Origin of the sequence: Micromonospora sp. DT43, from assembly GCF_049841645.1 — a bacterium.
Lineage (GTDB): Bacteria > Actinomycetota > Actinomycetes > Mycobacteriales > Micromonosporaceae > Micromonospora.
In genome coordinates this window covers 336,414-394,084 of sequence record NZ_JBNCKR010000002.1, presented here as the reverse complement: position 1 = coordinate 394,084, position 57,671 = coordinate 336,414, and the positions used below count along the sequence as shown (strand labels likewise).

At 71.9% G+C, this 57,671-nt stretch carries 46 protein-coding genes and 1 pseudogene (2 of these 47 cut by a window edge); 20 read left to right on the top strand and 27 right to left on the bottom strand.

The genetic code is table 11. From position 1 onward, the window contains the following. Both ACLQ26_RS05895 and ACLQ26_RS05890 read left to right on the top strand, forming a co-directional pair. Positions 1 to 1,679, top strand: the 3' portion of a protein-coding gene (locus ACLQ26_RS05895) for a hypothetical protein (RefSeq protein WP_425743444.1). 223 nt of this gene lie to the left of the window's left edge; the window shows 1,679 of its 1,902 coding nt (coding positions 224-1,902); its start codon lies beyond the left edge, outside the window; it ends in the stop codon at positions 1,677 to 1,679. Between the two features lie 261 nt (positions 1,680 to 1,940). After that, positions 1,941 to 3,686, top strand: a complete 1,746-nt coding sequence (locus ACLQ26_RS05890) for a CDP-glycerol glycerophosphotransferase family protein (protein ID WP_425743443.1) — start codon at positions 1,941 to 1,943, stop codon at positions 3,684 to 3,686. 53 nt (positions 3,687 to 3,739) lie between these two features. Here ACLQ26_RS05890 and ACLQ26_RS05885 read toward each other — a convergent pair whose 3' ends face one another. Further along, complete coding sequence (locus tag ACLQ26_RS05885; RefSeq protein ID WP_425743442.1) at positions 3,740 to 4,282, bottom strand: acyltransferase; 543 nt, start codon at positions 4,280 to 4,282, stop codon at positions 3,740 to 3,742. A gap of 162 nt (positions 4,283 to 4,444) precedes the next feature. Next, positions 4,445 to 4,783 (bottom strand): DUF952 domain-containing protein, encoded by a 339-nt coding sequence (locus ACLQ26_RS05880; RefSeq protein WP_425743441.1) that lies wholly within the window; start codon positions 4,781 to 4,783, stop codon positions 4,445 to 4,447. 102 nt (positions 4,784 to 4,885) lie between these two features. Between ACLQ26_RS05880 and ACLQ26_RS05875 the strand changes: the two genes are divergently transcribed. The 3 genes from ACLQ26_RS05875 (at position 4,886) to ACLQ26_RS05865 (ending at position 7,402) form a co-directional block, all read left to right on the top strand. Next, the gene (locus tag ACLQ26_RS05875; protein ID WP_393296803.1) at positions 4,886 to 5,197 is read left to right on the top strand and encodes a hypothetical protein; all 312 of its coding nucleotides are present in this window, start codon (positions 4,886 to 4,888) and stop codon (positions 5,195 to 5,197) included. Between the two features lie 81 nt (positions 5,198 to 5,278). Further along, entirely contained in the window at positions 5,279 to 5,935 is a 657-nt protein-coding gene (locus tag ACLQ26_RS05870; protein WP_425743440.1) for a response regulator transcription factor, read from the top strand. A 9-nt stretch (positions 5,936 to 5,944) separates the two neighbouring features. Continuing rightward, positions 5,945 to 7,402 carry an ATP-binding protein gene (locus ACLQ26_RS05865; protein WP_425743439.1) on the top strand — a complete coding sequence of 486 codons (1,458 nt, stop codon included), beginning with the start codon at positions 5,945 to 5,947 and terminating at the stop codon, positions 7,400 to 7,402. Between the two features lie 36 nt (positions 7,403 to 7,438). Here ACLQ26_RS05865 and ACLQ26_RS05860 read toward each other — a convergent pair whose 3' ends face one another. From ACLQ26_RS05860 to ACLQ26_RS05845, 4 genes are all read right to left on the bottom strand, one after another. Continuing rightward, on the bottom strand, positions 7,439 to 8,401 hold the full coding sequence (locus ACLQ26_RS05860; RefSeq protein ID WP_425743438.1) for a TAXI family TRAP transporter solute-binding subunit: 963 nt from the start codon (positions 8,399 to 8,401) through the stop codon (positions 7,439 to 7,441). Between the two features lie 61 nt (positions 8,402 to 8,462). Continuing rightward, the gene (locus ACLQ26_RS05855; RefSeq protein WP_425743437.1) at positions 8,463 to 9,155 is read right to left on the bottom strand and encodes a hypothetical protein; all 693 of its coding nucleotides are present in this window, start codon (positions 9,153 to 9,155) and stop codon (positions 8,463 to 8,465) included. Between the two features lie 106 nt (positions 9,156 to 9,261). Continuing rightward, complete coding sequence (gene yaaA, locus ACLQ26_RS05850) at positions 9,262 to 10,059, bottom strand: peroxide stress protein YaaA (RefSeq protein ID WP_425743436.1); 798 nt, start codon at positions 10,057 to 10,059, stop codon at positions 9,262 to 9,264. A 54-nt stretch (positions 10,060 to 10,113) separates the two neighbouring features. After that, positions 10,114 to 11,808: an ArnT family glycosyltransferase gene (locus tag ACLQ26_RS05845; RefSeq protein ID WP_425743435.1), complete on the bottom strand. Its 1,695-nt coding sequence runs from the start codon at positions 11,806 to 11,808 to the stop codon at positions 10,114 to 10,116. A 193-nt stretch (positions 11,809 to 12,001) separates the two neighbouring features. Between ACLQ26_RS05845 and ACLQ26_RS05840 the strand changes: the two genes are divergently transcribed. The 3 genes from ACLQ26_RS05840 to ACLQ26_RS05830 are packed head-to-tail and all read left to right on the top strand — an operon-like array spanning position 12,002 to position 13,885. Beyond that, positions 12,002 to 13,042 carry an App1 family protein gene (locus ACLQ26_RS05840; protein WP_039907792.1) on the top strand — a complete coding sequence of 347 codons (1,041 nt, stop codon included), beginning with the start codon at positions 12,002 to 12,004 and terminating at the stop codon, positions 13,040 to 13,042. Between the two features lie 7 nt (positions 13,043 to 13,049). Further along, positions 13,050 to 13,352, top strand: coding sequence for a DUF6346 domain-containing protein (locus ACLQ26_RS05835; RefSeq protein ID WP_425743781.1), 303 nt, complete (start codon positions 13,050 to 13,052; stop codon positions 13,350 to 13,352). Continuing rightward, positions 13,334 to 13,885: a hypothetical protein gene (locus ACLQ26_RS05830; RefSeq protein WP_425743434.1), complete on the top strand. Its 552-nt coding sequence runs from the start codon at positions 13,334 to 13,336 to the stop codon at positions 13,883 to 13,885. The genes ACLQ26_RS05835 and ACLQ26_RS05830 overlap by 19 nt, the downstream gene beginning before the upstream one ends. 213 nt (positions 13,886 to 14,098) lie before the next feature. On the opposite strand, the gene ACLQ26_RS05825 is transcribed toward ACLQ26_RS05830, so the two are convergent. From ACLQ26_RS05825 to ACLQ26_RS05810, 4 genes are all read right to left on the bottom strand, one after another. Next, a complete protein-coding gene (locus ACLQ26_RS05825; protein WP_425743433.1) occupies positions 14,099 to 14,680 on the bottom strand; it encodes a dihydrofolate reductase family protein in 582 nt (193 codons plus the stop codon). Positions 14,681 to 14,745: 65 nt separating this feature from the next. After that, on the bottom strand, positions 14,746 to 15,585 hold the full coding sequence (locus ACLQ26_RS05820) for a helix-turn-helix domain-containing protein (RefSeq protein ID WP_425743432.1): 840 nt from the start codon (positions 15,583 to 15,585) through the stop codon (positions 14,746 to 14,748). 77 nt (positions 15,586 to 15,662) lie between these two features. Continuing rightward, on the bottom strand, positions 15,663 to 17,765 hold the full coding sequence (gene glgB / locus ACLQ26_RS05815; protein WP_425743431.1) for a 1,4-alpha-glucan branching protein GlgB: 2,103 nt from the start codon (positions 17,763 to 17,765) through the stop codon (positions 15,663 to 15,665). Next, on the bottom strand, positions 17,753 to 20,059 hold the full coding sequence (locus ACLQ26_RS05810; RefSeq protein WP_425743430.1) for a maltotransferase domain-containing protein: 2,307 nt from the start codon (positions 20,057 to 20,059) through the stop codon (positions 17,753 to 17,755). Before ACLQ26_RS05810 ends, glgB begins: the two co-directional genes overlap by 13 nt. A gap of 421 nt (positions 20,060 to 20,480) precedes the next feature. Here ACLQ26_RS05810 and ACLQ26_RS05805 point away from each other — a divergent pair, with 421 nt between their 5' ends. Beyond that, positions 20,481 to 20,729, top strand: coding sequence for a hypothetical protein (locus tag ACLQ26_RS05805; protein ID WP_425743429.1), 249 nt, complete (start codon positions 20,481 to 20,483; stop codon positions 20,727 to 20,729). A 50-nt stretch (positions 20,730 to 20,779) separates the two neighbouring features. Here the strand turns inward: ACLQ26_RS05805 and ACLQ26_RS05800 are convergent, their stop codons facing one another. After that, complete coding sequence (locus ACLQ26_RS05800; protein ID WP_425743428.1) at positions 20,780 to 21,337, bottom strand: TetR/AcrR family transcriptional regulator; 558 nt, start codon at positions 21,335 to 21,337, stop codon at positions 20,780 to 20,782. Positions 21,338 to 21,438: 101 nt separating this feature from the next. Between ACLQ26_RS05800 and ACLQ26_RS05795 the strand changes: the two genes are divergently transcribed. Together ACLQ26_RS05795 and ACLQ26_RS05790 are read left to right on the top strand one after the other, a co-directional pair. Continuing rightward, the gene (locus ACLQ26_RS05795; RefSeq protein ID WP_425743427.1) at positions 21,439 to 21,855 is read left to right on the top strand and encodes a nuclear transport factor 2 family protein; all 417 of its coding nucleotides are present in this window, start codon (positions 21,439 to 21,441) and stop codon (positions 21,853 to 21,855) included. Continuing rightward, on the top strand, positions 21,852 to 22,685 hold the full coding sequence (locus ACLQ26_RS05790) for an ergot alkaloid biosynthesis protein (protein ID WP_425743426.1): 834 nt from the start codon (positions 21,852 to 21,854) through the stop codon (positions 22,683 to 22,685). Before ACLQ26_RS05795 ends, ACLQ26_RS05790 begins: the two co-directional genes overlap by 4 nt. A 42-nt stretch (positions 22,686 to 22,727) precedes the next feature. Here the strand turns inward: ACLQ26_RS05790 and ACLQ26_RS05785 are convergent, their stop codons facing one another. The 3 genes from ACLQ26_RS05785 to glgA all read right to left on the bottom strand — a co-directional run bounded on the left by ACLQ26_RS05785 (position 22,728) and on the right by glgA (position 25,890). After that, complete coding sequence (locus ACLQ26_RS05785; RefSeq protein ID WP_425743425.1) at positions 22,728 to 23,978, bottom strand: DUF222 domain-containing protein; 1,251 nt, start codon at positions 23,976 to 23,978, stop codon at positions 22,728 to 22,730. A 227-nt stretch (positions 23,979 to 24,205) separates the two neighbouring features. Continuing rightward, entirely contained in the window at positions 24,206 to 24,670 is a 465-nt protein-coding gene (locus ACLQ26_RS05780) for a hypothetical protein (protein ID WP_425743424.1), read from the bottom strand. Positions 24,671 to 24,684: 14 nt separating this feature from the next. After that, positions 24,685 to 25,890, bottom strand: coding sequence for a glycogen synthase (gene glgA / locus ACLQ26_RS05775; RefSeq protein WP_425743423.1), 1,206 nt, complete (start codon positions 25,888 to 25,890; stop codon positions 24,685 to 24,687). Positions 25,891 to 25,962: 72 nt separating this feature from the next. On the opposite strand from glgA, the gene glgC reads away from it, so the two are divergent. Further along, positions 25,963 to 27,195, top strand: a complete 1,233-nt coding sequence (gene glgC, locus ACLQ26_RS05770) for a glucose-1-phosphate adenylyltransferase (protein ID WP_363690138.1) — start codon at positions 25,963 to 25,965, stop codon at positions 27,193 to 27,195. Positions 27,196 to 27,224: 29 nt separating this feature from the next. After that, positions 27,225 to 28,868, top strand: coding sequence for a phosphoglucomutase (alpha-D-glucose-1,6-bisphosphate-dependent) (pgm, locus tag ACLQ26_RS05765; RefSeq protein ID WP_425743422.1), 1,644 nt, complete (start codon positions 27,225 to 27,227; stop codon positions 28,866 to 28,868). 127 nt (positions 28,869 to 28,995) lie between these two features. On the opposite strand, the gene ACLQ26_RS05760 is transcribed toward pgm, so the two are convergent. The 3 genes from ACLQ26_RS05760 to wecB all read right to left on the bottom strand — a co-directional run bounded on the left by ACLQ26_RS05760 (position 28,996) and on the right by wecB (position 34,329). Beyond that, positions 28,996 to 29,907: an NAD(+)/NADH kinase gene (locus ACLQ26_RS05760; RefSeq protein WP_425743421.1), complete on the bottom strand. Its 912-nt coding sequence runs from the start codon at positions 29,905 to 29,907 to the stop codon at positions 28,996 to 28,998. Positions 29,908 to 30,011: 104 nt separating this feature from the next. Next, positions 30,012 to 33,113 (bottom strand): M14 family zinc carboxypeptidase, encoded by a 3,102-nt coding sequence (locus ACLQ26_RS05755; protein ID WP_425743420.1) that lies wholly within the window; start codon positions 33,111 to 33,113, stop codon positions 30,012 to 30,014. Between the two features lie 133 nt (positions 33,114 to 33,246). Then, positions 33,247 to 34,329, bottom strand: a complete 1,083-nt coding sequence (gene wecB / locus ACLQ26_RS05750) for a non-hydrolyzing UDP-N-acetylglucosamine 2-epimerase (RefSeq protein WP_425743419.1) — start codon at positions 34,327 to 34,329, stop codon at positions 33,247 to 33,249. Between the two features lie 124 nt (positions 34,330 to 34,453). Between wecB and ACLQ26_RS05745 the strand changes: the two genes are divergently transcribed. Next, entirely contained in the window at positions 34,454 to 36,625 is a 2,172-nt protein-coding gene (locus ACLQ26_RS05745) for a Gfo/Idh/MocA family oxidoreductase (protein WP_425743418.1), read from the top strand. A gap of 30 nt (positions 36,626 to 36,655) precedes the next feature. On the opposite strand, the gene ACLQ26_RS05740 is transcribed toward ACLQ26_RS05745, so the two are convergent. Then, on the bottom strand, positions 36,656 to 37,840 hold the full coding sequence (locus ACLQ26_RS05740; RefSeq protein ID WP_425743417.1) for a glycosyltransferase family 4 protein: 1,185 nt from the start codon (positions 37,838 to 37,840) through the stop codon (positions 36,656 to 36,658). Further along, positions 37,837 to 39,834 (bottom strand): heparinase II/III domain-containing protein, encoded by a 1,998-nt coding sequence (locus tag ACLQ26_RS05735; RefSeq protein WP_425743416.1) that lies wholly within the window; start codon positions 39,832 to 39,834, stop codon positions 37,837 to 37,839. The genes ACLQ26_RS05740 and ACLQ26_RS05735 overlap by 4 nt, the downstream gene beginning before the upstream one ends. A gap of 447 nt (positions 39,835 to 40,281) precedes the next feature. On the opposite strand from ACLQ26_RS05735, the gene ACLQ26_RS05730 reads away from it, so the two are divergent. Next, a complete protein-coding gene (locus tag ACLQ26_RS05730; protein WP_425743415.1) occupies positions 40,282 to 41,454 on the top strand; it encodes an O-antigen ligase family protein in 1,173 nt (390 codons plus the stop codon). A 328-nt stretch (positions 41,455 to 41,782) separates the two neighbouring features. Continuing rightward, a complete protein-coding gene (locus ACLQ26_RS05725; protein ID WP_425743414.1) occupies positions 41,783 to 43,102 on the top strand; it encodes a hypothetical protein in 1,320 nt (439 codons plus the stop codon). On the opposite strand, the gene ACLQ26_RS05720 is transcribed toward ACLQ26_RS05725, so the two are convergent. The 6 genes from ACLQ26_RS05720 to ACLQ26_RS05695 form a co-directional block, all read right to left on the bottom strand. Continuing rightward, the gene (locus ACLQ26_RS05720; RefSeq protein WP_425743413.1) at positions 43,051 to 44,247 is read right to left on the bottom strand and encodes a glycosyltransferase family protein; all 1,197 of its coding nucleotides are present in this window, start codon (positions 44,245 to 44,247) and stop codon (positions 43,051 to 43,053) included. The two genes, ACLQ26_RS05725 and ACLQ26_RS05720, sit on opposite strands and share 52 nt — an antisense overlap. Beyond that, entirely contained in the window at positions 44,244 to 45,626 is a 1,383-nt protein-coding gene (locus ACLQ26_RS05715; protein WP_425743412.1) for a glycosyltransferase, read from the bottom strand. Before ACLQ26_RS05715 ends, ACLQ26_RS05720 begins: the two co-directional genes overlap by 4 nt. Further along, positions 45,623 to 46,960, bottom strand: a complete 1,338-nt coding sequence (locus tag ACLQ26_RS05710) for a lipopolysaccharide biosynthesis protein (protein WP_425743411.1) — start codon at positions 46,958 to 46,960, stop codon at positions 45,623 to 45,625. The genes ACLQ26_RS05715 and ACLQ26_RS05710 overlap by 4 nt, the downstream gene beginning before the upstream one ends. Positions 46,961 to 47,165: 205 nt before the next feature. Further along, positions 47,166 to 49,040, bottom strand: coding sequence for a polysaccharide biosynthesis protein (locus tag ACLQ26_RS05705; RefSeq protein WP_425743410.1), 1,875 nt, complete (start codon positions 49,038 to 49,040; stop codon positions 47,166 to 47,168). Between the two features lie 229 nt (positions 49,041 to 49,269). Beyond that, the gene (locus ACLQ26_RS05700; protein WP_425743780.1) at positions 49,270 to 50,466 is read right to left on the bottom strand and encodes a DegT/DnrJ/EryC1/StrS family aminotransferase; all 1,197 of its coding nucleotides are present in this window, start codon (positions 50,464 to 50,466) and stop codon (positions 49,270 to 49,272) included. A 158-nt stretch (positions 50,467 to 50,624) separates the two neighbouring features. Beyond that, the gene (locus ACLQ26_RS05695; protein ID WP_425743409.1) at positions 50,625 to 51,665 is read right to left on the bottom strand and encodes a hypothetical protein; all 1,041 of its coding nucleotides are present in this window, start codon (positions 51,663 to 51,665) and stop codon (positions 50,625 to 50,627) included. A 145-nt stretch (positions 51,666 to 51,810) separates the two neighbouring features. Here ACLQ26_RS05695 and ACLQ26_RS05690 point away from each other — a divergent pair, with 145 nt between their 5' ends. Both ACLQ26_RS05690 and ACLQ26_RS05685 read left to right on the top strand, forming a co-directional pair. Continuing rightward, entirely contained in the window at positions 51,811 to 52,407 is a 597-nt protein-coding gene (locus ACLQ26_RS05690; RefSeq protein ID WP_363687645.1) for an acyltransferase, read from the top strand. Then, positions 52,407 to 53,105: an acyltransferase gene (locus ACLQ26_RS05685; protein WP_425743408.1), complete on the top strand. Its 699-nt coding sequence runs from the start codon at positions 52,407 to 52,409 to the stop codon at positions 53,103 to 53,105. The genes ACLQ26_RS05690 and ACLQ26_RS05685 overlap by 1 nt, the downstream gene beginning before the upstream one ends. 20 nt (positions 53,106 to 53,125) lie before the next feature. Here ACLQ26_RS05685 and ACLQ26_RS05680 read toward each other — a convergent pair. Beyond that, a pseudogene (locus tag ACLQ26_RS05680) lies at positions 53,126 to 53,668 on the bottom strand (glycosyltransferase); the annotation flags it as partial. An 854-nt stretch (positions 53,669 to 54,522) separates the two neighbouring features. Here ACLQ26_RS05680 and ACLQ26_RS05675 point away from each other — a divergent pair. Beyond that, complete coding sequence (locus ACLQ26_RS05675) at positions 54,523 to 55,626, top strand: glycosyltransferase family 4 protein (RefSeq protein ID WP_425743407.1); 1,104 nt, start codon at positions 54,523 to 54,525, stop codon at positions 55,624 to 55,626. Then, positions 55,623 to 56,903 carry a glycosyltransferase gene (locus ACLQ26_RS05670; protein WP_425743406.1) on the top strand — a complete coding sequence of 427 codons (1,281 nt, stop codon included), beginning with the start codon at positions 55,623 to 55,625 and terminating at the stop codon, positions 56,901 to 56,903. The genes ACLQ26_RS05675 and ACLQ26_RS05670 overlap by 4 nt, the downstream gene beginning before the upstream one ends. Before the next feature lie 85 nt (positions 56,904 to 56,988). Here the strand turns inward: ACLQ26_RS05670 and ACLQ26_RS05665 are convergent, their stop codons facing one another. Further along, positions 56,989 to 57,671: the 3' portion of a glycosyltransferase family 4 protein gene (locus ACLQ26_RS05665; protein WP_425743405.1), read on the bottom strand. The gene runs 553 nt beyond the window's last position; the window shows 683 of its 1,236 coding nt (coding positions 554-1,236); its start codon lies off the right edge, out of view; its stop codon occupies positions 56,989 to 56,991.

The window sequence follows — 57,671 nt, the reverse complement described above, 5'->3', positions numbered from 1 at the left end:
TGGGCGCACTGTGGGTGACCGGCCGGGGCTGGCGGGACTTCGACGGACGGCTCCTGGGTACCCGCCCGAACGACCAGGGATTCAACGAGTGGATGCTGGCCTACGCCGCCCACGCGGTCAGTCACCTGGAGAACCCGTTCTTCACGACGCTGCAGAACGCGCCCGACGGCGTCAATCTGATGACCAACGTCGGGATGCAACTTCCGGGGCTGCTGCTCGCGCCTGTCACTCTGCTCTTCGGCGCCTCCTTCTCCTATCTGCTCTTCATTACGCTCAACCTGGCCGGCACCGGTTACGCCTGGTACTACGTGCTCTCCCGGCATGTCGTGAGCTCCCGGGCCGCCGCCGCCGTCGGAGGTGTGTTCTGCGCCTTCGCGCCGGCCCTGATCTCTCACAGCAATGGACATCCGCACATCACCGCGCAATGGCTGGTGCCGTTCATCGGGTGGCGGGTGCTCGTGCTCGCCCGACACGGTCGCGTACTACGGGACGGTCTGCTTGTCGGTGCGCTTGTCGCAGCCCAGTTCTTCATCAGCCTGGAGATCCTCTTCCTCCTCGCCCTCTGCTGCCTGATGGTCGTCCTCGCGCACCTCGCCGTCGAGCCACGGGTGGCGCTGCGCCGCGCCGGCCGACTGGCCGGCGGCTTGGCGATAGCCGGAGCCGTCGTCGCGGCCGTGGCCGCCTACCCGCTCTGGATGCAGTTCGCCGGGCCGCAGCACCGGGTGGGCCATCCTGGCGAGCCGGACGTCTACGCGCTGAAGCTCGGCTCCTACGTCCGCTACGCGACGGAGTCGATCGCTGGCAGCGCGACCAGCGCCAGCGGCTGGGTAGCCAACACCACCGAGCAGGCCAGTTTCTACGGCTGGTCGTTGGTGGTGGTCGCGCTCGCCGCGGCCTGGTGGCTGCGCCGGGAGGTCACCGTCCGAGTGCTCGCCCTGGTCGCCGTGCTCTGCGCGCTGCTCTCTGTGGGCACCACCTGGACCTGGGGAAGAGAACGGACCGCCATTCCGGCACCGTTCGCGCTGGTGGAGCATCTGCCGGTCTTCGACTCGGTGGTGGTGGCGCGATTCGCGCTCATCACCACCAGCGCGATCGGCGTGCTGCTCGCTCTCGCGGGGGACCGAATCGTCGCACGACACAAGGCCGGGACGCCGACGGACAGGTTGCTCGTCCCGCTCGCCGGTGTGGCGACGCTGGCTGCGCTATTGCCGATTCTGCCGACCCCGCTGGCGGTTCAGGACCGTTCTCCGGTGCCGCATTTCGTCACCGGAGGCGCGTGGAAGGATCATGTCGCTTCCGGCCGTACCCTGGTGCCGGTTCCGGTGGACAACATGACCTCGCTCTACTGGAGCTCGGCGGCGCTGACGGGGTTCGCGGTCCCGCAGGGATACTTCCTCGCCCCGGTCTCGAAGACGGACGGGACCGGACGGTGGGGGGTCGAGCCGCAGCCGACCGCGAAGCTGCTCACCGAGGTGGCGGCCGGTCGGCGCGATGGTGCGGTCACACCGGCAGAGATCGCTCAGGCCCGCGCCGACGCCCGGTACTGGCGCGCGGACGCGGTGGCGCTGCCGGGACGCCGTCGGCAAGCTGAGCTCAAGGCGGTGCTTGACGCGATGTACGGCCCAGCTCAGCGGGTGGACGATGTCTGGTTGTGGGACGTACGTCCGTTCAGCCGCTGAGCTGCGCCGCAGGGCAGCGGGTCGCCAGCTGTACGTCGCCGACCCGTTGTGCAGGAACGAGGAGTGGTGGCGAGGCCCCGGCCGTTACCCGGCCGGGGTTCGCTGCGTTGCGCCACCTGACGCGCGCACCGCTGTGAGTCGCCTCTCCCGCCCGTTCACCAACGAGACACCCCGGCGATACTTGTGTTACTTGCCCCGTTAAAGGTCGCGGCGGCCGGTATCGAACGCGCCAACATCGGCGAGCAGACAGGGAGTGTGTCGTTGTTCAGCAGAATACGGAGCCAACAGGGTGTCGCCGTCGTCGGCGCGACCCTGCTGGGCTACGGAATCATGGTTCTGGCCGGCGTCCTGGGCTGGGTGATTCCGTTCGCTGTCGCCGCGTTGGTCGCGACAGCGGGTGAGTTCGCCCTCGCCCACCGGTTCGCCGCCACAGCCGTTCTGCTGGAGAAGGCCGGTGTCGAGCCGGTCTGGCGGTGGCTCGTCCGCGACCTCTCGGTGACCCTGCTGATCGTCAGCACCGTCCGCCCCGGGGTGGCCGCCACGATCGGGATCATGCTGCTGCCGGCCGCGCTCTGGGCCGTGGCCGTTGGCACCACCGCGTTGAACCGGGTCGTCGAGGGCCGGGCCGCGACGCCGGCGTTCACCCGCAACATCGATGTCGGCGCGGTACGCGGGGTGCCGACCCTGCCGGCCTGGGCCGAGCGCGTCGTGGGCCTGCGGATGCCGGTGCTCAACTTCCTGCTGCCGCCGGCGGCCGTGGCGGCCGCGCTTGTCGACGGGGTCACGCCCGTGCTGGTGACCGGTCTGGTCACCCTCGCCATCGGGCTCGTCGCCGCGGCGGTGCTGACGTCCACCCTGCTGCGTGGGCGCGGCCGTACCCCGGGGGTGCTGCCCGCCGTGCACGACTGGCTGGCCCGGGAGCGTCCGGAGGTGGCGCTCTACTTCGCCGGCCCCGGCAAGGACGTCTACCAGGCCAACATGTGGCTCGCCCCGGTGGAGGCGGTGGGCCGCCGCGCGGTCGTGTTGCTGCGCGCCGAGGACGCGTTCGAGGCGCTTGCCGACACCCGGCTGCCGGTGATCTGCGTGCCCGCCGGGGTCGACTTCATGAACCTCGATTTCAGCCCCGTCCGAGTGGCGCTCTACGCGGCGAACGTGGGCGCCAACATCCACATGATCCGTGAACCCGGGGTCCGGCACGTCTTCGTCGGGCACGGCGACAGCGACAAGCAGGCAAGCGTCAACCCCTACAGCAAGGTGTACGACGAGGTGTGGGTGGCCGGTCGCGCCGGACGGGAGCGGTACGCGCAGGCCGGGGTGGGCGTGCTCGACCAGGACATCGTCGAGGTGGGCCGGCCGCAGTTGTCCGGGGTGCCGACCTTCGGCTCCGCCGCGACAGACCGCCGGTTCACCGTGCTGTACGCCCCCACCTGGGAGGGGTGGCTGGACGACGACCCGCACCACACGTCGCTGGTGGCGATGGGGGAGCGGATCGTGTCGGGAGTCCTCGCCGCGAACGTGCGCCTGATCTACAAGCCGCACCCGCTGACCGGCACCCGCTGGGACAAGGCCCGGGCGGCCAACGACCGGATCATCAACCTGATCCGGGCCGCCGGCGGCGAGGTGGACGTGGACTCGCTGGAGGGCGACGCCCACCTGGTCGTCACCGGCCGGGTGCCGGCCCTGTTCGACTGCTTCACCGTCACCGACCTGCTGATCAGCGACGTGTCAAGTGTGGTCTCCGACTTCGTGCAGAGCCAACGGCCGTACGTGGTGGCCAACCCGGCGGGCCTGCCGGAGGACGACTTCCGTAGCGCGTACCCCACGTCCCGGGCGGCGTACCTGCTCTCCGCCGACTGCGGTGAGTTGGGGAAGATCCTTGACCTCGCCCAGGCTGGCGACGACCCGATGACCGCAGCTCGGCGTGAACTGAAGGAGTACCTGCTCGGCCCGGACGAGCCGAACCCGATGGATCGTTTCCGCGCGGAGATCGAGCGTCTCTGCGCCTGAGCTGCGCCCGGTTGCCGGTGAGCGGCGCTCCGCTCACCGGCAACCGGTAACGGTCAGTCCCGACGCGGCGGGTTCGCCACGTCCCGGGAGACGACCTCGCCCTTCTCGTCGACCCAGCCCTTCGGTCGGGCCGGGTTACCGGCCACCAGCTGGTACGGCGCCACGTCTCGGGTGACGACCGAGCCAGCGGCGATCATGGCGTACTCGCCGACCTCGATGCCGCAGACCAGTGTCGCGTTCGCGCCGATGGAGGCGCCCCGCCGGACCAGGGTCGGCGTGATCGTCCAGTCCGGATTCTGCGCCCGCGGCCGGAAGTCGTTTGTGAAGACCGCACACGGGCCGACGAAGACCTCGTCCTCAAGCGTCACACCCTGGTAGACGGAGACGTTGTTCTGGATCTTCACGCGGTCGCCGACAGTCACGGTGGCGTCGACATACACGTTGCGGCCGATCACGCAGCCCTCGCCCACCTGGGCCGACGATCGGATGTGGGCCAGGTGCCAGACCTTTGTGCCGTCGCCGACCTGGGCGCCGTCCTCGACGTCGGCGGTGGGGTGGACGAAGACCGAGGGGGTCGGTGAGGTGCTGTCAGTCATCCTTCAACTCGCATGGGTCGCAGGGCGCGCCGGGCGCCGTCGGTGACCCGCGCCGCCTCGGGCCGGAGACCGGGCACCGGGCGCGCGGATCGGGGCTGCCACGCTGCCCCGGGCACGAAGAGTGTCGTCGGGGCGCGGGACTCGGCAGAGCATATCGACCGCTCAGCGGAGCAGCGCCGCCACCGCCTCGGCGGCCGGGGTGTCCACCGGCAACGCCTGCGCCGCCGCCACCGCCGCAACCGGCAGCGGCCCGTACAGGTGGGGGAAGAGGTGCCCGCCGCGGGACGGCTCCCAGCGCAGCGCGTCGCCCAGTCGCTCCTCCTCGACGCTGAGCAGGGTGAGGCCGGTGACGCCGGTGAAGTGCCGCCGGGCGGTCTCCACCACCTGGTCGCCGGCGGAGAGGTGGATGAAACCGTCCTGCCGGTCCACCGCCGAGCCGGTGAAGGTGCCGGCGGCCCGGGCGTCGTCCCACTCGGTCGTCGGCAGCAGCTTGTAGATCATCTCCGCAGCCTACGTCGGCCCGGTGGGCGTTTCGGCCGTACCGCCGCCGACCTCGGTCGCGGCCCGGCATGCTCAGGTGGAGCGGCCGTGGAGGGATGGACGATGGCGAGCTACGACGACGACTGGACCGACACCCAGCGCGGGTTGTACGACGAGTGCTACCGGGCCGGCGGCGAGTGGGCCGAGGACCCGGACACCCCGTCCGACGACGTACAGCATGTGATCAACCTGGCCGAGGCGGACGACGACGCCTTCGACGACGCCGAGATCGACTATCCGCCCCTGGTCGACGCCGTCACCCAGGCCAGCGGCGTCAACGTCACGAGCGTGCCGGCCCGCCACGACGACCCGGGCTTCCGGGGCTTCGCCGACGGCGTCCGCGACGCGGTAGCCGACGACGTCTTCGGTCTGTAGCCGACCCGACCGGAGGCGGCCTCCCGCTCGCGGCGCCCTTCTGCCACCATTCGCAGGACGGCTGCGACGGATGGGGGCACGGTGCGGATCCTGCTGGTGGAGGACGACCGCCGGGTTGCCGCCGCGCTCTCCTCCGCCCTGACCCGCCGCGGCTACGAGGTCGAGCACGCGGCCACCGTCGCGGCAGCCCTCTCGGCTGCCCCCTGCGACCTGGTGCTGCTCGATCTGACCCTGCCCGACGGGGACGGCACCGACGTGTGCCGGGAGCTGCGCCGACGCAGCAGCCAGCTCGGCATCATCGCGGTGACCGCGCGAGGTGAGGAACGCGACCGGGTGCTCGGGCTGCGCCTCGGCGCGGACGACTACGTGGTCAAACCGTTCTCGATGGTCGAGCTGCAGGCCCGGATCGAGGCGGTGCTGCGCCGCGCCGCGAACGCCGCGCCCGAGCGGCACCTGATCGAGGCGGGCGCGGTACGCATCGACGTTGCCGCCCGCACGGTGACGGTGGCGGGGCGCGAGGTCACGCTCACCCGCAAGGAGTTCGACGTGCTGCTGTCGCTGGCCCGCCAGCCGGGGGTGGCGGTTCCCCGCGACCGCATCCTGCTCGACGCCTGGGGCACCACCTGGGCCGATCGGCACACAGTCGAGGTGCACGTCGGGTCGTTGCGCGGCAAGCTGGGCGACGCGCGTCTGGTGGAGACCGTCCGCGGGGTCGGCTACCGGTTGCGCGATGCGTGAGGGGCTGCCGTGCGCCGTCGACTGGTGATCAGTTACCTGCTGCTGATGGTGCTCGTCCTCATCGCGTTGGAGAGCCCGCTCGCCGTCACCCTGGCCAGCCGGGAGACCGAGCGGGTACGCGCCGACCGGCTCGCCGACGCCACCCGGTTCGCCTCGCTGGCCGGGCCGGCACTGCGCGGCGGCGGGCCCGGCCCGATCGGGGCGGAGCTGCGCAGCTACGACGAGCTGTACGGGATCGGCGCGGCGGTCGTCGACCGGGACCGGGGCATCGTCGTCGACTCGGCGAGCTGGCAGTCCACCGGGACTGCCGTGGTGCTGGACGTCGCGCTGTCCGGGCAGCAGGCCAGCGCGCCCGAGTCGGTCTGGCCCTGGTCGGCCGGGCCGGTGGTGGTGGCGGTGCCCATCAACGACGGCGGTGAGGTCCTCGGCGCGGTGGTGATCGTGACGCCGGCCGACGAGATCCGTCGGGCGGTGGGTACCTGGTGGCTGCTACTCACCCTGGCCGGCCTGCTCGTCGTGCTGGCCTGCGTGCTCACCGCGTTCGGGCTGGCCGGTTGGGTGCTGCGCCCGGTGACCGAGCTGGACGCGGTCACCCACGAGATCGCCGAGGGTGATCGGGGGGCGCGTGTGCAGCACCGGCTCGGCCCGCCGGAGCTGCGCAGACTCGCGGCCAGCTTCAACCACATGGCCGACGTGGTCTCCGACGTGATGGACCGGCAGCGCGCGTTCGTCGCGCACGCCAGCCACCAGTTGCGCAACCCGCTCACGGCGCTGCGGCTGCGGGTGGAGGAGCTGGGGCCCAGCCTCACCGACGCGGACGGGCGGTCCGAGCACCGGCTGGCGCTGGAGGAGACCGACCGGTTGGCGCTGGTGCTCGACGCGCTGCTCACCCTGGCCCGCGCCGAACGGGAGGAGAACGAGCGGGTCACCGTGGACGCCGCCGCCGTGGCCGCGTCCCGGGTGGCCGCGTGGGCGCCGTTGGCCCGGCACCGTTCGGTCGCGCTGCGGCTGGCCACGAGCGGCGCCCCGGCGTACGCACGGACCGTGCCGACCGCCGTCGACCAGGCGTTGGACGCGCTTATCGACAACGCGGTGAAGTTCAGTGGGGCGGGCGGGGCGGTGACGGTGACAGTGGCCCGCCGCGATGGTGGGGTGGTCCTGGAGGTGCGCGACACCGGCCCGGGGATGACGGAGAGTCAGCTCGGCCAGGCCACCGAGCGGTTCTGGCGGGCGCCGGACGCGCAGAACGTCGACGGCGCGGGGCTCGGCCTGACCATCGCCGCCGTGCTGGTGGACGCCTCCGACGGGCGGCTCACCATGTGGCCCGCCACGCCGCGCGGGCTGGTCGCCGGCCTGTGGTTCCCGGAGCCCTCACCAGAGCCCGAGCTGGCTCCCGAGACCGGGCCGGCCGGGGAGCCGGCGGACGAGGACACCGCCGTCGACAGGCGGCCCGCCCCGGCGCGGTAGCGGGCCGAGCAGGCGGGATCGCCCGCCCGTCGACGGTCAGGGCTTGGCGGCCCGGTACCAGGCGGCGGCCCCGGGGTGCAGCGGCAGCGGCGCGGTGGCGATCGCCGAGCGGGGGCTCATCCGCCCCGCCGCCGGATGCGCCGCGCCCAGCTCGGCCCGCCGCTCCATCAGCAGTCGGGTCACCTCCCGCACCAGCGGCTCCGGCAGGCTGGCCCGCACGATCAGGTAGTTCGGGTCGGCGACGGTGGTCACCGGGTTCATGCCGTACACCGAACGGGGAATGTCCCGGGAGACGTAGACCTGGCCGTAGCGGGCGCGCAGCGGCTCGGTCCACTCACCCAGGTCCACGACGCGGGTGGCGCTGCGCCCGGCCAGCTCCTCGATGCCCCGCACGGGCAGACCGCCGGAGAAGAAGAACGCGTCGATGTGCCCCGTGCGCAGGGCCTGCACCGAGTCGTCCAGGCCGAGTCGTTCCCGGCGTACCGCGTCGCCGCCGAGCCGGGCCACGTCCAGCAGCCGGGTGGCCGTGATCTCGGTGCCGGATCCGGGCGCGCCCACGGAGACCCGCCGGCCGCGCAGGTCGCCGACCGTGCGGACCGGGCCGCCGTCGGTAGTCACCAGGTGCAGTTGGTCGTCGTACACCCGGGCCACCGCGTCCACCGACGAGCTCTGCGTCGGGCTGCTGGGCAGCACGTCGGCCTGGGTGAAGCCCAGCTCGGCCGCTCCGGAACCAACCAGGCGGACGTTCTCCGCCGAGGCGGCGGTGATCACCACGCTGGCCCGTACACCAGGCAGCTCCCGGTTGAGGATGGTGGCGAGGGACTGCCCGAACGCGTAGTAGACGGCGGTGGGGCTGCCGGTGGCGATCCGGATCGGCATCGGCTCGGCCGGGTCGTCCCGGCAACCGGCGGCGGCGAGGGCCACGACCAGCACCAGCGCCGCCGCTCCCGCACGGCGTGGACCGGCGCGACCCGAGGAGGTACGACTCACGCGGTGCACTGTGCGCGCTACGGCGGATCGGCGCAAGCCCGTACCCGTCAGTGCCGCCGAGGGATGCCGCTCAGCAGGCCGGGCGGTGGGCCGGCTCCGGCGCCGTGCCCCGGGCCGGCTCCATCGACGCGCTGCGCAGGATGCGCTCCCGGTCCGGCCCGTCGGCCACGCTGACCAGGAAACATCCGGTGCCCGGGCGCAGCACGGCCGGCACGTCGAGCACGGCAGCGCTGCGGATCAGCACGGCGGCCAACTCCCGGTCGGTGAGCCGCACGCCGAGGATGTGCCGCCGCACGTGCCGCCCGCCGGCAAGCAGCGCCGACCGCCACGCCGCCGCCGCGAGCCGGGACGTCCACCGGCGGCGGGCCGGCGAGGCCCCCGGCACGGGACCGCCCAGCAGCTCCCGACGCCCCTGCCACCACCCGGCATCCACCATCCGGGCGTACGCCCCCCGGTGCTCCGGCGGCACCCACAGTCGGTGCAGCTCGTAGCGGCGGCGCAGACCGCCGACTGTCACCTCCTGGGTGACCGGGATGTCGAGGCGGGCGAGCAGCTGCCGCATCCGCTGCGCGGCGTCCTCCCGGTTGAACTCGACACCCGGCGCGTGCGACGGCAGCGCGACGGCCGAGCGGGCGCCGGTCGGCGGTGCCGTGCAGCGCAGCAGGCAGGCGGCCTCGAACGCGTCGCCCAGGGTCAGCCAGTCCAGCGGGGGTGGCGTCGCCGGCGAACGGGGCCGGTCGAGCAGGGCGGGATCGCGGGCCAACGGAGGCTCCCTTGTCGGAGTCTGGGTTCACCTACCGTGGCCCCCACGCGCCCGTAGCGGAACGCCTCCCGCCCAGCCTTGAGGAAATCTTGCGGCTCGCGCACCGCTACAGGTCGGTCACGACCAGGTCCACCTGCCGGACCCGGCCGGCGGCGGCGGGCTCCTCCACCACTGTGTGCTTCAGCTCCCGCAGCGTGCCGATCAGCTCCGCGGCGGTGCGCGGCCGAGCCCCGGCGATCAGCAGGTCACGCACCAGCCGCCCCTTCGTCGCCTTGTTGAAGTGGCTCACGACCGAGCGGACCGGCACGCCGTCGACCTCCCGCTCGTGCAGCACCCGCACGGTCACCGTCCGCTCGGCCAGCTCCCCGCGCGGCGTCCAGGTGGCCGCGTACGCCCCGGAGCGCAGGTCCAGCACCGGGCCCCGACCGGTCGCGCCGGCCAGGACCGGCGCCAGCTCCTTCCGCCAGTACGCCGATAGCGCCCCGACGCCCGGCAGGCGAGCGCCGATCGGGCAGCGGTACGGCGGGATCCGGTCGGCGAGGCGGACCGCCCCCCACAGCCCGGAGCTGATGAGGATCGACCGGCGGGCCGCCCGCTGTGCCGCCGACGGCAGTGTGGCCAGCTCCAGCGCCTCGTAGAGCACCCCGGTGTAGAGCCGTTCGGCCGGCGCGGTGGCCGCCGCGCGCAGCCGGGCGTTGCGGCGCAGTTCACCGCGCTGGCCGTCGCTGAGCCCGAGCGCCGACAACGCGGCCTCCTCGTCCGGACCGGCGCTGAGCGCCACGAGCGCGTCGAGCACCCGCTCGCGGGCCGGGTTCAGCTCCGACAGCGAGAGCTTGTCCGGGCTCCAGCGCCGTCCGGTGCCGGCGTCGGCCTTCCCCTCCGAGGGCGGCAGCAGGATGAGCATTCTGGGTCTCCTCGAACGGGCGGATCGGCGGCCCGGCCAGCGTACGACCCGCCGCTACCGCCAGGGCCGCACCGGTGTGTCGGGGTGGTACACGCGATAGCCGCCCACCTCGCGTACCGCTGCGGCGTCGGGCCGGTCGGCGAGCAGCCGACGCAGCCGCCGGTCCATCGGTGAGTCGACCTCCACCACGTAGCCCGGCCGGGCGGCCCGCCCGACCTGCCGCCAGTACGGCCGGTAGCGGTTCTGCCCGGGGGACAGGTCCCCGTCGAGCACCGCGCAGACCACCGACTCGTCCGTGTTGAAGGTCAGCCGGTTGCAGGTCCAGTAGTCCCCGTACACCTCGTGGGGGCCGTCGGCGCGCAACGCGGCGGCCAGCTCCCGGGCCTGGCGTTCCTCGGTCCGCGACGCGGCGGTTCCGGTGGTCGCGAAGAGCACGGTCACCACAAGCGTCGTCGCGGTCAGCGCCGCCAGCACGGCGGTGGCCAGCGCGCCGGCCAGCCGGCCGAGCGCGCCCACCGTGCCCCGCCAGCAGGCGAGCGCCGCCACCCAGAGCGGCCAGAGCACCGCCGGCAGCGACAGTTGCAGCACCGACAGGTAGCGGGCGTTGTCCAGCGGACTGGTCGCGGCGAGCGGGCTGCGCACGTACGACAGCAGGGTCAACGCCGCGCCGACGACAAGCGCGAGCTGCACCACCGGCCCGACCCGCGCGCCCCGCAGCGTGCTCCCGCCCTGCGTGCCGGGCCTCCCGGCCTGCGTGCCGGGCGAGGTGTCGGCGGCCTGCGTGCCGCTCGTCATGCGGGCGGCCCGGCGGTACGCGAGGAGCGCGAGCGCGGCGGCGGCCACCAGCAGCACCGGATAGAGCAGCCCGAACCACTGCTGCCACCGGCCGCACCCGTCGACCGGGCAGAGCCCGTGTGCCAGTGGCACCCCCTCCAGCAGGCCGCCGGAGATCCGGTCCGACCACGGGGGCGACGGACCTGCCTTGGTGCTGACCTCCCGGAACACCGTCAGCGAGTCCTCACCCGGCCCGGCCCGCAGGTTGTCGACGATCATCGGCGCCACCCCGGCCACGACGCCCGCCACCAGCAGCAGCCCGGACCAGCCCAGAAGCTCCCACCGAACCGCCCACACCAGGGCCAACCCGGCCACCGCCACATACGGCAGGATCAGCCAGTCCGACCAGGCGGCCAGCCCGACCAGGAGCCCGAACAGCGCGACGGCCAGTCGCCGGTGGCGTACCGTCCCGGCGGCCAGCCCCACGGCGATCAGCAGCATCAGCAGCACCGCCGGCTTCACCTCCGGCCGGCCGCCGACCACTGTGAGCTGGTCGCGCACCACCCGCTCCGGTCCCAGCGCCAGCAGGCCGACGACGAGGACGGCGAACCACGGCGTGTAGAGCCGGCGGGTGAGCCGGTACGCGAGGTAGAGGAAGACCGCGTACAGGGCGAGCATCGGCAGCCGCAGCACCGGCCAGCTCGGCCCGGCCACCGCGAGCAGCGGCGCGGCCAGGTACGACTCCAGCATGCCCATGTAGTGCTGGCCGTACAGGAAGACCGGGCGTTCCCGACCCTGCCCGATGTGCAGGGCGGCCAGCCCGAAGGTCGCCTCGTCGCTGTTCGACACCGGCACGGTGTACAGCGTGAGGATCAGTCGGTACCCGACACCGACCAGCCCAACCAGGAGCGCGACGAGCGCCGGCCGGTCGAGTCGCGGACGCCACCGCCCGCGGTGCTGCTCTGGATGCGACACGACCACGCCCCCGTCGTCGTCCCGACCGGAGTGTTTCACGTTCCGCCGGGCCGCCGTGGACGATCGGCGCAGCCCGACCCGGCCGGATCGGCCCAGCGTGGCCGGCTGGTTCGGCGCGGTCGACCCCGGCTGGTTCGGCCCAGCCGGGTCGGCTCGCGTGGCCGTGACCGTCGACGTGTGGCAGGGTTGGCGCGTGCCACCCACACCCGCCGGCCAGCTGGCCGTGCCGAACCTGCACCGGGCCGCGCGGATCGAGGATGCCGTGCACCAGCTCGTGGAGCGTCGGTTGCGGCGCACCGGCTGGCGGATGAACATCGTGGCCTACACCGGCTACGGCCGTCCGGGTTGGGTGCGGGTGATGTGCCGGGTGTTGCTGGGTCGTCCGGATACCCGCCAGCGGGGTCGGCTGGAGAAGGTCCGGGGTTGGCGCAGCTTCACCACCCTGCCGGCCAAGCACGTGACAGTGCACATCGAGGCAGGCGGGGTGCGGCACGAGGCCCGCGCCGATCGCAGCGGCTTCGTCGACACGCTCGTCGAGGCCGACCTGCCGCCCGGCTGGGGCACCGTCCGACTCAGCGTGCCCGACGCCGAGCCGGTCGACGCGCCCGTACGCATCCTCGACCCGGACGTCAAGTTCGGCATCCTCTCCGACATCGACGACACGGTGATGGTGACGGCGCTGCCCCGGCCGTTGCTCGCCGCGTGGAACACCTTCGTCCTCGACGAACACGCCCGCGCCGCGGTGCCCGGCATGGCGGTGCTCTACGAGCGGCTGGTCACCGCGCACCCCGGCGCCCCGGTCTTCTACCTCTCCACCGGCGCGTGGAACGTGGCGCCGACGTTGACCCGGTTCCTGTCCCGGCACCTCTACCCGGCCGGGCCGCTGCTGCTCACCGACTGGGGTCCGACCGCCGACCGCTGGTTCCGCAGCGGGATGGAGCACAAGCGGTCCACCCTGGCCCGGCTGGCGAAGGAGTTCCCCGACGTGCGCTGGCTGCTGGTCGGCGACGACGGCCAGCACGACCAGGAGATCTACCGGGAGTTCGCCGCCGCCCACCCGGAGAACGTCGCCGGGGTGGCGATCCGCCGGCTCTCCCCGACGCAGTCCGTGCTGGCCGGTAGCCTGCCCGCCCCGGCGGGCCGCCCGTCGTCGGGGCCGGTGGGGCAGAAGTGGCTGTCCGCCCCGGACGGCGCGGGCCTGTGGATGCTGCTCCGCGACGCCGGCCTGGTCTGACCGCCAGATCCGTCCGCTGTTCCGGCGGTCAGCGGTTGGTTGCCACGCTGCGCTACGGTCGCTCCCGACCCGCCTGAGCGGCGGACGGGAGCGCCTGGGCTACTGGTGGCACTGCGCGGTGACCGTGCGGACAAACGACGGCCGCGAGGTGCGGACCCTGGTGCGCCATTCCGTGGTCACTCCCGACGACCGAGGACGGTCGATCGAGTTCCGCCAGGTTTGCTGCGGAAGGGGCAACATCGTAGCCTGCTATTGCCGCTTCCTGGGCCGCTGGCGAGCGAGTGGAGCATCATGCGGAAGAATCGCCTGATGCTCGTGGCGATGAGGAGCTGGGGCGTCTGGGTCGGCGGGTCGGCGCTCTGGGCTGTCTTCGGCTTCATGATGACGATGTTCAGCAGAAATCCGGCGAATGGCCGAGGTCAGCTGGTTCTTGTTGCCGCATTCTTCGCGGGAATCTGTTATTTCACCACGCTCGTCACCATGTTCTCCTCGGTGAAGGCGACTCCAGCCGCCCTTCTGGTGGTCAACCCGGCAAGGGCGACCTCGATACCGTGGGGTCGGGTTGTGGAGGTGGTTGCAGAGCGTGGTCTCGTCGTCCGGGTCGGCGGCGCGGGCGATGTCCACTGCTACGCGTTCCAGCCCTCCATCGTCGGCAGGCTGATGGGGTATCCAGGCGCCCGCCGGGCGGCCAAGAAGATCGACAGCTACCGCAAGAAGACCGCTCGCCTGGGTGCGACGGATGAGCCGAGTGGTGAGGTTCCCTGGCGACGCCACGTTCTGTGGTTGACAGGCGGCTGGTCGATCTTCGCGTTGCTCATACCCTCGCTGGTTCGTGGCCTTTGAGGAACGTCCCCCTGCCCCATGAGGATGGCCGTGACCTGACGTCGCCTGTCCTGTCGCCGACGTGTGCTCTCGGGAGGTGGGAGGAGAACGGCCTGTCGGTCGTGGTTCTGGAACATCGTCCTGCTGGTGGTCATGACGTGGCCACGGGGCATCGATGCCTCTTGACCACTTGATGGTGAGCGGTTACCCGAAGGGTCCTGGACCTGGTCAGCGTCAGCGGCGTACCCGGTAGCGCAGGTGGAGCACCCGGTTGCCCTGGATCGCCACGTCCGGGTCCTCCAACAGGTGCTGCGCGCGGACCGACCCGAAGTAGCGCTTGCCGGACCCGAACACGACAGGTACGACGTCCATGCGCACCTCGTCGACCAGGCCCGCGGCGAGCACCTGGCCGCCGACGTCGCCGGCGGCGACCTCGACGATGCGGTCGCCCGCGAGCTTCTGCGCCGTGGCCACGGCTGCCTCGACGCCGTCGACGAAGTGAAACGGCGCCTCGGGGTTCCAGCCCTCGGGCTTCGGACGGTGCGTCACGACGACCGCGTGGTCGACCCCGCCCGGTGGCTTCCCGTCCCAGCCGTCCGTCATGTCGAAGACGTGGCGGCCGACGATCGTCGCCCCGATCTGGTCCCAGTACGGCCGGGTGTAGTCGTACGACGCTTGCGACACCGTCAACTGGCCGTCGGAGTCCAACGGCACGTCACCGCCGAGCAACCAGTCGAACAGCGGTCCGGGCTGGTCGTTCTCGTCCGCGATGAAGCCGTCCACCGACACCGAGCTGTACATGACCACTCTGCCCACGGGCGCTCCTCTGCTGGGGGATGCCCTCAGATTAGGGTTTCGAGGGCTGTCGCTCTTGTAGGAAATCAATCGGTCGGCAGCGGCCACCCGTCCAGCACGTGACCGGGATTCTCGCGCAGGAACCGCTGCCGGACTTCGACGTACCGGGTCGGTGTGAGCCCGGTGAACGCCCGGAACTCGTGGCCGAAGTGGGCCTGGTCGAAGTAGCCCGCGCCGCCGGCGAGGTCGGCCCAGTCGATCGGTTCGGCGGGGTTGATCGACAACACGGTGGCCGCGAAGCGGTAGGTGCGCGCCAGCCGCTTCGGGGTGACGCCGATCAGCTCCTTGAACCGCTGTGCCAGGTGGGTGCTGCTGACACCGGCGGAAGCCCTCAGGTCGTCGATAGTCATCGTCCCGCCGGTCGCGGCGATGACGCTGCTCGTGTGGCGGACCAGCCCCAGGCCGGCGGTCTCACACAGCCGCCGCGTCAGCTCCTCCTCGAGCAGCGTCAGCATCTCGTGCGGTCCGTCCGCCGCGGCCAGCCGGTCTCGCAACTCGGCAACGGCGGGCCGACCCCACACCTGCTCCAGCGTCACCGGTCGGTCGCACAGCTCGGCCGCGGGCATCCGCAGGAACGGTGCCAGCCCCCACGGCTTGACGTGCGCGCCGACGGACCGGGTCCGGAGTGGGTAGCCGAAATCGAACGCGCGGGTGGGAGTGGTGATGACGCAGCCGTCGGCGTACTCGGAGGTCTCGACGTCGGTGCCGGCACGGATGCGGAACGGCGGGCCGAGGTTGACGATGAGCAGCGCCGCCGGCATCGGCGGCAGCGTCAACCGGGCGTACGGCGGCACGCCCTCCAGGTAGTAGAGGTCGTCGATCAGCCCGTCCAGCGGCGGTCGCGGCACTCTGGACACGTACTCCACGCCCACAGTATCGGCGGCCGCGCGCGCCGGGACGGTCCCGCCGCGCGGTCACCTCGGTCGAGCGGATCCAGGCCGGCTCAGCTCTGGCGGAGCCAGACGACGCCCAGCGGGGGCACCTGGAGGGCCGCCGAGGCGACCATGCCGTGCCACGGGACGTCCTCGGCGTGCACCTCGCCCATGTTGCCCACCCCCGACCCGCCGTAGTGGTGCGCGTCGGTGTTGAGCACCTCGGCCCAGGTCCCGCCGGCCGGGAGGCCGATCCGGTAGTCGTGCAGCGGCTGGGCGGAGAAGTTCGCCACGCACACAAGCGTCGAGCCGTCCGGGGCGATCCGGACGAACGACACGGTGTTGTTGGCGACGTCGTCCCCGGCGATCCACCGGAACCCGGCCGGCTCGGTGTCCTGCGCCCACAGCGCCGGGGTGGCCCGGTAGACGCGGTTGAGGTCACCGACGAGCCGCTGCACGCCGGCGCGGGCCGGGTCGTGCAGCAGGTACCAGTCGAGGCCGCGCTCCTCGCTCCACTCCCGGTCGTCGGCCAGCTCGGAGCCCATGAACAGCAGTTGCTTGCCCGGGTGCGCCCACATGTACGCCAGCAGCGCGCGGACGTTCGCCAGCCGCTGCCAGGTGTCGCCGGGCATCTTCCCGGCCAGCGAGCCCTTGCCGTGCACGACCTCGTCGTGGCTGATCGGCAGCACGTAGTTCTCGCTCCACGCGTACGCCAGGGAGAACGTGAGCTGGTGGTGGTGGTGCTGGCGGTAGATCGGGTCCTTCGACGTGTAGAGCAGGGTGTCGTGCATCCAGCCCATGTTCCACTTGAAACCGAAGCCCAGCCCGCCGTCGGCGGTGGGGGCGGTGACGCCCGGCCAGGCGGTGGACTCCTCGGCGATCATCACCACGCCGGCGTGGTGCTTGTAGACGGTCGCGTTCACCTCCTGCATGAGCGCGATGGCCTCCAGGTTCTCCCGGCCGCCGTACTGGTTGGGGGCCCACTGGCCCTCGTCGCGGGAGTAGTCGAGGTAGAGCATCGAGGCGACCGCGTCGACCCGCAGCCCGTCGACGTGGAACTGGTCGCACCAGTAGAGCGCGTTGGCGACCAGGAAGTTGCGCACCTCGCGGCGGCCGAAGTCGAAGACGTACGTGCCCCAGTCGGGGTGCTCACCGCGACGCGGGTCGGGGTGCTCGTAGAGCGGCGTGCCGTCAAAGCGGGCGAGGGCCCACTCGTCCTTCGGGAAGTGCGCGGGCACCCAGTCCAGGATCACGCCGACGCCGGCGGCGTGCAGCCGGTCGACGAGGTGGCGGAACTCGTCCGGGTCACCGAAGCGGGACGTCGGCGCGTAGTAGCCGGTCACCTGGTAGCCCCAGGAGCCGCCGAACGGGTGCTCCATCACCGGCAGGAACTCCACGTGCGTGAAGCCCAACTCGGTGACGTACGCGGTGAGTTGCTCGGCCAGCTCCCGGTAACCCAGGCCGGGCCGCCACGAGCCGAGGTGCACCTCGTACACGCCCATCGGCTCCTGGTGCGGTTTGCGTTCGGCCCGCCGGGCCAGCCAGTCCTCGTCGTTCCACCGGTAGGTCGAGTGGTGCACGACCGAGGCGGTGGCGGGCGGCACCTCGGCGTACGCCGCCAGGGGGTCGGCCTTGTCCCGCCACTGCCCGTCGGCGCCGAGCACCCGGTACTTGTACCGGGCGCCGACCCGGGCGTTCGGGACGAACAGCTCCCACACACCGCTGGAGCCGAGCGACCGCATCGGCCAGCCGTCGTCCGGACCCCAGCCGGTGAAGTCACCGATCACCCGCACCCCGCGCGCGCTGGGCGCCCAGACGCTGAACGCCACGCCCTCGTCGAAGACCCGGGCCCCGAGCGCGTCCCACAGCCGCTCGTGCCGACCCTCGCCGATCAGGTGCAGATCCAGCTCGCCGAGGGTGGGCGGGTAGCGGTACGGGTCGTCGTGGACGACGCCGTCGACCTCCACCCGGTAGTCGAGCACGGTCCCCTCGACCTGCGCCTCGAAGACGCCCAGGTCGTGCACCCGCTTCATCGGGTGCCGCTCGTCCCCCACGAGCAGCACGACGTCGCCCGCGCCTCGGCGCATCGTGCGGATCGTCGTCGAGCCCTCGGCGGGGTGCGCGCCGAGCAGCGCGTGCGGGTCGTGCGTCACGCCGGTGATCAGCTGGTCCATCGGTCGTCCTTCGGGGCGGCGTCGGTCGGAGCGGAGGCGGACGGGCGGGGCGCGGCGGACGGGCGGGCCTTCGCCGTGCGAGCGGCGGATGCACGGGTCGCCATGGAGCGCGGGTCGAACGGGCGGGCCCCCGGGCGTGGCCCCTTCGCCGCCCGCTCGACGCTGGCCGTCGGGTCGGTGCTGGTCGCCCGCTCGGTGCTGGCCGTCGGGTTGGCGCTGGCTGTCGGGTCGGCGGCGGCCGTCGGTGCCGGGGTCGTCGGCGCGGTGCCGCCGGACAGCTCGTCCGGGACGTCGGCGACGGTGAGATCCGCCGGTTCGGCGCCGGCGGGTTGCGGCGCGGAGGGCGTGACCGGGCGGCGGACGGTAAGCACGTGCGCCGGTTGCAGGTACGGGTCGAGCCGCACCGCGTTGCGCTGCCCCCAGTCGTAGCTGGTGCCGGTCAGCTCGTCGTACACGGTGAACCGCTCGTGCCAGTCGAACCCGAGCTCCGGCATGTCGAGGGTCGTGTTGCCCCACTGCACCACACGTGGGTCGAACGAGCAGATCACGATGACGGTGTTGCCGGTGTCCGGATCGTGCTTCGACCAGCACAGCAGCGCGGGGTTGTCGATCTCGTGGAAGCGCAGGTTGCGGAGCTGGTGCAGGGCCGGGTTGTCGCGGCGTACCCGGTTGAGGGTGGCCAGGAACGGGGCCAGCGAGCGGCCCTGCGCCTCGGCGGCGGCCCAGTCGCGGGGGCGCAGCTCGTACTTCTCGTTGTCCAGGTACTCCTCGGCGCCCGGCCGGGCCACGTGCTCGAACAGCTCGAAGCCCGCGTACAGGCCCCAGGAGGGGGAGAGCAGCGCCGCCAGCACCGCTCGGATCTTGAACATCGGCGGGCCGCCGTGCTGCAACGACTCGTGCAGGATGTCCGGGGTGTTCGGCCAGAAGTTCGGCCGCATGTGGTCGGCCGAGGCGACAAGCTCCTCGCAGTACTCCCGCATCTGCGCGGCCGTCGTGCGCCAGGTGAAATAGGTGTACGACTGCGTGAAGCCGATCTTGCCGAGCCCGTGCATGATGGCCGGCCGGGTGAACGCCTCGGCCAGGAACAGCACGTCCGGGTCGACAGTCTTCACCTCGGCGATGAGCCAGTGCCAGAAGTCGAACGGCTTGGTGTGCGGATTGTCCACCCGGAAGATCCGGATGCCCTCGCCCACCCAGTGCAGCACCACCCGCAGCACCTCGGCCCGGATGCCCTCCGGGTCGTTGTCGAAGTTGACCGGGTAGATGTCCTGGTACTTCTTCGGCGGGTTCTCCGCGTACGCGATGCTGCCGTCGGCCCGGGTGGTGAACCACTCCGGGTGCTCGGTGACCCACGGGTGGTCCGGCGCGCACTGCAACGCCAGGTCCATCGCCACCTCCAGGCCCTGCGCCGCCGCCGCCTCGATGAAGGCTCGGAAGTCGGCAGGCGTACCCAGGTCGGGGTGGATCGTGTCGTGGCCGCCCTCGGCGGCGCCGATCGCCCACGGCGAGCCCACGTCGGTCGGCCCGGCGGTGAGCGCGTTGTTGCGGCCCTTGCGGTTGACCCGGCCGATCGGGTGGATCGGCGGCAGGTAGAGCACGTCGAAGCCCATCGCCGCCACACCCGGCAGCCGCTCGGTGGCGGTCGCGAAGGTGCCCGACCGCCCGCCCGCCGCTCCTTCGGAGCGCGGGAAGAACTCGTACCAGGCCGAGAAGAGCGCCCGCTTGCGGTCAACCCAGATGGTGTACGTGTCACCGACGGTCACCAGCTCCCGCACCGGGTGCTCCCAGAGCAGGTCGGCCAGGGCCAGCGCGGGGTCCACCCGCTGCGGCAACGGAAGGTCGGTGTCGACGAGGGCGGTGAGCGCGGCGGCGACGCGGGCACGGTCGCCGGCCGGCACCAGGTCCCGGGCTGCGGCCAGCACCCGCGCGCCCTCGGCCAGGTCGTTGGCGAGATCGGCCGGACCCTGCCCGGCGGCGATCTTCTTGGTGACCGCGTTCTGCCACGTCAGGTACGGGTCCTGGAACGCCTCGACGGAGAAGGTCCAGGCACCGACCGTGTCCGGGCGAATCGTGGCGTGCCAGCGGTCCTGGCCCGGCTCGCCGGGGCGCATCCGGGTGAACGGGCGCTGTACGCCGTCCGGCCCGGCCCACACCACGTTGCAGCCCAGCGCGTCGTGCCCCTCCCGGTAGGCGCGCGCCGACACCGGGATCGGCTCGTCGATGACCGCCTTAGCCGGGTACCGCCCGCACGAGACGACGGGGGAGACGTCTTCGATCGGGAACCGTCCTGTCACCCCGCCAACCTACTGTGCGAGATCCCTTCGCGCGCGGCCAAGCACGCCAGGCGCCCCGTCCCGACGACGACATCACACCCGCCGCGCGCCCAGCCGCCGTCGGGTCGCCACCGGGTCGCCGTCGGGTCGCCACCGCCTAGATCAACACGCTTTCGCCGAAACGGCGGTATCGACGCGGCTCGGATGCAGCAATTTCCTGGAAGTCGTGTGGATCTTCGCCGATGTGGGTGGGGCGAGCGCGCTCAGACGGGCGGTTCCGGCGCGACGAACGACCCCTTGCCCCGGTGTACCTCGATCCAGCCCCGCCACGGAGATCGCTCGGGAATTCGATGGGGGCGGCGACAGAGCCGGCGGCGGTAGCGGTACCGATGGCGCGGGCTTGGGTAACGCGGGCTTGGGTAACGCGGGTTTCGGTCGGACGGTGGTCGAGGCCGGCCGGGTGGTGGCCGAGGCTGCCCTTGGCGATGTCACCACGGCCACGGTTCGACACGAGCGGCTGGTGGCCGGCGACATGCTCCGGGCTGGCCGGACGCTCCTCGACGCGGAACGCGCCGCCTACAGCGAGGTGCACGACCGCCCGGCGGTACGAAAGCTGGTCGCCGTCGTGTGGCGGTCCGTCGACGCGCCCGCCGGCATCGTTCAGCTCGCCACCACCCTCGGCGTCGCCTGACGGCCGTCACCTGCCCCGGCGCGGGATAGCGGCGTGCCGGTCCGGGGGAGTCAGTCAGCGCGGTGACCGTCGGCCCCGAGCACGGAGCCGACCAGTGCGGTCAGTCCCTCGTGCCACCGCGCTTCGGGCCAGTCGCGCAGGTGCTCGACCAGGTCGCTGCGGACGGCGGCGAGCAGGGCGTGGGCCAGGTAATCCGCCACCTGCGGGCCGCGTGCTTCCGCGACGAGGCCGGCCAGTAGGGCGTGCCAGTGGTCGTACGCCTCATTGCGGTACGGACTGCCGCTCCCTGCGCTCTCGAGCGCCAGCGTGAGCACCCGGTTGTCGAGCTTGAAGCGCAGCATGGCCAGCAGCAGGTCGACGGCCCGCTCGGCCGCAGGCCGGGTGGGTGACACCGCGAGCGCATCCTGCAACCGCAGTCCCCGTTGCTCGTAGAGGGCGCGGATGAGCCCGATGCGGTCGCCGAAGCGCCGGAACAGGGTGCCCTTGCCGACGCCTGCGGCGGTGGCGATGTCGTCCATCGACACCTGATCGGGATCGGCTGCGGCGTCGAAGAGACGCCCGGCGGCGGCCAGCACCGACTCCCTGTTGCGTAGCGCATCGGCCCGCACCGGGGCACCCCTCTCGCCAAGCGGACTAGCGGTCCGTATAGTCGAAGCGGACCGGCGGTCCGAATCTTATCGCGACCGTCCCGGACGACGAAAGGACGATCATGTCGGACGACCCCACTGCGGTGTTCCATCGCGGCATGGAGCTGCTGCTCGCCAAGGACATGGCCGGGTTCATCGCGCTGTTCGCCGAGGACGCGGTGCTGGAACTCCCGTTCGCGCCACCCGGCCAGCCGCGCCGAGTAGCCGGACGCGTCGAGCTGCACGAGTACCTGATCAACTATCCGGCCCTGCTCGACGTCCGCGAGATCCACGATCGAACCGTGTACGAGACCAGGAACCCGGAGGTCATCGTCGTCGAGTTCGTCGCCTCCGGTTTCGTCGTCGCCACGAATCGGCCGTACGAGCTGCGCTACATCGCCGTCCTGACCATTCGCGACGGGCAGCTCGCGCACTATCGCGACTACTGGGATCCGATCGCCGCACAGGAGCTGCTCGGTGGCGGCCTGGTGCGCTCATGATTCTGGTCATCGGTGGCACCGGAACCACCGGCCGCATCGTCGCCGCCAAGCTTGCCGAGCGGGGTCACCCCACCCGGATCGCCAGCCGACGCCCCTTCGCCGGAGGGGTCCGCTTCGACTGGCGCGACCCGGCCACCCACCCGGACGCTCTGGCTGACGTGAACGCGATCTACGCCATCCCCCCGATCGGCGAGGTGGACCCGGCGCCGGTCATGTTGCCCTTCCTCGAGCGCGCACGCAGCGGCAGTGTCCGCCGGGTGGTGCTGCTCAGTTCCTCGGCCGTCCCGCCCGCCGGCCACGGACTGGGCCTGGTGCACGCGCGGCTGGGCGAGCTGTTCGCGGAATGGGCGGTGCTGAGGCCGTCCTGGTTCATGGAGAACTTCATGGGTGCGCAGCCGCACGCTGTGAGCGCCCGCGAGCATGGCGAGATCGTCAGCGCCACCGGCTCCGCCCGGGTCGGCTTCGTCGATCCTGCCGACATCGCCGAAGTTGCGGTACGAGCTCTGACGGACCCGACGCCGCACAACACCGACCACGTCATCACGGGACCAGAGGCGCTGAGCTACGACGCTGTCGCCGCTGTCCTCACTGAGGTCGGTGGCCAGCCGGTCCGGCACCGTGCGATCGACGCGGCGGAACTGGCCGAGCGCCACACCGCGAACGGCATACCGCCGGACTTCGCCCGCTTCCTCGCGAGCCTGGACACGGCGATCGGAGCAGGCGCGGAGGACCGGACGACGTCGACAGTCGCGGACGTGACCGGTCGCTCGCCGCGATCGTTCCGGGACTTCTGCCGGGACCGCCTGCGCGGCGACCGTCCGGGTGCCTGACTGACGCTCTGTAGGCGCGGCGGGCATTCAGCGCCTCGTGGGCTATCTCCGTCGGTGGTAGTGGTTGCGGCGGGGGAGTTGCTCGAAGTCGAGCCAGGCGGGCGGGACGAACTCAGGGTGGCCGTCGCCGCCGAGTTGGACGGTCCAGTCGCTGTGGTGCAGGTGTCGGTGGTGGTGGCCGCAGAGCAGCACGGCGTTGGCCAGGCTGGTGTCGCCGCCGTCGGCCCAGTGCCGGATGTGGTGGCCGTCGCACCAGCGGGGTGGTCGGTCGCAGCCGGGGAAGGCGCAGCCGCGGTCGCGCAGAACGAGGGCGCGTCGCAGTGTGCCGGTAATGAGGCGGCGTTGTCGGCCGACGTCGAGGACCTGCCCAGCGCCGCCGAGCACGGCGGGCAGGATGGTGGCGTCGCAGGCGAGTCGGCGTACGGCCTCGGGGGTGACCTGTAGACCAGTGTCGAGCGCGCCGCTGCCCAACTGCCGCGTCAGCTCGTCGTAGCCGGTGGTGATGACGACCTGCGCGGGGTCGCCGCCGTTTTCGGGTAGCTCGCCGGTGCGAAGGGCGAGTCGGCACACGTCGGCGAGGGCGTCGTGGCGGCGTTGCCCTGGGCTGCGCGTGTCGTCCGGGCCGGTGGGCGTGGTGAGCGGGTCGATGGCGGCGCGCAGCACGGCGGCGGCTTCGGTGTCGAGGATGCCGGTGAGGCGTAGCCGACCATCGGGTTGCTCGCTGACGGTGAGATGACGGTCCCGGGCGGCTCGCGACTCGGCCGCTCGTAGAGCGGCTTCGGCGGCGGCGTCGGCGATCTCGGGGGCGACGTGGTCGAGGATGCGGGTGCCGAGCCTGCGTAGGAGGGTGGCGTCGAACTGCGTGGCCCAGTCGACGAGGACACCGACGGCCTTGTCGGTCGCTTCAGGTCCGGCGGTGCCGTGGACGGTCTGGACCGTCTCGGCGATGACACGGACCTGCTCCACGTCGACCGCCCCGCCGGCAAGGGCGTCGCGCACCTCGGGCGGTGCGGTGTCGACGGTCGCGGCCAGCTCGACCAGACGACGGGCGACGCCGACGCCGAGGCGCAGCCGGTCACGCAGCCAGACGGCTGTCGAGGATGCACCCTGGGCGGTTGCGGTGCCGCGCCCGTCCAGCTCGCGTACGAGGGTCAGCTTGACCGCCGCCAGGCGTTGCTCGAGGCGGTGCGTGGCCTCCAGCGCCGACACGAGGTCATGGTCGCTGGCAGCCCAGGCGGGCGTGTCGAAGCAGGCCGCCACCCCGGCTTCGGCCTGCTCCAACGCATCGTTCACCGTTAGAGACTAGAACAGATGTACGACACTTTTTCGCCGCTGTGGTGACGGCGGCCTGGCTCGGGTCGGCGGCGACCATCGGCTGCACCGGGGCGCTGGCAGGCGGACCATCGCACCCGCGGAGATGCCGCCGGCGTCAACATCGACCTCATCCGCATCGCGGCCAGCGCCCTCCGTAACGGGCGACGTCGCTGCTCAAGTCGCCGCCGGGAACGGGGATCTGAGAGCTAGGCGGTGAGCAGGTGTTTGATCCGCGCGTACTCGGCGGCCATCTCCGCGGTGGCGAGGACGTCGTCGAGGTCGGCCGAGACCTCGAAATCGACCTCCTCGACGGAGCGGATGGCGAGTTCGTACAGCTCCCCGCGCTGGTTCTCCTCCAGGTAGGTGGTCCAGTGCTCCAGCGCGGTGATGACGATCAGGAGCCCCTGGTCCAGGTCGTCGTCCGCGCGGATTCCCTCGTCGATCCGCACCAGCAGTGCGCGCAGTTCGGCGGCGCCGGCCGTCCGGACGTTCTCCCGCGCGCTGGTCAGCGCCGCCCACCCGTCCTCGGTCAGCTCGTCGTCCGCCGCCGTGTCGAGCAGGTCCGCGCGGACCAGCCGGGTGACGGTGTCGAGGCCGAAGGTACGCAGCTGGTCCTCGCCGGCCGCGACGATGAGCTGGAGGACGGCCGCTTCGAGTTCGTCGTACCGCATCGTGCTCTTCTCCCTCAGCGAGCGGCGACCGAGCGGTAGACCTCGAGCGTCTGGCGGGCGACCGCGTCCCAGGAGAAGTGCTCGACCGCGCGCCGGCGGCCGGCCAGGCCGAACCGTTCGGTGCGCGCCGGGTCGGCGAGCAGCGTGTTGACCGCCGAGGCCAGGTCGGCGACGAACTTCTCCGGCTGCAACGGGGTCCCCGAGCCGTCGGTGGCCTGCTCGATGGGGACCAGCAGGCCGGTCTCGCCGTCCGCCACGACCTCGGGGATGCCTCCGGTGGCGGTCGCCACGACTGCCGTCTCGCAGGCCATCGCCTCCAGGTTCACGATGCCCATCGGCTCGTACACGGAGGGGCAGACGAAGACCGTCGCGTGGGTGAGCACCTGGATCACCTCGGGCTTGGGCAGCATCTCGGCCACCCAGACCACGCCGGAGCGGTTGGCCCGCAGCTCGGCGACCAGCTCCTGGACCTCGGCGGCGATCTCCGGGGTGTCCGGCGCTCCGGCGAGCAGCACGAGTTGGGTGTCCGCCGGCAACTCCCGGGCGGCCCGCAGCAGGTAGGGCAGGCCCTTCTGTCGAGTGATCCTGCCCACGTACACCACGCTGGGCAGCGCCGGGTCGATGCCGAGCCGGTCCAGCACGTCGGTGCCGGAGTCCGGCGCGTACTGCGCGGTGTCGATGCCGTTGTAGACCACCTGGACCCGGTCCGGGTCGATCTGCGGGTACGCGGTGAGCACGTCGTTGCGCATGCCCCCACTGACCGCGATCACCGCGTCGGCGGCCTCCATCGCGGTGCGTTCGATCCACGAGGAGAGCGTGTAACCGCCGCCGAGCTGCTCGGCCTTCCACGGCCGCAGTGGCTCCAGGCTGTGCGCGGTCAGCACGTGCGGCACCCCGTGCAGCAGCTTCGCGGTGTGCCCGGCCAGGTTCGCGTACCACGTGTGGCTGTGCACCACGTCGGCGCCGGCGGTGCCGGCGGCCATCTCCAGATCCACACCCATCGTCCGCAGCGCGGCGTTCGCGCCGGTCAGGCCGGGCGGTTCGGTGTACGCCGTGACGCCCGGCTCGGTGCGCGGCAGGCCGAAGCAGTGCACGCGGACGTCGGTGAGGTGGCGCAACTCCCGGGCCAGGTACTCGACGTGCACGCCCGCGCCTCCGTAGACCTCCGGCGGGTACTCGCGGGTGAGCAGATCGACGCGCAGCGGGGTGGGTTCCGTCATGACCCCGCACCCTAGTGCAGAAGAGTCCCCGTACGAGTGGTGAAGTCCGACGCGGGTGGATAGCGTCGGGGCATGGCTGCCAAGGTGCTCGCGATCGTCCTGGCGGGTGGGGAGGGCAAGCGCCTGATGCCACTCACCACGGACCGGGCCAAGCCGGCCGTCCCGTTCGGCGGGATGTACCGCATGGTCGACTTCGTCCTCTCCAACCTGGCCAACGCCGGCTATCTCAAGATTGTCGTGTTGACCCAGTACAAGTCCCACTCCCTCGACCGACACATCACCAAGACCTGGCGGATGTCCACGCTGCTCGGCAACTACGTCACACCGGTGCCCGCGCAGCAGCGTCGGGGCCCGTGGTGGTTCGCCGGTTCGGCCGACGCCATCTACCAGAGCTTCAACCTCATCAACGACGAGCAGCCCGACTACGTGATCGTCTTCGGCGCCGACCACATCTACCGGATGGACCCCCGGCAGATGGTGGAGGACCACATCGCGTCCGGCGCCGCGGTGACAGTCGCCGGCATCCGCCAGCCGCTGTCGATGGCCGACCAGTTCGGTGTCATCGAGGTAGGCGAGGACGGCCGCAAGATCCGCGCGTTCCGCGAGAAGCCCACCGACGCGGTCGGCCTGCCCGACGCCCCCGACGAGATCTACGCCTCGATGGGCAACTACGTCTTCACCACCCGCGCCCTCTGCGAGGCGGTCGAGCGTGACGCGGCGGACAAGTCCAGCAAGCACGACATGGGCGGCAGCATCATCCCGATGCTCGTCGAGCGGGGCGAGGCGAACGTCTACGACTTCCGCGACAACGAGGTGCCGGGCAGCACCGACCGGGACCGCGGCTACTGGCGGGACGTGGGGACGCTCGACTCGTTCTACGACGCGCACATGGATCTGATCAACGTGCACCCCGTCTTCAACCTCTACAACTTCGACTGGCCGATCTACACGGAGCAGCCGCCGTGGCCGCCGGCGAAGTTCGTCCACCAGTGGGGGGAGCGGGTCGGCCGCGCGGTCGGCTCGATGGTCTCCCCGGGTGTGGTGATCTCCGGCTCGCTCGTGGAGAACTCGATCGTGTCGCCGAAGGTGCGGGTGCACTCCTGGGCGCACGTCGAGGGCTCGGTGCTGATGGAGGGTGTCGAGATCGGCCGGCACGCGGTGGTCCGCCGGGCCATCCTGGACAAGAACGTGTTCGTCCCCGAGGGCACCGAGATCGGCGTCGACCTGGAGAAGGACCGGCAGCGTTACACCGTCTCCGACAACGGCATCGTGGTGATCGGCAAGGGCCAGAAGGTCGAGCCGTGACCGTCGCACTATCAAGGAGGTAGACCCCCGTGACCCATCCCCGTGCCGGCCAGCCCGCCGAGCCCGCCGACCTGGTCGACGTGCCGCGCCTGGTGACCGCCTACTACGCCGAGCATCCGGACCCCGCGGACCCGGCGCAGCAGGTCTCCTTCGGCACCTCCGGCCACCGGGGTTCCAGCCTGCGCAACGCGTTCAACTCCGACCACATCCTCGCGGTCACCCAGGCGCTCTGCGACTACCGGCGGGAGCAGGGCCTCGACGGCCCGCTGTTCCTTGCCCGGGACACGCACGCGCTCTCCGCGCCGGCAGCCGTGGACGCGCTGGAGGTGCTCGCCGCCAACGGGGTCACCGTGCTTGTCGACAGCCGCGACGGCTACACCCCCACCCCGGCGCTGTCGCACGCGATCCTCACCCACAACCGGGGCCGCACCAGCGGGCTCGCCGACGGCATCGTCATCACCCCGTCGCACAACCCGCCCGACGACGGTGGCTTCAAGTACAACCCCACAAACGGCGGGCCCGCCGACACCGACGTCACCCGGTGGATCCAGGACCGGGCCAACACGATCCTCGCCGCCGGGCTCAAGGAGGTCCGCCGGATCACCTACGCGCGGGCCCGGGCCGCCGACACGACAGGGGAGTACGACTTCCTCGCGCACTACGTCGACGACCTGCCGGCGGCGATCGACATCGACGCCATCCGTGACGCCGGCATCCGGATCGGCGCGGACCCGCTGGGTGGGGCCAGCGTGGCGTACTGGGGGGAGATCGCCGAGCGGCACCGGCTGGACCTGACGGTGGTCAACCCGACTGTCGACCCGACCTGGCGGTTCATGACGCTCGACGGCGACGGCAAGATCCGGATGGACTGCTCGTCGCCGAACGCGATGGCGTCGCTGATCGCCGCCCGCGCCGACTACCAGATCTCCACGGGCAACGACGCGGACGCCGACCGGCACGGCATCGTCACCCCCGACGCCGGTCTGCTGAACCCCAACCACTACCTGGCGGTGGCGATCGGGCACCTGTTCCGCACCCGCGCCGACTGGGGTCCGGCCGCCGCCGTGGGCAAGACGCTGGTCTCCTCCTCGATGATCGACCGGGTGGCCGCCGACCTGGGCCGCCCGCTGCTGGAGGTACCTGTCGGCTTCAAGTGGTTCGTGCCCGGCCTGCTCGACGGGTCGGTCGGCTTCGGCGGGGAGGAGAGCGCCGGGGCGTCGTTCCTGCGCCGCGACGGCTCCACCTGGACCACCGACAAGGACGGCATCCTGCTCTGCCTGCTCGCCTCCGAGATCCTGGCCACCACCGGGCGCAGCCCGAGCGAGCACTGGGCGGAGCTGGCCGAGCGGTTCGGCGCGCCCGCGTACGCCCGGATCGACGCCCCGGCCACCCGGGAGCAGAAGGCCGTGCTCGCCAAGCTCTCCCCGGACCAGGTCACCGCCACCGAACTGGCCGGCGAGCCGATCACCGCGACCCTGACCACCGCCCCCGGCAACGACGCCCCGATCGGCGGCCTCAAGGTGAGTACGGAGTCCGGCTGGTTCGCCGCAAGGCCCTCGGGCACGGAGGACGTCTACAAGATCTACGCCGAGTCCTTCCAGGGCCCCGACCACCTCAAGCAGATCCAGCAAGAAGCCAAATCCCTGGTAGACGAAGCCCTGACCCAGGCCTAACCCCACCCCCGGCCCGTCCCACCCCCACCCTTCCCCCCCCATCCCCCCGCGTTGATCATGAAGTTATTGCCACGACACGCCGATGCGGGTGGCAATAACTTCATGATCGACGGGGTGGGTGGGTGGGTTAGCAGCGTGGGGGGATTTCTTGTTCGTTGGGGTTCTGGAGTTCCTTGGGGAGTAGTGCCTTGAGCTGTTCGGGGAGGAAGGGCAGGTCGAGCAGGCTCATCTTCAGCTGGTTGCGTTCCTGGTAGCGCAGCGGGTCGAAGCGGACCACCAGGCCCGCGTTGCGCCGGTAGCTGATGTCCACCGCGCCCTCGTCCGCCGCGTCCCGGAACACCAGCCCGTCCATCTCCACCACGACAGCCGACGAGTTGGCCTCCAACTCCAGCCGGATCTTCTCGTCCCCGGAGAGCACCACCGAGCGGGAGATGCCGGCCATCGGCGCCGACGGGGTCACGACCACCGCGTCCGCCGCCGGGGAGATCAACGGACCGCCGGCGGCGTAGCTGTACGCCGTGGAACCGATCGGCGTGCTCACCACCACGGCGTCGGCGCGGTAGTAGCCGTACTGCTGGCCGTCGACGGCCAGGGTGGCGGTGACGAAGCCCGAGCCGGGCCGCCGGACCAGGGCGATGTCGTTGAACGCCACCACGTCGTCGCCGCACACGTCGCAGGCAAGGCAGGCGTGTGACTCGATGGTGAAGTCCTTCGACAGCAGCCGGCTCAGCGCCTCAGGCAGCGCCGGTGGCTCGATCTCGACGAGGAAACCGAGCCGGCCCAGGTGGACGCCGAGTACCGGCTTCGGTTCGAGGACGGCCGAGCGCAGCGCGCCCAGCATCGTGCCGTCGCCGCCGATGCTGATCAACGCGTCGGCCCGGACGGCCACGTCCTTCTCCGGCACGGGCTCGACGCTGGCCGGCACGCGGTGCTTGTCCTCCGCGCGCACGAAGAGCGACTTGTGGTGGCGCGTCGCCCACCGTTCGATGATCCCGACCACCTCGGTGACATCCCGGGTGGGGTGCAGCACCAGTCCCATCCCCGCCACCCGTACAGCTCACCACACAGGCGTCGGACGCGTCCGGCGTACCGGGGAAGGTACGCCGGCCAGCCACGGACCGACCGGCGTACCTTCCCGTGCCGTCAGCGGTGCGGCCGGCCGCTCAGGTGGCTCAGCGAGCGCGCGACCAGGTCGTTGCGTGCCGCCGGCGACAGGCCCTCCAGCCCGAAGCCCAGGTACACGGTGTCGGCGGTGACCACCACCGACCCCTCCTCGAACGCCTGCTGGCTGCGCGACCAGTCGGTGGCGTTACCAGCGGAACCCGTGGGCGGCCCGGCCACCGTCCAACCACCCAGGTCCTCGGTCTCGAACGAGGTCTCGGTGACCGTCGAGCCGTCGACGAGCACCCGGGCGTCGTCCAGGAAGACACCCAGGCCCTGGGTGCCCCAGTCGGAGACGTACGAGATCGACACCTCGACCTGCTTGCCGGCGTACGCCGACAGGTCGATCGAGAAGTCCTGCCAGCCTCCGGACGCTCCGGTGACAGCGTGCCACTCGCCGGTGCTGCCGGTGGCCGAGCAGCCCGCGCCCTGGTAGTGCTCGAGGAACGGGTGCAGGGTCTGCCAACCCGACTCGCAGCTCTCCCCGGTCTCCCGACCGGTGTGCCCGTTGGCGTCGGGCAGGGTCGTCCAGTCGTCGCTGCCCACCTCGTGTGCCTCGACGATCAGGAAGTCCCAGTCCGCCTCGATGTCGTACGAGGCGGCGAACCGTAGTTCACCGCTCGTGGCAGCGGAGAGGTCCACGGTGCGGGTGAGGCGCTTGAACGACTCGTCGGCCTGCCCGCTCCACAGGTACCAGTCACCGGTGCGCGGGTCGAACGGCGCCGCGCCCGGACGGACCCAGTCCACAGGCGCGGAGCTGGCGAACTGCGGGAACTGATCGACAGGCAGGAAGCTCGACGTGGTCAGGAACGAGGCCGTGTGCTCCTGGTTGCCTGCCGACCCGGCGGCGTTCAGGGTGCCGTCGAAGCCGGCGAACACCTCCTCGGAGCCCCGGACCGGGAACGGGCCGTCCGCGCCGGTGCCGCCGTCGCTGACGTAGGTGTGGGCGCCCAGCCAGTACTGCTGGAAGTCGTTGAGCAGCGGCAGGCAGGCGGGATCCTCGCCGTCGGCGCACTCCGGCGGCGCGTCCGGGTGGTACACGTACGAACCGTTGGCACCCTGGGCGTAGAGGGCGTACTGGCCGCTGACAAGCAGCTTGCCGCCCTCGTTGAGGTAGTCCCGCACGGCCAGTTCGGTGTCCAGCGCCGCCTTGGCCGCGGTGCCGGCGACCTGGCCGGGGGAGCGCAGGATGACGTCGTCGCCGGTCTCCCAGACCACCGTCTTGTAGTGCGACAGCACGCCGAGCGGGTGCGGCGCCGTGCGTCGCATGGCGTCGAAGTCGTACACGTCGCTGCTGCGTCCGGCGGCGGTCAGTGACGCACCGACCTCGTCGGCGTACTTCGCGGTCGCGCCGGTCTGCGCCGGGCTCAGTCCGGTGACGTCCTCCATGGCGAGGACCAGCACGTCACCCCCGATGTCGGTGTGCACCCGGTAGGTGAAGTGTTCGCTTGCCACCACCTTGGCGCGCTGCTCGGCACCCGTGAACCAGACCTCCACCCGGTCGCCGGGCTTCGTGCCGGTGACCGTGCCGCGCAGTTCGGCGTAGTAGTCGTCGTTGGTGTCGCCGTACCGCTCGCCGCCGCGCCACTCGCGGACCCCGACGGTCTTCGGCCGGCCGCCGTTGACGACGTAGTGCATCCGTACGTTCCGCAAGGCCCGGCGGGTGATCGAGGCGACCTGCTGGGTGCGCCCGTACGAGGTGTCGAAGGCGTCCACCACGAAGTCCGGGGTGCTGCGGCCCACCACCGACACCGGGTCGTCCGGGTCGGCCGCGGACCTGGCGACGGCCAGCGCGAAGGGCAGGTTCTTGCCGACCTCGCCGGCGATGAGCGTCTCGTCGTCGGGGAAGATGAATTCGCTGACGCAGTCCTCCGGACGCCACTTGTCGTCCGGGTCGACGGCCGCGGCAGACTCGCAGGTCGACATCTCCGGGGTGAAGCCCAACGTGCCGTAGCGGACGGTGGCGTGGCTGTCGGTGTCGCCGTTGGTGGTGTAGAGCTCGGCGGAGATGTCCGGGTCGTAGCCGGGCACGGCCGGGTGGGCGTCGTCACCGACCATCGCCTGGTAGATCACATCGTCGGGTGTCGGCGTGCTCACCTGCCAGCCCACGCCGTAGAGCAGCAGTTGGGCCGCCGAGTGGTAGTTGACGAAGAACTCGAAGCCGACCCGGCGCAGCAGCCCGTCCAGCGCCCTGGTCTCCGGCTCCGAGGCCGGCCCGGGGCCCCGGTAGGTCTCGCTGTTCGCGTCGGGCGAGGAGCCCTCGTTGTCGTAGCCCCACTTGTAGCTGAAGTTGCGGTTGAGGTCGACGCCGTCGCCGGAGCCGATCTGGCCGTCGCCGTCGTTGTCGCGCAGGTTCTTGCGCCACAACCGGTTGCCGGGGGTGAAGGTGTGGTCGTAGCCGTCCGGGTTGGCCACCGGCAGGAACCACAGCTCGGTCGTGTCGAGCAGTCGGGTGATCTCCCGGTCCGTGCCGTAGCTGTCGAGCACGTGGTGCATCAGCCGGCGGGTCATCTCCGGCGTGATCCACTCTCGGGCGTGCTGGGCGCCGGCGTAGAGCACCGCGGGCCGTTGGCCGTCGCGGACCTTCCGCGCGTCCCTGGTCACCTTGACCGCGAGGATCGGCTTGCCCTGCCGGGTCCTGCCGATCGTCTCCAGCTTGGTCAGCTTCGGGAACCGCGCTGCCGTGGCGCTGATCTCGTCGCGCAGGCCACCCGGCTCGCTGTACGGGCGGAACGCCGACCAGCCCGCCGCGGCCTGCTCCCGCAGCGCCTGCGACGCGTCCTTGCCGCGGACCTTCTTCACCTTGATCGGAACGCCCCTGTCGGTCAGCCGCCTCGCCTGCCGGGGCGTGAGGACCGTCTCGACGGTGGTGCGGCCGGTGGAGTCCGCCGTGGCGTCGTGACCGAGGTCAACCCCGGCCTCACGCAGCAGGTCACGCTGCTTCGCGTCGACCGTGCCGACGTACACCTCCAGGCCCTCGCGGGCATCCGGATCCGACGGTGGCCGCGCGCTCGCCGGTGGGGCGAGCGCCAGGGCGCCGAGCAGGGTGACCACGCCGGCGATCGCCAGTCGTCTCGGTCTCATCGCGCCTCCTTGGGTGAAGGACCTGTAGGCGCGAGCCTTCGGTCTGGCTTGGTTGATGTCAATAGGTCGATGGGTCGGGAGGTTGCCCACCGTGTCGGTTCCGGTGCCGCACGTGACCACTCGGCGGGGTCGGCTACCGCAGGGCCGCCGCGATGATCCGCGCGATCCGTTCCCCGGCCGCGCCGTCCCACAGCGGAGGTGTGGCCCGTACGGCGAGCCGACCCGTCGCGAGGGTGTTCGCCACCGCCTCGGCGAGCGTCGAGCGGGTGACGAGGCGGTTGGTGCCGTGGGTGATCGTGATCGGGCGTTCCGTGTTGGGCCGCAACGTCAGGCAGGGCACACCGAGCATCGTCGTCTCCTCCTGTACACCTCCGGAGTCGGTGACGACGACCGCCGCTCCCCGGACCAGGCTGACGAACTCGAGGTATCCCAGCGGCTCGATGACCCGCATCGCGCGATGCGAGAGCAGGCCGGCGTTCTCGAGGTGACGTCTGCCGCGCGGGTGCAGCGGCAGGACGACGGGAAGGTGGTCGGCGACGGCGTGCATCGCCTTGACCAGGTCGACGGCGTCCGCAGCGTCGTCGACGTTGCCCGGCCGGTGCAGCGTGGCGACGACGTAGCGCTCGGGGAGCGCGAGCGCGGCACGGATGCCGGCGACGTCGAAGCGGTCGAGGTTGGCCAGCAGCGTGTCGATCATCGGATTGCCGACCAGGTGGACCTTCTCCGCCGGGATGCCCTCGGTCTCCAGGTTCGCCAGGGCGTCGGGGCTGGTGGCGAACAGCAGGTCGGACACGTGGTCGACGACGACCCGGTTGATCTCCTCGGGCATGGACCTGTCGAAGCTGCGCAGGCCCGCCTCCACGTGGGCGACGGGGATGCCCAGCTTCGCCGCGACGAGGGCGGCGGCGAGCGCGGAGTTGACGTCGCCGTACACGACTGTGAGCGCCGGGCGGTCGGCGACCATCAGCTCTTCCAGGCCGGTCATGACCGCGGCGGTCTGGCTCGCGTGGCTGCCCGAGCCCACCCCGAGGTTGAGGTCCGGCTCGGGGAGCCGTAGCTGACGGAAGAAGACCTCGGACATCCGGTCGTCGTAGTGCTGTCCGGTGTGGACCAGGCGCTGCCGCACGCCGTGCCGTTCCAGCGCGCGAATCACGGGCGCCGCCTTCGGGAAGTTGGGGCGTGCGCCCGCGACGTGCAGAACGGCGTCGGCTGGCATGGATCTCCTCGTAAATTCGGCGTGAATCAGCTGCGTCGTACCAATGGTACAAGTTATCCAATTTGATACCTTTGCTCTCTGTGCAGTGTCGACTGACTCTTATTCCCGAAGGCAGGCAGACCGCGTGAAGCAGATCGTCCAATCCGTGTCCGGCGGCGAGTTGCGAGTCGTGGACGTTCCGCAACCGGAGCCCGGCGCCACCGAGGTGCTCGTCGCCACGCGCAGGTCCCTGCTCTCCGCGGGCACCGAGCGCGCCGTGCGGGAGTTGGCCTCGGCGAGCCTGCTGCGCAAGGCCCGCGCCCGGCCGGATCTCGTCCGCCAGGTCGTCAACCGGGCGCGTACCGGGGGAGTCCGTTCGACGCTCGCCGCGGTGCGCAGCCGGCTCGACGAGGACATGCCGCTGGGGTACAGCGCGGCAGGCGTCGTTGTCACCGCCGGCGCGGCGACCGACGGATTGCGCCCCGGGATGCGGGTGGCCACGGCGTCGGCGGGGCACGCCGAGTACCAGGCGGTGCCGGGCCTGCTCGCCGTGCCCGTCCCGGACGCGGTGTCGGACCAGGCAGCCGCCTTCGGCGCGGTGGCGGCGATCGCGTTGCAGGGGCTGCGGCAGGCCGACGTGAGCGTGGGCGGCTCGGTAGCGGTCGTCGGCCTCGGCCTGGTCGGGCAACTGACGGTACGACTGGCACTCGCCTCCGGGCTCACAGTCGTCGGCATCGACCTGCGCGCGTGGACCGCAGAGCTGGCGGGCGGCGCGGGCGCGCTCGGGCTGGTCGAGGCCGGTGCGGCGACCACCGAGCAGGTCATGGAGGCCACCCGTGGTCGAGGCGTCGACGCGGTCCTGATCACGGCGGCGACCGCCTCGTCGGAGCCGGTCGCCCGCAGTGCGGAGATCGCCCGCGACCGGGCCCGGCTGGTCGTGGTCGGTGACGTCGGCCTGGACCTCGACCGGAGGCGCTTCTACGAGCGCGAGCTGGATCTGCGCTTCGCCCGCAGCTACGGCCCCGGCCGCTACGACCGCGCGTACGAGGAGTGGGGCGTCGACTATCCGATCGGCCACGTGCGCTGGACGGCGCGACGCAACGTGGAGACCTACCTCGACCTGGTGGCCAGTGGCCGGGTCGCGGTCGACGACATGGTGACCCACGTCTTCGACGTGGAGCACGCGACATCGGCGTACGAGGTGCTGGCGTCGGACCCGCGCTCGCTCGCGGTGCAGCTCACCTACTCGGCGCCCGCGCAGCCGGCCGCCCGCCCGGCCACGATCCGGCCACGCCGGCGGTCCGCGTCACCCCGGGCGGGGCTGATCGGGGCCGGCACGTACGCCAAGGCGACCTTCCTGCCCGCGCTCAAGGCGGCCGGCTGGGGCGACGATCTCGTCGCCATCACGTCAGCCAAGGGCTTGTCGGCGCGTCACGCCGCAGAGCGCAACGGCATCGCCGTCGTGGCGCCGACGGTCGAGGACCTGCTCGTCCGCGACGACGTGGACGTGGTGTTCGTCCTCAGCCGCCACGATTCCCACGCCGAGTTGGCGGTGCGGGCGCTCGACGCCGGCAAGCACGTCTTCGTGGAGAAGCCGCTCGCGCTGACGCGGGACGAGCTCGACGGGGTGCTGGCCGCGTACGACCGCAACCCGGGCCACCTGTTCGTCGGGTTCAACAGGCGGCACGCGCCGATGGTGGCGTACACCCGGAAGGTCCTGAGCGCCGGGTCCGGGCCGATCAGCGTGGCCTACCGGGTCAACGCCGGGCAGTTGCCCGCCGCGCACTGGTACCACGACCGCCGCCAGGGCGGTCGCGTCCGCGGCGAGGTGTGCCACTTCGTGGACCTCGCGTCGTGGCTTGTCGGCGAGCAACCCCGGGTCGTGCACGCGTACGGCAGCGGGCGCGGCGAGCCGGGCCTGGAGGAGGACGTGAGCGTCCTGCTCGGATACCCCGACGGCTCCACGGCGACGATCACGTACTCCACGACGGGGCACCGGCGCACGCCGAAGGAACGACTGGAGATCCTCGGCCGTGGCCACACCGTGCTGATCGACGACTTCCGACGCCTGGAGGTCGACGGCCGGGAGGTCAAGCGGGCGCCCGGCGGCAAGGGACACCAGGAGCAGCTCGCCCACGTGCGCGCGGTGATCGCCGGGAACGCGCCGCACCAGCGCGGGTTCGAGGCGTCCATCGGTACGACGGAGGCGGCGCTGTCCGCGATCGCCGCGCTGGCCGGCATCGTCCAGGAGCCCTCGGCGCGGCTTCCGACGCAGCTCGACGCGGAGAGCGGCGTGAGCGCCGGGATCACCTCGTGACGCGGCGCGGCCGGCGCTGACCCGGGCGGGTCAGCGCGCCACGTCGTTGTGGTCGACGAGCGTGGCGAGCAGGCGACCGAGGGCACCCGACATCGCCGTCCGCGACTGGTTGTCCCTTATCCACCGTTGGCCGGCCGCGCCCATCTTCGCCAACTCGTCCGGGCTCGCCTGCACCATCTGGGCGAGGCCGTGGGCGAGGTGCCCCGGCGGGGTCACCGACCCGGCGTCCGCGCCCAGCACGAGGTCGCCGACGATTCCCGGGCTGTTGGTGACGATCGGCAGGCCGGCCGCCATGTAGTCGAACACCTTGTTGGGGCTGACCCCGGCGCGGAACAGTTCGACGTCCGCGAGCACGTGCACGCCGACGTCGGCCGCGTGCAGGAGATCGGGGATCTCGGTCTTCGGTACCGGGTCGAGGAACCGCACGGTGGGGATGTCGCGCGCCGCCGCCCGCAGCCGTGCCTTCTCGACGCCCGACCCCACGAGCACGACGTCGATCTCCGGCACCGCCCGAGCGGCGGTCAGGAGCAGGTCCAGCCCGTTGGCCGGGCCGTGCGCGCCCGCGTAGACGGCCGTCCGGCGGGTGAACCCGTACCGTCGCCGCAGCTCGTCGCGGTCACCACTGGGGACGAAGTCGTCCGGGTCGGCCGCATTGGGAATGAATACGATCCGCTCGGGCGGTACGCCCTTGCTCTCGATCGCCTGTCGCACGCCCGCCGCCAGGATCACCACCCGATCGGCGCGTCGGTACAGGAAACGCTCCAGGCGTTCCAGCGCCCGGTACGCCGTCGACGTCTCCGACAGCGTTCCCATCTCGACGAGCACCCGGGGCCACAGGTCCCGGACCTCCAGGACGAACGGCGTACGCCGCAGGGCCGCCACGACGCAGCCCGACAGACCGGCCAGCAGGTGTGGCGACGACGCGTAGACCACGTCGGGTCGGGGCTGGCGCAGGCCGGCGACTGTGGCCGTCACCCCGTAGCTGGCCCAGTTGAGCACCCGGCCAAGGCCGTTGCCCCGGTACGGCGTCACGGCGACCGGGTGGAACCCCGGCTCCGGGCGCTGCGGCCGGCCGGTGATCATGTTGCGGCGGCTCGCGATGATCACGTGCGACCAGCCCGGCAGGCGGCCGAACAGCTCGACGTGCCGGGTGCCGCCCGGATGGCCCGGAGGCACGGCGAAGTGGTTGAGGACCAGGACCCTGCGTCGTGTCATCGCGGTGCTCCCACGTGCTGGACGTCCCCGGAGGCGAGGTGGGTGACGGTCAGGGTGGCGCCGACGTCACTCCAGACCACCTCGTAGCGGAGACCGTCGAGGGTTGTCGCGTCGGGCCGTGGTCCGGGCACGGTGCCCAGTCCCCAGGCGACGGTGTCGGCAGGGGTCTCGGTCGTGAGCCAGGTCGCCGGCTCCCAGCGCCCGTACGTCCGGCTGTGCCAACCCGCGAACGGCGTCGACCGTCCGCGCACCGCCTCGTACCCGTCCAAACCGAACAGGTCGAGCTTGGTGTCGCCGGTGACGAGCGTGTCGTTCTCCACCGCGACGTCGGGGTGCAGGGGGATCGTGAGCGACCAGGTGCCGGCCGCCTGCGGAGGATCGGCGAACTCGACGACGGCCACGTACGCGTCGGCCACCACCACGGCGCGGCCGACGCGCACCGGGTGCTCGCCGCGCGCGTACGCGTCGTGCCACCCGAACAGGATGGTGCGATTCGGCCGGACGAGTGGCTGTCCCAGGTGACCACGAGCGGTGGCGAGCCAGCGGAACGCGCGGTGCGGGATCAGCTGGTCCTGCCCGTCCGGGCGGCGCACCGGGTGGGCGGCGGAGGTGCGCAGCCCGTTGCGGACCTCCAACGGGCCGTTGTAGGTGCCCGTGCCCGGGTCGGCGATCAGCCAGCGGCCGTTGTGGGTGACCCAGACCGAGGTCAGGTCGGCGTGGCCGTGTGACGGGCCGCCGTCCACCTTGAACCACACCCGCCACGGCCCCCGCTCGATCAGCGCGATGCCTCCCGAGGTCGTGGCGCGGCGCCGGGCCGGCGGGTACACCGCCAGGGCCTCATCCCGGGCGCTCGCGGGCGCGTACCAGGCGAGTTCGTCGAAGTCGGCGAACCACCGCGCCGGCAGCCGCTCGCCGCTCAGCGCCAGACCGAGCGCGGCCGAGCCGGCCACGTCGAGCGGGTCGCCGGAGGACGCGAGCACGCGCCCCTCGTCCCAGTCGCCGTACTGTGGGACCTCCCCGTCGAACACGCCGAGTCGGGCGAGGTGCAGGCTTGCCGCGCGCAGGTCGTGGCGCACGCCGGCCGGCGCGCCGCCGAGCAGCAGTCGCACGACGAGCATTTCCAGAACGAAGCGGTGGTACGACAGGGAATCCTCGATCATGCCGCCGTCCGGCCCGAAGTGCCGGCGCTGCTGCGTGGCGAACATCCGCTCGCCGGTACGCGCCCACCAGCGGGCGCGCGTAGCGGTGGGGAACATGCGCGACAGCAGGATCAACCCGAGCGCGTCACCGAGCATGTGGTTGTTGCGCATGCTGCTCACCGTGTACGGCAGTTCGACCAGCAGGTGCCGTGCGCTGGCCAGCAGGTGCCGTTCCATGGCGGCCACCACGTCGCGGGGCAGCCGCTCGCCGGCCAGAGCCAGGATCTGGTTCCAGGCGACCGCGCGCAGCGCCAGTTCGAGGCTGGAGTACCAGTTCACGCCCCGCTCGGGTGGCGACTGCTCGCACCAGGCACGCAGCAGGCCGCCGAGGCCGTCGTGCCAGGGGCCGGCCGGGTCGAGGCGCGCCGCGCGGGCCAGGACGACCAGGTCGCGGTGGCGGCCCGCCTCCCAGGTGTGCTTCACGTCGGACAGGCGTGCCCCGGAGCGGATGTCCACGCGCCACCACGGCACGTCCACCGGCCACTGCCGCCCGCTCAGCGGGTCGGTGCTCCACGGCGTCGACACGCCTGTCGCCACCCGGGCGCCGAAGACCCGAAGCCCGTCGCTCAGGACGCGGGCGGCGTCATCGAGGCAGCGTTGCCCTGCCTCGTCGCTGAGCGGCGTCGTGCTGCCCAGCGGCACCAGGGTGGCCGGACGGTGCCGGGGGGCCCGACCCTGGAACAGGACGGCGTGGAATCCGCTGCGCTTGGACGCCTCGTACGCCGCGCGCAGCGGCGCCGACAGGCCAAGGGCGCGCAGGTCCACGGCGACCGCACGGAGATCGGGTCTGGCCATCAGCTTCCCCTCGGGGCAGGACGACGGAGGCGGTCACAGTCGGAGTGAGCGCGGACCGCTCGCGATGCTGAGCGTGGGCAGCTCGCAGCAGTGGGAGAACGACGGTATCAGGGCTTTGGTGGCAATTCGCGCATTTACTCCCGATCGTGCTGGCGTGTCGGGGAAGCTGCAATAGCGGTATAAATCGGACATCGTCCACGATCTCGGGTCGCGCGGGAACCGTTGCGGCGCGGGGTGCCTGTCGTGTGTCCAACGTCGCCGGTGCCGCATCAGTGACGAGAAGGAGTGGTCGTGACATCGCAAACCCGGACGGGGCTCGGATCCCACTCGCCAGCGCCGCCCCGAGCTGGCGTCGGCAGCGTGCCCCGAGTCGGTCTCGGCGGCGTGCCCCGAGCCGGGGCCGCGGTGACCGTGGCCGGGAGCGGGCGGGCGGGCTGGCGGACACGGATGACGACCGTCGCCGTCGGGCTGCTGTGCGTCGCGGCCTTCCAGGCGTCGTCGGCGAACGCCTGGCTGATCGTCGCGCAGGCCTCGGCCGCCGCGATCCTTCTCCGCTGCCGGGTTCCCCGCCCCCGGCTGCCCGATGTGCTGGCTGTCGCGGTGGCGTGCTGGGCGCAGCTGACTGTCGTCTGGTCCAGCGATGTCGCACAGACGCGGAGTGTGGCCCTCGCGTACACCTCGGCCTGTCTTCTCTTCGTCGCGGTACGCCACGTCGCCACGACCCCGAGGCACCTGCTCGCGGTCGGGGGCTCGTACATCGTCGGGTGCGCGATCGCCGCGTGGCGCCTGATCATCGAGGCGCGCGGGGCCGGCGGACAGGCCAGCGCGATGGACATGGCCGTGCGCTTCGGCATCGAGGGCACCAACATCAACTTCACGGCCTACTCGAGCGTCACCGCGTTCGTCCTGGCACTGGGCCTGTTGAAGATCCGTGGTCAGTCGCGGCTCGTCACCGTCGCGCTGACCGCCGCGTTGCCGGTGCTGGCGTGCGGGGTCTTCCTGAACAGGACCAAGGGGGCCCTGGTCGCCCTGCTGCTCGTGGTGGTGTACGCGCTGCTGAGCGAGTTCAATCCGCGCGCGATGTGGGTGTCCGCCGCGGCGGTGGTGCCCACGCTGCTGGTGGCGGTGCCGCTCGGTCTGGGTCAGAGCGCCCTGAGCTGGGCGGACGGCGTCATCGGGTCGGCGGCGACAGGCGACGTGCTGAGTCGCATCGAGATGTGGCGGTACGCGTCGTCCTACTGGTGGGACGCCCTCTGGTTCGGCGACGGCGCGGGAATCTTCGACATCTGGAACCCGCTGGGAATCCGCCCGCACAACGCCGTCCTCGCCGTCGCCGTGGACCTGGGCCTGGTGGGGTTGCTGGGCGTCGCCGCCCTGTTCGGCTCGGTGCTCGCCACGCGGGCGGCGCAGTGTCCGGTCGGACTCCGTGTCGCCGGGCTGTTCCTGGTGGGCGGATTTCCGATCTGGCTGACCGGAGTGTGGGAGTTCGAGCGGGGGCCATGGCTGGTACTCGCCCTGCTGTCGCTGCTCCCGGTCCAGGTCGCCGGTCGTCGCGGGACAAATTCCGGTCGGCCGACGACCTCTCCGCCGCACCGGATCGGCGCCCGAGTCCCCGTCTGATGGCCGACGGCGCCGTCTCCCACCGCGGCGGGCCATCACCCCGGTACGTGCACGGTCGTTTGCTCGTTCAGTGGCTACTGACAGCCGTACGAGTGGAGGGTCGGCGAGTGCAAGCTCGGAATCCTGTCCGGGTCGACTCGCGACCACCCAGGGTCGGACGTTCGGCCGGGAACGGGCCTCGGTGACCGCCCTCGACGGCATCAGCCGTGGCCGACACCGCCCGCCCACCGGAAGCGTCGACGGTCGGCCGCTCTCGCCATCGCCGCCTGTCGACCGCCGTGGACACCGGCCCTCCCTGCCGGACCCGGCGACGCCGCGACCTCGAACGGTGACGTGGCTGCCGTTGGCGCTGGCGCTGACGTGGATGCTCGGCACGTTCGGCGCGTTCTGGTTGACGAGGCTGGCCCGTCAGGTCGAGAACCCCGACCGGCTCTGCGCCTTCGTGCTCGCGGCGACCGCGCTCTTCGCCTGTGGATACGTGGCGCAGATGGCGCGTCGCGTCCCGGTGGTGGCGGTCGCGTCGCACTCGACCCACCGCATCCGACAGGTGCGTCGACTGGTCCTGGCCAGCGCCGTGTACTACGTCGTCGTCAGCCTGACGCGGCTGGTCCAGTTCGGCGCCACCGGCCCGCAGAGCGTGTGGGCGAGCATCGAGGCGCCCGCCACCGGCTACGTGAACAAGTTCGACGTCTACCAACAGGGCGTCGCGAGCACGGGCCCGTGGATGACAGTGCTGCTTCCGCTCGGCATTCTCAGCGTGGCCCTCGTACCGCTGCTGGTGGTGCACTGGTCGAGCCTGCCCGGCTGGTTGCGACTCGCCGCCATCGTCGGTACGACCATGCACCTGGCGTTCTACCTCTTCATCGGCACCATGAAGGGCCTCGGCGACGTCGTCATCATGTTGGCGGCGGGGATGCTTGTCGCGCGGGCGTCCACCCGGCACCGGCGGCGGGCCCGCTCGCGACGTCGCCGGGCGCTCATGCTGCTCGGCGGGGCGTTCGCGCTCCTGGCCACCTACATGGCCTTCAGTCACGCGACGCGGGCCACCGAGTTCGGCACCACGGGTGAGGTGGTGCGGGTGAATCCCGAGGTGGAGCGTGCCATGGGTGAACCGGCGGCCGTGGGCCTCGCGGCCATGATCGGCTATCCGACGCACGGCTACCTCGGACTGTCCTACAACCTCCAGGTGCCCTTCGAGTGGTCGCACGGTCTCGGTAGCGCGCCGTCCGCCGCGCTCTTCGCCGAGCAGTCCTTCGGGGTGGACCTGACCGAACACCCGACGTACCCCGATCGCACCCAGCACGAGAAGGGGTGGCCCGCGCGCATGTACTGGGCCACCATCTATCCCTGGCTCGCCTCCGACCTCACCTTCCCGGGAGCGGCGTTGTTCATGGGACTGGTCGGATGGCTCTTCGCCGGTTCGTGGCGCGCGGCGGTGTCCACCCGACGGGTGGTCCCGACGCTGATCTTCGCGCAGCTCTGCATCCTCATCGTCTACGTGCCGGCGAACAACCAGCTCGGCATGGCACCGGAGTCCATCGTCGGGATGGCCACGCTCCTCGTGCTCTCCGCGCTGCAGTCGTCCGCCGGTGGGCGTCAGTCCCAGCGTCGGAAGAACCGGCCGAGAGACTCCGCGTACGCCCGGTAGTCGAACGATTCGAGCGCCTGGCTGCGTGCGGCCTGGCGCATCAGGCTCCGCTGCGCGTCGCTCAGCCGGGTGGCGGCGCGGAACGCCTCGGTGACCCCGGCCAGCGTGTGGTCCCGGCACACCAGGCCCTCCAGGTCGGGGCGCAGGTACCTGCCCATGTCGCTGGTGAGGTTGGCGATCACGGGGGTGCCGCTGGCCAGACTCTCGCAGAACTTCGTCGAGAAGCCCGCGTTCGTGGCCCGGTCCGGGCGACGGACGAGGACTGTGAAGTCCGCCGCCTGCAGGGCGCTCGCCACCTCCGCCTGTGGCAGTCGACCCAGGCACCGTACGCCCTCGGGCAACGCTCGGCCCTCGACGAGACCGCGTACCTCGTCGACTGTCGGGCCGTAGATGCGCAGCTCGACGCGCGCGCCGTCGCGCTGGACCCGACCCACCGCCTCGATGACGGTGCCCAGGAGATCCTTCTTGTTCCCGTGCGGGTTGCCCGCGTACGCGAGCGTGAGGGGGGACGAGCCCCCCGCAGCCGTCTGCCGGGCGTCAAGCGTCAGGCCCTTCACGTCCAGGGTGGGCGGCACCCGCAGCAGCGGGCGACCGGTACGGCGGTAGTGGTCCTCAAGGTAGGAGCTGATCACGATGACGCCGTCGCAGCGCGGGTAGTAGTGGTGCAGGGCCAGCTTCATGCTCACGTGCAGCGGGCCGAGGTAGCCGCCGCGCACGTGCCGGCCGTTGAACCAGTCCACGACGTCGACGATCAGCGGCACGCGGTGCCGGCGGCACCACCGCTGGAGGTGGAACATGTACTGGGCCTGACCGCCGTGCACCAGCACGTGCGACGGCCTGGTCGGCTGGGCGTCGAGCCAGCGGACCGTTCGTTGACCCCAGCGCACAAGGGTCTGGATCGAGCTGCCCACCGGTCCGGCCGTCGGCGGTGGCCGCTCCGCCAGGCCGATGTGCGACACCGAACCCGGGCCGTCGACGCCCGGCAGCGGCGTGCTCACACGCGGCTCCGGCCCCCCGCCGGCCACCACCACGTCGTAGCCGGCGGCGGCCAACGACGCCACCAGGCCGTGCACCCGCCGCGATCCCGCCTCGCCCCACGGGAACAGGAACGGACCCACACAGGCGACCCATCGGGTACGTCTCATCGCCGTACCCCGCCGCGCCTCGGGGTCAGGTGGTCGCCGGTGACGGAGCCGGCTCGCGCGGCCGCGCGCAACGTGGCGGCGAACCGTGCGGCCACGTTCTCCCCGGCATGTTCCCGCCGGGCGAACTCGACCCCGTTGCGGGCCAGCCGCTCCCGCAGCCCCGCGTCGCCGCAGAGGGTCGCGAGGTCGCGCACCAGGCTGGCCCTGTCGTTCGTCCCGACGATCACGCCTGCGCCTGCCTGCCGGATGTGATCCATCGACGCCACCTCGGCGGGACCGTAGCCGAGGATGGGACGCCCCGAGGCGAGGTACTGGGGGATCTTCGTCGACACCGAGTAACGGGTGTAGCGGCGGATCTCCTCGTCGAAGGACTCGATGTGCACGAGGACGTCCGCCGACCGCAGCGCCGCGGGCACCTCCTCGCTTGTCAGCGAGGGCCCCAGCCGTACCCGCCGCAGGTCGGCGAAGTGCCGTCCGTACTGGGCGAGGTCCCTCTCCGGGGCGTGGATGGTCAGTCGGACGGGTGGGCCGGCCTGCGCGACGTCGTCAAGCGCGGCGCCGATGTCGCGTAGCGACTCCCAGCGGTTGAGGTGCAGGGCGCCGACGTAGACCAGCTCGACGCCGCGCTGCCCGTCGCGGTCGGTGCGGGGCGCGGCGAAGAAGCTCTCGTCGACGCAGTTCACGAAGGGGCTGAACGGGATCCCGTACCGCCGGGCGTACTCGTCGGCCATCGGCTGGCTGATCACCATGCCGAGCGGCGCCAGGCGGATCAACCGTGCCGTCGTCTCCTGGACGCTGCGGGTGGCCCGACCGAACAGCTCGCCGTTGGCGTGCAGCGTCGCCGGCCAGTCGTCGGTGAAGTGCGGCACCACCGGGACGTCGCAGGTCCGCGCCGCGAGGGCGGTGATCCTCGTGAGCCGGACGCTGCCCAGCATGGAGTAGACGACGTCGGGCCGGAAGTCACGCATCCACCGGATCAGCGCCGGGGGAACACGGATCGGGCTGAGGTCGGCGCTCGCGCGCAGTTGCGCGTAGACCCTGGCCACCGTGGGACGGTTCTCCGCCGCCGCGTGGACGGCGGCGATCGGCCGGCTCTGTTGCAGCGGGGTGTGGCCGTTCCACCCCAGCATCCGCATCGAGTAGTACTGGACGGGCAGGTAGTGGTCCCGTGGTGGGAAGTGGAAGTAGTTCTCGCACACCTCCGTCGACGGCGTGATGTTCCCGGTGTACACCTGCCCGAGGCGGTCCCTGGGCCAACCGGAGAAGAGATTCGACAGGGTCATGGCGGTACCGCTGACGCGGCTGAAGGGCGTGTGGCTCACCACCAGCACCCGGGGAAATTCATCGTCCACAAGCATCGGTACGTCCACCTCTCTCATGTGGTCCGCGTGGTCAGTGCGCGCCGGTAGCCGTAGATGGCGGCCGGGACGACGGTCAGGCTGTAGATGACGACGGCGATGTACGGCGCGGCCCAGACGCCCAGCCAGTGCAGGCCGAGCAGCTTCCCGAGGACGGAGAGCGGCAGGTACAGCAGGTAGCCCCACAGTTGGGGGCGTACGACCCCTGCCGCGTTCTGCACCATGAAGCGCGGGGAGATCGCGGCCAGCACGATCCACCAGCAGGCGAGGCCCAGCAGGAGCGCCCGGTTTCCGATCTCGATGGGCAGCCAGGCGGCGAAGAACGCCTCGCCGAACACCACCAGCAGGGTCGACGGCACCACCGCGACGAGCGTGGACACGATCGTCATCCGTCGCACGGTCCGGCGGACCCAGTCGAGGTCGCCGCGCGCCAGGGCTTCGCCGTGCATCGGCCACAGCGGCTGGTTGACGAGCGTCACGAGCGCGCCGAGCTGGGTGAACAGTCGGGCCGGCACGGCGTACGCGGTGACGCTCGCCAGCCCCAGCACGTGCGCGATGAGCAGGGGGTCCGCGTTGTCCGCCAGGACCATCACCAGTGTCACCAGGAAGAACAGACCGCCCAGGCCGAACAGGTCACGAATGCCCCGACGGTCGACGAACCTCGGGCGCGGCGCCAGACGGGGCAGCCGCCAGCCGAACGTCCACACCGTGTTGGCGATGTTGACCAGCAACGGGGAGATGGCGATGCTGGCGATGACAGCGATGGGGGGCAGCTTCGCGAACACCGCGCCGAGCGCGAGTGGCAACGAGAGCGCGCTCGCGGCCGCCTGCCAGATGTTGCTGACGGCCACCTGCTGGTACGCGTACTGCACCCGGGCGACGAGCGACAGCGGAATGTTCAGCAGGAAGGCCGTCAGGCAGACCAGGGCGACGAGGTGCGCGTCGTCGGCCGCCGCCCCGGTGGCGTTGAACAGCGCCGGCCACGGCACGAACCCGCCGACCAGCCACAGCAGGCCACACGTCGGCAGCGCCACGCCGCAGACCGCCGCGTAGGCGCTGGAGACGTAGCGCCGGGCCGTCGCCCAGTCACCGTCCACCCGGCAGGGCGCGAGCCTGGTCATGAGGCCGAGGCCGACACCCAGGTCGGCGAAGGCGACCATCCCGGTGACGGCCAGGACCGCGGCCCAGAGGCCGTACAGGTCGGTGCCGAGGTACGACAGCGTCACGGGGAGGAGGAAGAGCGGCACGACGGCGCTCACCGCTCGACTCAGCGCCGCGGTGGCGATCCAGGACAGCAGCCGGCGACCGCGACGCGGGGTCGGGGGAGCGGGGGCGCTCGGCGCCGGCGGCTCCACCGTCTGGACGGTCCGACCGGGCCCCGCTGCCACGGCGTCCGGCTGTGGCTGCCGCTCGAACCTGCTGTCGGGGGCCCGCAATCCTTCGGTCCAATCGATCCGCGGCGGAGGGACGCGCCTGGCGATACGGATGCCGCTGCGCGGCCTCACGCTGGGCTTCCTCACCGGCATAACTGCCGGCGAGGACCTTTGGGTGCGGGCTGGATCACCGCGACTGCAGCGGTACGCCCACCGGACCGTCAACCGTCGGGCCGACCGGCCGGGCGCAGAGCAGCGCGAGGTGCTCGATGAGCTTCGCCTCGTCGTCGTACGGGTCGAGACCGCTCACCTCGCTCGGGTCGAGCGCTGGCACCCCCACATGGGACACCAGCGGGTGCAACGGCCGGGTGTCGGTCTCACCGGCGCCGAAGAGATCCTCGTGCAGCTTCTCTCCGGGGCGTAGGCCGGTGTAGACGATCGGCACCTGACTGGACGCCTGCTCGGCCATCTGTCGGGCCAGGTCGGCGATGCGGACGGGCGCGCCCATGTCCAGCACCAGCGCCTCCCCGTCCCGGCCGATCTCGGCTGCCTGCAGGACGAGGTGGACGGCCTCCTGGACGGTCATCAGGTAGCGGGTGACCTCGGGGTGGGTGACTGTCAACGGCAGGGAGCCCTCGATCTGCCGCTGGAACGCCGTCACCACCGACCCGCGACTGCTCAACACGTTGCCGAACCGGACGCTGAGGAAGGTGCCCGGAAACCGGGACGCGGCGTGCGCGGTCAGTTGCTCGGTGATCCGCTTCGAGTATCCGAGCACGCTTATCGGGTTGGCGGCCTTGTCGGTGGAGATATTGACGAACTTGGCCACGTCCCGGCAGGCGTCCAGCACCGAGAGGGTGCCCCAGATGTTCGTCTTCACCGCCTCGCCGGGGTGCCGCTGCAACAGGGTCAGGTGCTTGAGCGCCGCCGCGTGCAGGATGATCTCCGGGCGACGCTCGCGGATGATGCGTCGGATCCCCTCGTCGTCACGCAGGTCGGCGAGGATCAGTTCGGGACCGTCCAGCAGCGCCCGTCCGGCGAGCGACATCTGCAGACCGTGCAGGGCCGACTCGTCCCGGTCCAGCATCATCAGCTCACCCGGGTCGGCCTTCAGCACCTGACGGCAGAGTTCCGAGCCGATCGACCCGCCGGCGCCGGTGACCAGGATCCGGCGTCCGGTCAGGCTGTTCGTGCGTAACGGCAGGTCGCCGATGACCTGGTGGCGGCCAAGCAGGTCGCCGATCTGCACGTCCCGGACGTCGGTGACGCTGATCCGGTGGTCGACAAGGTCCCGCACGGGGGGCAGCACCTTGAACACCGCGCCGGCGGCGAGGGCGGCCTCCCGGATCTCGCGGATCAGCGCGGCGTCGGCGTTGGCCACCGAGAAGATGACCGCACCCGCCCCGGTACGCCGCAGCGCCGAGCGCACGTCCTGCCGTCCGCCGAGCACCCGGACCCCTCGGATACGCAGGTCGCGCTTGTCGGGATCGTCGTCGAGAGCGCCCACCGGCAGGTAGCTCCCCCGTGGATCGCCGAGCATGGCCCGCAGCAGTTCCTGCCCGGCGTCGCCCATCCCGAACAACAGCACAGGCGTCGACGACCGGACGTCCGGTCGCATCGAGAGGTCCCGACGATGGCGGTACGCGAACCGGGCGCCGAGCATCAGGAGCAGCGCGAGTGCGCCGCCGACCAACGGGGTGCTCGCCGGCACCGGTCGCTCGCCGGAGGGGAGTAGGCCGAGCAGCACGATGGCGGCCGCCAGGACGGCGCTGCCGGCGACGCCCTGGGCTTCCTGCAGGCTGCCCAGCGGGTGCCGTCCGGAGTGGAGGCGTCGCACGGACGCGACTCCCAGGTGCACGACGGCCGCGAGCACGCCTATCGCCGCGGCCCGGGTCGGTTGACCGGGCGGGAAGTGGAACTCGAATCGGGTCCACACCGCCGCGACGAAACCGCAGACCCAGGCGGTGGTGTCGGTGGCGAGGAGGGCCGCGGTGCCGCGGCGTGCCCTGGCCCGTCGAGTCCGCCGGTCCGCGCGTTCCGTGTGCTCTGTTTCCTGCGGCATGTGCTCGCTTCCTGTCCGTCCCCCCGGCCGGCTTCCGCCGCTCGGTCGAAGGCGATATGCGGCCTATGTCCCCGTCACATCGATTGTCTAGGTTTTTGGGGTATTTGCCGCAGGATGGCGGAATATCCGGCTACTGCCGCCCTCCGCGAGCCGGTACGCCGGTCCCCCGTCACCTGATCGGCCACCCTTCGAGGGTGGACCCCGTGGTGGACCAGGCCGGACCCGTCGTTCACGACGGGGAGGGGCCTGTCCGGGCGGTCAGGAACTCGTCGATCGCCGCGAAGACCCGGGCGACCTGCGGTTCGGTGAGGGCGCTCCCGCTGGGCAGGGTGAGCCCGTCGGTGAAGAGACGCTCGGCGGCGCCGGTGAGCAGGCTCTCCGCGCCCGCGTGCATTGGCTGCAGGTGCATCGGCTTCCACACCGGCCGGGTCTCGATGTTCCGTTCCGCCAGGTGGATCGCGAGGTCGTCGGCCCGCCAACCGCACCGCTGGGGCTCGACGGCGATGACTGTCAGCCAGCAGTTGGACTCGACGTCCTCGGCTCCGACCAGCCGCACACCGGGCACCGGCGCGAAGAGCTTGGCGTACCTGTCGCGCAGGTGACGGCGTCGGGCGATCATCTGGTCCAGCCGGAGGAGCTGGGCGCGTCCGAGTGCCGCGAGCAGGTTGCTGAGTCGGTAGTTGTAGCCGGTCTCGTGGTGCTCGTAGTGCCGCGCCGGTTCGCGGGCCTGGGTGGCGAGGTGCCGAGCGCGGGCCAGCAGCACGGCGTCGTCGGACACCAGCATTCCACCACCGGAGGTGGTCATGATCTTGTTGCCGTTGAACGACAGCACGCCGACGCGACCGAAGGAGCCGGCGGGCCGCCCGCCGTGGCTGGCCCCGAGGGCCTCGGCGGCATCCTCCACGAGGGGCACGCCGGTTTCCACGCACAAAGGGAGCAGGGCGCTGTAGTCGGCGCAGCTGCCGAACATGTCCACTCCGACCATCGCGCCGATCCGCTCGCCGCGGGCCCGCAGCGCTCGGATCAGGTCGGCGGCGAGGTCGACGTCCACATTGCCGGTACGCGGATCGCAGTCGACGAAGACCGGACGCGCGCCGATGTACCGGGCCGCGTTCGCGGTGGCGACGAAGGTGAGGGTGGGCACGATGACCACGTCGGCGGGGCCGACTCCCACACCGAGCAGGGCCAGGTGCAGAGCCGCCGTTCCGGAGTTCACGGCGACGGCCCCGCCGGTGCCGACCCGGGTCGCGACGTCGTGTTCGAACGCCGCCAGGTCCGGGCCGACCGGTGCCACCCAGCCCGAGCGCAGGGCGGCGATCAGGTACGACTCCTCCAGCGGCCCGATGTCGGGCGGCGACAGGTACACGGTGTCACCGGCGTGTGGGCGCGGCGGGGAATCGGCCGCGTCCGCGAGACGACCAGGCATCGGCATGTTCCGACCTCCGCGACGGTGGGCAGTGCGTGCCGACGTCGGGCGGGACCTGGAGGCACAGAAACCCCAAAATCTTCGCACTCGGTCGGCATCCGCCTGATAAACCCCCAAACCCTCGCGTTGGACACGGCCGGATCGGTCCGGGCCGGCGCCTATCGGGGCCGTTGCGCCAATTGCCGCAGATGCCCCACGATCGCCGCGCAGAACACCGCCTCGATGTCGCACTCCTCCTCGACGTGCTGCCAGGCGTCACCCACCCGGAGGTGGTAGCCGGTCGACTCCTCGGCGGTGACCGTGCCGAAGTGCAGGCACTGGAACTCGAGCAGGTGGAAGCGCTCACCGTCGTGGCCGATGTCCAACGAGGCGAGTGGGGTGCCGAGAGTGGCGGAGACCCGCTCCGCGTAGTCGAGCAGCCCATCGCGGTCGACGCCCGCCAGGTCCTGGAAGTCGAAGTCGCCGCTGCCGCTGGCGCGGAAGTCGCCGGGTCGGTTGCGGCGGTACAGCGTGTAGTAGCGCGCGCCCATCCGGAGCACCTTGAAGTCTCCGGCCAGCCCCGGGATCAGCGCCTGCACCAGGAACTTCTGCCGGTGCAGGGAGCGGGGATGGTGATCGCGGCGCAACAGTCGCCGGCCGTGCTCACGAACGGCCTCGCCCCGGTCGGAGGTCTCGCTGAGGGTGCGTGCGGTGCGCAGCAGCTCGCGCCGGTCCGCGGCGCGCGCCACGAACTGCGAGCCGGCGCCGTACGCCGACTTGAGCACCTTCGGCCACGGCCCGGCCAGCTCCGTCGCCGCGAGTTCCTCGTAGGTGCCGAAGGTACGGGTGCCCAGGAGGCGGGCGTCCTCGGGGAAGAGCTGCGCGCGCAGAGCCTCCATCATCGCCTTGTTGTGGTGGGCGCGCAGGTAGCGGTAGCCCGGGATGACCCGCGCTCCGGCGGTCTCCAGGGCCAGCACCAGATCCTCGATCCAGCTCTTGTAGTGCAGCCCGCGGTCCTCGGACGAGGTGTAGAGCACCGGCACCCCCCGCAGATCCGCACTCAGGTCCAGGTCGGAGAACCGGACGACGTCGGGATCGAGGCCCGCGTCGGCGAGGTACCCGGCGATCTTGTCCACGTCCATCGTGCACAGGCCGTGCCGGCTCCGGGCCGTGGAGTAGAACGTGCCCCGGTAGTCGGTCAGGATCAGGATTCTGGTCATCTCGTGCTCTCTGCCTGCGGCGGTCGGGCGCGGTGGCCCCAAACCAGCACAAAAGGTGTAATAAATTCGGGTCGCATCGATAAATAGGCCACTTTGAGGATATTGCTCGATCGGTCGGTTTGTCTGCCTTACCGTGGATGCGCAGTTGACCGGTGGAACCCTAGGAATCGAGGGCGGAATGCTCGGTGCGCTGCGGGGCGTACGGGTGGCACTGCGCGACCGTTTGGCCGCCGCACGGGATCCGGAGGGCTTCGCCCGGTCCCTCGGGGTCGACCTGCGGGGGCGGGTCCGGTTCTACGGTGTCGACCGGGCGATGTTCGGCTCCGAGCCGTGGCTCGTCTCGCTCGGCGACAACGTCTATGTCACGGCCGGCGTCCAGTTCATCACCCACGACGGCGGCACGCTGATCCTCCGTAAGGAGGTGCCCGACCTGGAGTGGACGGCGCCGATCCGCGTCGGCGACGACGTCTACCTCGGCGTACGCACGACCATCCTCGCCGGTGTGACGATCGGCAACCGGTGCGTCGTCGGCGCCGGCTCGGTGGTGACCCGCGACATCCCGGACAACAGCGTCGCGGCCGGGGTGCCGGCCCGCGTCATCCGCACCGTGGACGACTATCTCGAGCGGTTGCGGGCCCGGTCGCTGGGCTGTGGTCACCTGCCGGCGGGCGAGAAGGCCGCCGTGATCCGCCGGATCTACGGAGTCCCGGAACAGGCCGGCGCCGGCCAGGCGGGCGTCTGATGCGGGTGGCGGCGGGGCGGCCGGGTGCCCTTCTCGGCCCGGTGATCGGGGCGTTGGACCGCCTCCTGCGCACGACCTCGCGGGCCCGCCGTGCCGTCCGAGGTCTCGCTCTGGCCCGGCGGTTCGCTGCTCGGGGCGACAACTTCACAGTCGACCCCGACGGGGTCTACACCTGCGAGACGATCGAGGTCGGGCACAACGTGGATCTCGGCTGGCGGCCGGTCCTGATGGCGGCCCGGTCCAGGATCCGGATCGGCGACAACGTCATGTTCGGCCCCGAGGTGACCATCCGGGGCGGCAACCACCGCATCGACCAGGTCGGCGTGCCGATGATCGCGGTCGACAAGGTGCCCGGCGACGACACCCAGGACCGGGGTGTGTCAATCGGCGACGACGTCTGGGTGGGCACCCGGGCGGTGATCCTGCACGGCGTGACCATCGGCCGCGGGGCGGTGATCGGCGCGGGCGCGGTCGTCACGCGCTCGGTGCCGCCGTACGCGGTGGCCGCCGGCAACCCGGCCCGGGTGATCCGCCTGCGCTGGCCGGTGGCGACCATCCAGGCCCACGAGCGGCAGCTCTACCCGGTGGACCGCCGACTGTCCACCACCGAGCTGGCGGCTCTGGCCGACCTGCCGACGCCCGCCCCGAACCCGGCGCCGGTGACGAAGTCGCTGACGACAGGCGTCCAGGCCCGGTAGTCGAAACAGTGGGCCCGCTCGCGGGCCGCGCGGCTCATCGCCGCCCAGGCCCTGTCGTCGAGCCGCAGCGCCCGCTCGATTCCGTCCCGGACGTCATCCGCCCCGCAGCCGGCCAGCACGATCCCCTCGCGGCCGTCCACGACGTAGCGCCGCAGGTCACTTGTGTGGTTGAGCAGCACCGGGCAGCCGGCGGCCAGACTCTCCGGCACCTTGGACGGGAAGCCCGCCTGCGCGTACCCGGCCGGGGGTCGGACCAGGACCGAGAAGTGCGCCCGGCGCAACTCGGCGAGGATCTCGTCACGAGGAACCCAGCCCAGGAAGGTCACCTGGTCGTCGAGGTCGCGGAGTCCGGCGTCGTCCAGGTCGGAGAGGCGGCCCGCCTGTTCCCGGCTGATCCCCGCGATCGCCAGGCGCACCCGGCTCCGGTCGTCGGGCGCGAGGCGGCGGACGCCCTCCAGCACCACGGCCAACTGGTCCTTGGGTCCGGCCGATCCGGCGTAGAGCAGCCGCAGACCACCGGCGAGCGGGGGCGGCGCGGGGTCGGTGTAGTCGGCGCAGTCCACCTGCGGCGGCACCACGAGCGTCGGGCGACCACTGTCGACGAAGCGCCGCCCCAGCGTCTCGGAGATGGCGATGATCCGGTCCGCCAGTCGTCCGGCCAGAAAGGACGCCCACCGGTGTCGGACGAAGTACGGCGTCAGCCACCCCCGGGGAAACTGCGCCCGGTCGTGCCGTTCCAGGACGTCCACAGTCACCGGGCAGCGCACCGTCGCCCGCAGCGCCACCCAGGTGGTCAGGGTGAACAGGCCGGCCGGGAGGTACACGCCGGCCAACTCGTCCGGGCGGACGCCCGCGCGACGCAGCGCGGCCAGCACCCGCAGGGGCCACAGGCGGCGGTGCAGCCAGCGGCCCGGCACCCCGCCGCCGACCACGCGACGGTGCAGCTCGATCAGCCGTACGCCGGGCGGCAGGGGTGGCGCGACAGGTGGGCGCGATCCGTCCTGTGGCCAGTCGTTGACCACCACTGTCACGCCGCCCGCCGGGGTGGCGGACCGGGCGAGGTGCAGCAGACGGTTGGACAGGGCGTCGCCGTGCGGAAACCGGTAGGCGGCAAGCGCCAGCACGTGCGGCGTCGCGGCGGGACGCGAAGCGCGAACGGAGCCCGCGATGGTGGTGGGCTCGCCCACTGTCGTCCCCCTTGGGAGAGCTCAGGTCAATTGGCCGTTATAACCCTTTAGTCTAGGCGGTGCTCCGTGCTCCGCGTGCCGTCACCTCGCACGGCGCGCCGCAGTTGCCGTACATGTGCGGTGAGCGGGCCGAGTCGGTCCGCCGTCGAGCCGCCGTCGGAATGAGAGGCCATGCAGCGTCGCACCGCGCCCGAGCACCGATGCCCTCCGTCGTCGCGCGGAGTCGAGCCGTGACGCGGCCGGTGGTCGTGCAGCACTCGGCCGGAACGCCGGGCACCAACGGTCCGCTGACCGCCGTGCAGCGGGTGCTCTCCTCGCCCCTCGCCGAGCGGTACGAGTTCGTCCGGATGCACCAGCACGCAGGCAACGGCGGCCTGAACGTGTCGCTGCTGCGGGAGTGGGTGCGCCTGCTGCGCCGGGTGCGACCCGCAGTGGTGCACGTGCGGGGGCTGCAGAACGAGGGTTTCCACGGCGTCCTCGCCGCCCGGCTCGCCGGCTGTCCCCGTGTCCTGGTCACCGTGCACGGGACCGTCCGCGACCTGCGTCAGCCCGGTCCCGCCTGGAAGCGCCGCGCGCTCGTGCACGGGGCCGAACCCGCGACGCTTCGGCTGGCCAGCCACGTCGGCGCGGTCTGCGAGTACGCCGCCGGTCGGGACTTCCTGCGCCGCCTGGGCCCGAAGTTCGTCGGAGTGATCCCCAACGGGGTACCGCTGCCGGCGCACCCGCGCGTGGCCCGTGACCGTGTGCGCGCCGACCTGGGGCTGCGGCCCGACGACGTGGCAATGATCGCGGTGTCCCGGTTGACCTGGGAGAAGGGCTTCGGCGTCCTCGCCGACGCGCTGCGGCGCCTGCCGCCGTCCACCGCCGGCAGGCAGTCGACGGCCGCGCGTCGGGTGCTGCTGGTCGCGGGCGACGGACCCGACCGCGCCGGGGTGTCCGCCGCGCTGGCCCACGCCGGCGAGGTGGAGGTACGCCTGCTCGGCAACCGGCTCGACGTGCCCGACCTGCTCGACGCGGCGGACCTCTTCGTCTTCCCGACCCTGCACGAGAACCTCTCCAACGCGTTGTTGGAGGCAATGGCGCACGGGCTGCCGGTGGTCGCGTCGGCGGTGGGCGGCAACGTGGAGGTGCTGCGCTCCGGCGGTGGCCGGCTGGTGCCACCGGGCGACCCGGACGCCCTCGCCGCCGCGCTGGCCCCGCTGCTCGACGACCCCGGCGAACGCGCGCACCTGGGGGAGTTGGGTCGCAAGGTGGTCGCCGAGGGCTACAGCCTCGACGTCATGCTGGGCGCTCTCGACCGCGTCTACCAGCGGGTGCTCGGGGAACGGGCGTGACGCCGCCGCGCGGCCCGCGCGTCACGTTCCTGGGCTTCACCGTGCCCGACGACGTGCTCGCCGAGATCATCGCCCGCGACACCATCATGCCCACGCAGACCCACACCTTCGCCTGGGGTCTGGTCCGCGCTCTGCGGGCCGCCGACTGTCCGGTGCACCTGCTCTCGGCGGCGCCGGTGTCCGCCTGGCCCGGCAACCGGCAGGTCCGTTTCCGGGCCGGCCACTTCCGGCAGGACGAGGTGGACGGTCAACTGCTGGCGTTCGTCAACCTGCTCGGTCTCAAGCACCTGACCCGCTTCGTGGCCGCCTGGCGCACCGGGAGCCGGGCGCTGCGCGACCGGGACGCCGAGGTGCTGCTGGTACACGGGGTGCACTCGCCCTTCCTGTGGTTCGGCGTGCTGCGGGCCCGACGGCGCGGCGTCCGGGTCGTGCCGGTGCTCACCGACCCGCCCGGCGTCGCGCTCCCCACCGACGGCCGCCTGGTCCGGCTGCTGCGCGGGCTCGACGTCGCGCTGGTCCGGGCCGCCCTCGCCCGCTGTTCCGGGGTGATCGCCCTGACCCCCGCGCTCGCCGACGACTTCGCCCCGGGCCGTCCCCGGCTGGTGCTGGAGGGCATCTGGGCCGAGCCGGCCGCCGCCGACGACCAGCCCGCGAGCGCCGGGTCGACACGGGACATCGTCTACGCCGGCGGACTCAGTCGCGCGTACGGCGTCGACCGGCTCGTCGAGGCGTTCCGCGGCCTGCCCGGGGACGACCTGCGGCTGTGCCTGTACGGGCGGGGCGAGCTGGCCGGGTGGCTGCGTGAGCAGGCGGCCGTGGACCGGCGCATCGTGCCGCCCGAGCTGCTGCCCCGGGCGGAGCTGCTGCCCCGGTTGCGTCGCGCCGCCGTGCTGGTGAATCCGCGCCCCGTGAACCAGGACTTCGTCCGCTGGTCGTTCCCGTCGAAGATCATCGAGTATCTCGCCGCGGGCGTGCCTGTGGTGAGCACCCGACTGCCCGGCATCCCGCCCGCGTACGCGCCCTGGCTGTCGTACGCCGAGCCGGACACCGCCGACGGTCTGCGCGCGGCGATCGGCCGGGTGCTGGACCTGCCGGTGGCGCAGGCGCGGGCGCTGGGCGCGGGCGGGGCCCGTTTCGTGCGGGAGACCCGCAGTCCGGCAGCCCAGGGTCGCCGGATGCGCGACTTCCTCGCCGGGTTGACCGGGCAGACCGGGCTGACCGAGCAGCGTGGCGCTCCGGCCGTCGTCGGTGCGACGCTCCCGCAGCGGCCGGACTGACTGCTCATCGGCACCGACGGGCCATTGGGTCGTCGCGGCCGCCCAGGCCGCGAGGCGTGCCCGGAGGGCTCGGACGTCAGCGGGGTCAGCCCCGCCCGCTGGCGGCGGCCTTGCCGAGCAGATCCTCGATCTGGTCCACGCCGACCCGCAACGACATCCGGTCCAGGTAGAGCTGGCGACCCCGACTGCCCATCACCGCCCGCTGCTCGCGCGGCACCTCGGCCGCGGCGACGAACTGGTCGGCAAGCGCCCGCCAGTCGTCCGGCGGGCAGACCAGACCCGCCCCGCCGGCGCTGACCAGGCTGGCGGCGTCGCCGTCGGCCGACATCAGCACCGGCACACCGCAGGCCAGTGCGGCCTGCAACTTCGACGGAACCGTCCCGCGCAACCACGGCAGATCACGCAGCATGACCAACTGGTAGTCGGCGGCGGCGTACAGCTCGGCCATCTCGGCAGCCGGACGGCGGCCGAGGAACCGGACGTTTTCCGCGCCCAGTTCGTCGGCGAGCTGCCGGGCCTGCTCCGCGCCCAGCCCGGTGCCGACGAAGACCAGGTCCACCGCGTCCGGCACGGCCGCCGCCGCGCGGATCGCCACGTCGACGCCCTGCAACAGGCCCAGATTGCCGGCGAACATCACAGTGGTCCTGCCGCGGTGGCCGATCGCCCGGCGGGCCGCGTCGGTGCCGGGCACCGGCCGGAACAGCGCCTCGTCGGTCCAGTTGAACACGGTACGCACCGCACCCGGGTCCACGCCCCGCTCGACCACCT

What these genes read in the sequence shown, in the direction of transcription:
- ACLQ26_RS05885 (WP_425743442.1), bottom strand. Translation starts at nt 4,282, where the DNA reads ATGACTGACAGCACCTCACCGACCCCCTCGGTCTTCGTCCACCCCACC.
- ACLQ26_RS05880 (WP_425743441.1), bottom strand. Translation starts at nt 4,783, where the DNA reads ATGATCTACAAGCTGCTGCCGACGACCGAGTGGGACGACGCCCGGGCC.
- ACLQ26_RS05875 (WP_393296803.1), top strand. Translation starts at nt 4,886, where the DNA reads ATGGCGAGCTACGACGACGACTGGACCGACACCCAGCGCGGGTTGTAC.
- yaaA (WP_425743436.1), bottom strand. Translation starts at nt 10,059, where the DNA reads ATGCTCATCCTGCTGCCGCCCTCGGAGGGGAAGGCCGACGCCGGCACC.
- ACLQ26_RS05830 (WP_425743434.1), top strand. Translation starts at nt 13,334, where the DNA reads ATGCGGAAGAATCGCCTGATGCTCGTGGCGATGAGGAGCTGGGGCGTC.
- glgB (WP_425743431.1), bottom strand. Translation starts at nt 17,765, where the DNA reads ATGGACCAGCTGATCACCGGCGTGACGCACGACCCGCACGCGCTGCTC.
- ACLQ26_RS05795 (WP_425743427.1), top strand. Translation starts at nt 21,439, where the DNA reads ATGTCGGACGACCCCACTGCGGTGTTCCATCGCGGCATGGAGCTGCTG.
- ACLQ26_RS05790 (WP_425743426.1), top strand. Translation starts at nt 21,852, where the DNA reads ATGATTCTGGTCATCGGTGGCACCGGAACCACCGGCCGCATCGTCGCC.
- ACLQ26_RS05780 (WP_425743424.1), bottom strand. Translation starts at nt 24,670, where the DNA reads ATGCGGTACGACGAACTCGAAGCGGCCGTCCTCCAGCTCATCGTCGCG.
- glgA (WP_425743423.1), bottom strand. Translation starts at nt 25,890, where the DNA reads ATGACGGAACCCACCCCGCTGCGCGTCGATCTGCTCACCCGCGAGTAC.
- glgC (WP_363690138.1), top strand. Translation starts at nt 25,963, where the DNA reads ATGGCTGCCAAGGTGCTCGCGATCGTCCTGGCGGGTGGGGAGGGCAAG.
- ACLQ26_RS05760 (WP_425743421.1), bottom strand. Translation starts at nt 29,907, where the DNA reads ATGGGACTGGTGCTGCACCCCACCCGGGATGTCACCGAGGTGGTCGGG.
- ACLQ26_RS05755 (WP_425743420.1), bottom strand. Translation starts at nt 33,113, where the DNA reads ATGAGACCGAGACGACTGGCGATCGCCGGCGTGGTCACCCTGCTCGGC.
- wecB (WP_425743419.1), bottom strand. Translation starts at nt 34,329, where the DNA reads ATGCCAGCCGACGCCGTTCTGCACGTCGCGGGCGCACGCCCCAACTTC.
- ACLQ26_RS05740 (WP_425743417.1), bottom strand. Translation starts at nt 37,840, where the DNA reads ATGACACGACGCAGGGTCCTGGTCCTCAACCACTTCGCCGTGCCTCCG.
- ACLQ26_RS05735 (WP_425743416.1), bottom strand. Translation starts at nt 39,834, where the DNA reads ATGGCCAGACCCGATCTCCGTGCGGTCGCCGTGGACCTGCGCGCCCTT.
- ACLQ26_RS05730 (WP_425743415.1), top strand. Translation starts at nt 40,282, where the DNA reads ATGACGACCGTCGCCGTCGGGCTGCTGTGCGTCGCGGCCTTCCAGGCG.
- ACLQ26_RS05720 (WP_425743413.1), bottom strand. Translation starts at nt 44,247, where the DNA reads ATGAGACGTACCCGATGGGTCGCCTGTGTGGGTCCGTTCCTGTTCCCG.
- ACLQ26_RS05715 (WP_425743412.1), bottom strand. Translation starts at nt 45,626, where the DNA reads ATGAGAGAGGTGGACGTACCGATGCTTGTGGACGATGAATTTCCCCGG.
- ACLQ26_RS05705 (WP_425743410.1), bottom strand. Translation starts at nt 49,040, where the DNA reads ATGCCGCAGGAAACAGAGCACACGGAACGCGCGGACCGGCGGACTCGA.
- ACLQ26_RS05700 (WP_425743780.1), bottom strand. Translation starts at nt 50,466, where the DNA reads ATGCCTGGTCGTCTCGCGGACGCGGCCGATTCCCCGCCGCGCCCACAC.
- ACLQ26_RS05695 (WP_425743409.1), bottom strand. Translation starts at nt 51,665, where the DNA reads ATGACCAGAATCCTGATCCTGACCGACTACCGGGGCACGTTCTACTCC.
- ACLQ26_RS05685 (WP_425743408.1), top strand. Translation starts at nt 52,407, where the DNA reads ATGCGGGTGGCGGCGGGGCGGCCGGGTGCCCTTCTCGGCCCGGTGATC.